50 protein-coding genes, 1 other RNA gene and 1 pseudogene (2 of these 52 cut by a window edge) are annotated in these 57,671 nt (G+C 64.0%); 39 read left to right on the top strand and 13 right to left on the bottom strand.

The features are described from left to right. A protein-coding gene (locus QM996_RS10760; RefSeq protein WP_500267466.1) for a BtaA family protein crosses the window boundary here: on the bottom strand, positions 1-221 show its 5' portion. It extends 1,030 nt beyond the left edge of the window; only the first 221 of its 1,251 coding nucleotides appear in the window; it begins with the start codon at positions 219-221; its stop codon lies off the left edge, out of view. 175 nt (positions 222-396) lie between these two features. Here QM996_RS10760 and QM996_RS10755 point away from each other — a divergent pair, with 175 nt between their 5' ends. Further along, the gene (locus QM996_RS10755) at positions 397-1,947 is read left to right on the top strand and encodes a putative bifunctional diguanylate cyclase/phosphodiesterase (RefSeq protein ID WP_500267465.1); all 1,551 of its coding nucleotides are present in this window, start codon (positions 397-399) and stop codon (positions 1,945-1,947) included. 256 nt (positions 1,948-2,203) lie between these two features. Continuing rightward, a complete protein-coding gene (locus tag QM996_RS10750; RefSeq protein ID WP_500267464.1) occupies positions 2,204-3,559 on the top strand; it encodes a serine hydrolase domain-containing protein in 1,356 nt (451 codons plus the stop codon). Between the two features lie 43 nt (positions 3,560-3,602). Here QM996_RS10750 and QM996_RS10745 read toward each other — a convergent pair whose 3' ends face one another. From QM996_RS10745 to QM996_RS10735, 3 genes and pseudogenes are all read right to left on the bottom strand, one after another. Further along, the gene (locus tag QM996_RS10745) at positions 3,603-4,652 is read right to left on the bottom strand and encodes a transglycosylase SLT domain-containing protein (RefSeq protein ID WP_500267463.1); all 1,050 of its coding nucleotides are present in this window, start codon (positions 4,650-4,652) and stop codon (positions 3,603-3,605) included. Between the two features lie 117 nt (positions 4,653-4,769). Beyond that, a pseudogene (locus QM996_RS10740) lies at positions 4,770-5,508 on the bottom strand (LysE family translocator). A 135-nt stretch (positions 5,509-5,643) separates the two neighbouring features. Next, complete coding sequence (locus QM996_RS10735) at positions 5,644-6,858, bottom strand: pyrophosphate--fructose-6-phosphate 1-phosphotransferase (protein WP_500267462.1); 1,215 nt, start codon at positions 6,856-6,858, stop codon at positions 5,644-5,646. Positions 6,859-7,287: 429 nt separating this feature from the next. Between QM996_RS10735 and QM996_RS10730 the strand changes: the two genes are divergently transcribed. The 17 genes from QM996_RS10730 (at position 7,288) to murB (ending at position 26,013) form a co-directional block, all read left to right on the top strand. Further along, positions 7,288-7,995 (top strand): TerB family tellurite resistance protein, encoded by a 708-nt coding sequence (locus QM996_RS10730; protein ID WP_429806570.1) that lies wholly within the window; start codon positions 7,288-7,290, stop codon positions 7,993-7,995. Beyond that, positions 7,992-8,756, top strand: a complete 765-nt coding sequence (locus QM996_RS10725; RefSeq protein ID WP_500267461.1) for an N-acetylmuramoyl-L-alanine amidase — start codon at positions 7,992-7,994, stop codon at positions 8,754-8,756. Before QM996_RS10730 ends, QM996_RS10725 begins: the two co-directional genes overlap by 4 nt. 224 nt (positions 8,757-8,980) lie before the next feature. Continuing rightward, a complete protein-coding gene (locus QM996_RS10720) occupies positions 8,981-9,508 on the top strand; it encodes a lytic transglycosylase domain-containing protein (protein ID WP_500267460.1) in 528 nt (175 codons plus the stop codon). Between the two features lie 192 nt (positions 9,509-9,700). Continuing rightward, positions 9,701-10,891: an NAD(P)/FAD-dependent oxidoreductase gene (locus QM996_RS10715; protein WP_500267459.1), complete on the top strand. Its 1,191-nt coding sequence runs from the start codon at positions 9,701-9,703 to the stop codon at positions 10,889-10,891. A 106-nt stretch (positions 10,892-10,997) separates the two neighbouring features. Next, positions 10,998-11,398: RNase P RNA component class A (rnpB, locus tag QM996_RS10710), an RNA gene on the top strand. A gap of 521 nt (positions 11,399-11,919) precedes the next feature. Next, positions 11,920-12,360, top strand: coding sequence for a division/cell wall cluster transcriptional repressor MraZ (gene mraZ / locus QM996_RS10705; RefSeq protein ID WP_500267458.1), 441 nt, complete (start codon positions 11,920-11,922; stop codon positions 12,358-12,360). Positions 12,361-12,374: 14 nt separating this feature from the next. Then, positions 12,375-13,400 carry a 16S rRNA (cytosine(1402)-N(4))-methyltransferase gene (rsmH, locus tag QM996_RS10700; RefSeq protein WP_500267457.1) on the top strand — a complete coding sequence of 342 codons (1,026 nt, stop codon included), beginning with the start codon at positions 12,375-12,377 and terminating at the stop codon, positions 13,398-13,400. Positions 13,401-13,406: 6 nt separating this feature from the next. Next, positions 13,407-13,793 carry a cell division protein FtsL gene (gene ftsL / locus QM996_RS10695; RefSeq protein WP_173517200.1) on the top strand — a complete coding sequence of 129 codons (387 nt, stop codon included), beginning with the start codon at positions 13,407-13,409 and terminating at the stop codon, positions 13,791-13,793. Next, positions 13,793-15,541 (top strand): peptidoglycan D,D-transpeptidase FtsI family protein, encoded by a 1,749-nt coding sequence (locus QM996_RS10690; RefSeq protein ID WP_500267456.1) that lies wholly within the window; start codon positions 13,793-13,795, stop codon positions 15,539-15,541. The genes ftsL and QM996_RS10690 overlap by 1 nt, the downstream gene beginning before the upstream one ends. Before the next feature lie 66 nt (positions 15,542-15,607). Beyond that, positions 15,608-17,071, top strand: coding sequence for a UDP-N-acetylmuramoyl-L-alanyl-D-glutamate--2,6-diaminopimelate ligase (locus QM996_RS10685; protein WP_500267455.1), 1,464 nt, complete (start codon positions 15,608-15,610; stop codon positions 17,069-17,071). 1 nt (position 17,072) lies between these two features. Then, positions 17,073-18,512: a UDP-N-acetylmuramoyl-tripeptide--D-alanyl-D-alanine ligase gene (locus tag QM996_RS10680; RefSeq protein ID WP_500267454.1), complete on the top strand. Its 1,440-nt coding sequence runs from the start codon at positions 17,073-17,075 to the stop codon at positions 18,510-18,512. A 232-nt stretch (positions 18,513-18,744) separates the two neighbouring features. Beyond that, on the top strand, positions 18,745-19,845 hold the full coding sequence (gene mraY, locus QM996_RS10675; RefSeq protein ID WP_173517196.1) for a phospho-N-acetylmuramoyl-pentapeptide-transferase: 1,101 nt from the start codon (positions 18,745-18,747) through the stop codon (positions 19,843-19,845). 7 nt (positions 19,846-19,852) lie between these two features. Then, the gene (murD, locus tag QM996_RS10670; protein ID WP_500267453.1) at positions 19,853-21,244 is read left to right on the top strand and encodes a Mur ligase family protein; all 1,392 of its coding nucleotides are present in this window, start codon (positions 19,853-19,855) and stop codon (positions 21,242-21,244) included. Positions 21,245-21,347: 103 nt separating this feature from the next. Next, positions 21,348-22,502 carry a putative lipid II flippase FtsW gene (ftsW, locus tag QM996_RS10665; RefSeq protein WP_247958386.1) on the top strand — a complete coding sequence of 385 codons (1,155 nt, stop codon included), beginning with the start codon at positions 21,348-21,350 and terminating at the stop codon, positions 22,500-22,502. A 3-nt stretch (positions 22,503-22,505) separates the two neighbouring features. Next, the gene (gene murG, locus QM996_RS10660) at positions 22,506-23,630 is read left to right on the top strand and encodes a UDP-N-acetylglucosamine--N-acetylmuramyl-(pentapeptide) pyrophosphoryl-undecaprenol N-acetylglucosamine transferase (RefSeq protein ID WP_500267452.1); all 1,125 of its coding nucleotides are present in this window, start codon (positions 22,506-22,508) and stop codon (positions 23,628-23,630) included. Then, positions 23,627-25,036 carry a UDP-N-acetylmuramate--L-alanine ligase gene (gene murC, locus QM996_RS10655; RefSeq protein WP_500267451.1) on the top strand — a complete coding sequence of 470 codons (1,410 nt, stop codon included), beginning with the start codon at positions 23,627-23,629 and terminating at the stop codon, positions 25,034-25,036. Before murG ends, murC begins: the two co-directional genes overlap by 4 nt. A gap of 2 nt (positions 25,037-25,038) precedes the next feature. After that, a complete protein-coding gene (gene murB, locus QM996_RS10650) occupies positions 25,039-26,013 on the top strand; it encodes a UDP-N-acetylmuramate dehydrogenase (RefSeq protein WP_500267450.1) in 975 nt (324 codons plus the stop codon). 268 nt (positions 26,014-26,281) lie between these two features. Here murB and QM996_RS10645 read toward each other — a convergent pair whose 3' ends face one another. Further along, positions 26,282-27,592, bottom strand: coding sequence for an MFS transporter (locus tag QM996_RS10645; protein WP_500267449.1), 1,311 nt, complete (start codon positions 27,590-27,592; stop codon positions 26,282-26,284). A 368-nt stretch (positions 27,593-27,960) separates the two neighbouring features. Between QM996_RS10645 and aqpZ the strand changes: the two genes are divergently transcribed. The 10 genes from aqpZ (at position 27,961) to QM996_RS10595 (ending at position 40,788) form a co-directional block, all read left to right on the top strand. Continuing rightward, on the top strand, positions 27,961-28,647 hold the full coding sequence (aqpZ, locus tag QM996_RS10640) for an aquaporin Z (RefSeq protein WP_500267448.1): 687 nt from the start codon (positions 27,961-27,963) through the stop codon (positions 28,645-28,647). Between the two features lie 308 nt (positions 28,648-28,955). Beyond that, on the top strand, positions 28,956-29,882 hold the full coding sequence (locus tag QM996_RS10635) for a D-alanine--D-alanine ligase (RefSeq protein ID WP_500267447.1): 927 nt from the start codon (positions 28,956-28,958) through the stop codon (positions 29,880-29,882). Continuing rightward, entirely contained in the window at positions 29,870-30,820 is a 951-nt protein-coding gene (gene ftsQ, locus QM996_RS10630; protein ID WP_500267446.1) for a cell division protein FtsQ/DivIB, read from the top strand. The genes QM996_RS10635 and ftsQ overlap by 13 nt, the downstream gene beginning before the upstream one ends. Continuing rightward, the gene (gene ftsA, locus QM996_RS10625) at positions 30,817-32,148 is read left to right on the top strand and encodes a cell division protein FtsA (protein ID WP_429806605.1); all 1,332 of its coding nucleotides are present in this window, start codon (positions 30,817-30,819) and stop codon (positions 32,146-32,148) included. Before ftsQ ends, ftsA begins: the two co-directional genes overlap by 4 nt. 106 nt (positions 32,149-32,254) lie before the next feature. Then, a complete protein-coding gene (gene ftsZ / locus QM996_RS10620; RefSeq protein ID WP_500267445.1) occupies positions 32,255-34,039 on the top strand; it encodes a cell division protein FtsZ in 1,785 nt (594 codons plus the stop codon). Between the two features lie 334 nt (positions 34,040-34,373). Then, complete coding sequence (gene lpxC, locus QM996_RS10615) at positions 34,374-35,327, top strand: UDP-3-O-acyl-N-acetylglucosamine deacetylase (protein ID WP_500267444.1); 954 nt, start codon at positions 34,374-34,376, stop codon at positions 35,325-35,327. A 173-nt stretch (positions 35,328-35,500) separates the two neighbouring features. Further along, positions 35,501-36,367 (top strand): outer membrane protein assembly factor BamD, encoded by an 867-nt coding sequence (locus tag QM996_RS10610; RefSeq protein WP_500267443.1) that lies wholly within the window; start codon positions 35,501-35,503, stop codon positions 36,365-36,367. A 37-nt stretch (positions 36,368-36,404) separates the two neighbouring features. Then, a complete protein-coding gene (recN, locus tag QM996_RS10605; protein ID WP_500267442.1) occupies positions 36,405-38,078 on the top strand; it encodes a DNA repair protein RecN in 1,674 nt (557 codons plus the stop codon). A gap of 164 nt (positions 38,079-38,242) precedes the next feature. Next, on the top strand, positions 38,243-40,396 hold the full coding sequence (ligA, locus tag QM996_RS10600) for an NAD-dependent DNA ligase LigA (protein WP_500267441.1): 2,154 nt from the start codon (positions 38,243-38,245) through the stop codon (positions 40,394-40,396). A gap of 86 nt (positions 40,397-40,482) precedes the next feature. After that, the gene (locus tag QM996_RS10595; RefSeq protein WP_500267440.1) at positions 40,483-40,788 is read left to right on the top strand and encodes a hypothetical protein; all 306 of its coding nucleotides are present in this window, start codon (positions 40,483-40,485) and stop codon (positions 40,786-40,788) included. A gap of 118 nt (positions 40,789-40,906) precedes the next feature. Here the strand turns inward: QM996_RS10595 and QM996_RS10590 are convergent, their stop codons facing one another. Beyond that, complete coding sequence (locus tag QM996_RS10590) at positions 40,907-41,314, bottom strand: VOC family protein (RefSeq protein ID WP_500267439.1); 408 nt, start codon at positions 41,312-41,314, stop codon at positions 40,907-40,909. A gap of 225 nt (positions 41,315-41,539) precedes the next feature. Continuing rightward, the gene (locus tag QM996_RS10585; RefSeq protein ID WP_500267438.1) at positions 41,540-42,469 is read right to left on the bottom strand and encodes a LysR family transcriptional regulator; all 930 of its coding nucleotides are present in this window, start codon (positions 42,467-42,469) and stop codon (positions 41,540-41,542) included. Between the two features lie 109 nt (positions 42,470-42,578). On the opposite strand from QM996_RS10585, the gene QM996_RS10580 reads away from it, so the two are divergent. From QM996_RS10580 to QM996_RS10550, 7 genes are all read left to right on the top strand, one after another. Beyond that, the gene (locus QM996_RS10580) at positions 42,579-43,328 is read left to right on the top strand and encodes a 3-oxoacyl-ACP reductase family protein (protein ID WP_500267437.1); all 750 of its coding nucleotides are present in this window, start codon (positions 42,579-42,581) and stop codon (positions 43,326-43,328) included. A 123-nt stretch (positions 43,329-43,451) separates the two neighbouring features. Continuing rightward, positions 43,452-44,051 carry an NADPH-dependent F420 reductase gene (locus QM996_RS10575; RefSeq protein WP_500267436.1) on the top strand — a complete coding sequence of 200 codons (600 nt, stop codon included), beginning with the start codon at positions 43,452-43,454 and terminating at the stop codon, positions 44,049-44,051. Between the two features lie 317 nt (positions 44,052-44,368). Next, positions 44,369-45,244 carry a 4-phosphopantoate--beta-alanine ligase gene (gene panC / locus QM996_RS10570; RefSeq protein WP_500267435.1) on the top strand — a complete coding sequence of 292 codons (876 nt, stop codon included), beginning with the start codon at positions 44,369-44,371 and terminating at the stop codon, positions 45,242-45,244. Between the two features lies 1 nt (position 45,245). After that, on the top strand, positions 45,246-46,067 hold the full coding sequence (gene panB / locus QM996_RS10565; protein WP_500267434.1) for a 3-methyl-2-oxobutanoate hydroxymethyltransferase: 822 nt from the start codon (positions 45,246-45,248) through the stop codon (positions 46,065-46,067). A gap of 213 nt (positions 46,068-46,280) precedes the next feature. Next, complete coding sequence (locus QM996_RS10560) at positions 46,281-46,997, top strand: AzlC family ABC transporter permease (RefSeq protein ID WP_500267433.1); 717 nt, start codon at positions 46,281-46,283, stop codon at positions 46,995-46,997. A 2-nt stretch (positions 46,998-46,999) separates the two neighbouring features. Beyond that, on the top strand, positions 47,000-47,314 hold the full coding sequence (locus tag QM996_RS10555) for an AzlD family protein (RefSeq protein WP_500267432.1): 315 nt from the start codon (positions 47,000-47,002) through the stop codon (positions 47,312-47,314). 182 nt (positions 47,315-47,496) lie between these two features. Next, a complete protein-coding gene (locus QM996_RS10550; RefSeq protein WP_173517171.1) occupies positions 47,497-47,736 on the top strand; it encodes a PA2433 domain-containing protein in 240 nt (79 codons plus the stop codon). Between the two features lie 242 nt (positions 47,737-47,978). Here the strand turns inward: QM996_RS10550 and QM996_RS10545 are convergent, their stop codons facing one another. The 4 genes from QM996_RS10545 to QM996_RS10530 form a co-directional block, all read right to left on the bottom strand. Beyond that, positions 47,979-49,814, bottom strand: coding sequence for an aminopeptidase P family protein (locus QM996_RS10545; RefSeq protein ID WP_500267431.1), 1,836 nt, complete (start codon positions 49,812-49,814; stop codon positions 47,979-47,981). 922 nt (positions 49,815-50,736) lie between these two features. After that, positions 50,737-51,612 carry a 50S ribosomal protein L11 methyltransferase gene (locus QM996_RS10540; protein WP_500267430.1) on the bottom strand — a complete coding sequence of 292 codons (876 nt, stop codon included), beginning with the start codon at positions 51,610-51,612 and terminating at the stop codon, positions 50,737-50,739. 171 nt (positions 51,613-51,783) lie between these two features. Further along, on the bottom strand, positions 51,784-52,383 hold the full coding sequence (locus tag QM996_RS10535) for an SCO family protein (RefSeq protein WP_500267429.1): 600 nt from the start codon (positions 52,381-52,383) through the stop codon (positions 51,784-51,786). A gap of 346 nt (positions 52,384-52,729) precedes the next feature. Then, a complete protein-coding gene (locus QM996_RS10530; RefSeq protein ID WP_500267428.1) occupies positions 52,730-52,888 on the bottom strand; it encodes a hypothetical protein in 159 nt (52 codons plus the stop codon). Positions 52,889-53,248: 360 nt separating this feature from the next. Here QM996_RS10530 and QM996_RS10525 point away from each other — a divergent pair, with 360 nt between their 5' ends. The 3 genes from QM996_RS10525 to QM996_RS10515 all read left to right on the top strand — a co-directional run bounded on the left by QM996_RS10525 (position 53,249) and on the right by QM996_RS10515 (position 56,363). After that, entirely contained in the window at positions 53,249-55,345 is a 2,097-nt protein-coding gene (locus QM996_RS10525; RefSeq protein ID WP_500267427.1) for a methyl-accepting chemotaxis protein, read from the top strand. 2 nt (positions 55,346-55,347) lie between these two features. Further along, positions 55,348-55,812 (top strand): chemotaxis protein CheW, encoded by a 465-nt coding sequence (locus QM996_RS10520; RefSeq protein ID WP_113540693.1) that lies wholly within the window; start codon positions 55,348-55,350, stop codon positions 55,810-55,812. A gap of 251 nt (positions 55,813-56,063) precedes the next feature. Continuing rightward, complete coding sequence (locus tag QM996_RS10515) at positions 56,064-56,363, top strand: hypothetical protein (protein ID WP_500267426.1); 300 nt, start codon at positions 56,064-56,066, stop codon at positions 56,361-56,363. A gap of 188 nt (positions 56,364-56,551) precedes the next feature. On the opposite strand, the gene QM996_RS10510 is transcribed toward QM996_RS10515, so the two are convergent. Together QM996_RS10510 and QM996_RS10505 are read right to left on the bottom strand one after the other, a co-directional pair. Then, positions 56,552-57,049, bottom strand: coding sequence for a CreA family protein (locus QM996_RS10510; protein WP_500267425.1), 498 nt, complete (start codon positions 57,047-57,049; stop codon positions 56,552-56,554). Positions 57,050-57,216: 167 nt separating this feature from the next. Beyond that, positions 57,217-57,671: the 3' end of a GGDEF domain-containing protein gene (locus QM996_RS10505; protein WP_500267424.1), read on the bottom strand. 790 nt of this gene lie beyond the right edge of the window; only the last 455 of its 1,245 coding nucleotides appear in the window; the start codon falls outside the window, past its right edge; its stop codon occupies positions 57,217-57,219.

Here is a 57,671-nt window from a genome sequence, read left to right as displayed (position 1 = left end):
CCGGAGCCGATGGTGACGACCCGATGCTCCGGGCTAAGCTGCATCGCCTCCATGTCGACGATCGGATCCTCCCAGATCTGCGGGTAGACGAGCCCCGAGAAGAGCAGGCCGAAGAGACGTTCGGAGAGGCCGGCGAGGGAGAGGGTCTTGTGCTGGAGCAGCGCGTTTTTCAGCTTCGGATTTTTTCTGCCAAAGCCAACATCGGGGGCTAGTTCGGTCATCTCTGCCGGTCATCCAGTTGAAACTTAGCCGCTTCTAAAGTGACTCCGCTACACTTTGATGACGGGGTTTCCACAGCCCCGGAAGGCCCTTAAACGGCCGTCATACAATTTTTCACCCATAAGAAATCATTAAACCCTAGCGTGCTAGGCACCGCCTATATTCGGGGGCGTCGACATGATGTTAAGAACGTTTCTGCCGAAGCCCGAGCAGCGATTTGCGGCTGCCGGCACGGCATTGGGGGCTCTGGTTTCTGCGGCGTGGCTGGCGACGGAAACCGTGCTTGCAAGACAATCGCATTGGGATGTTCCCGCAATGCTGGCGGCTGGCGCCATGCCGTTCCTCCTCGGTGGATCCTTCTATCGCTGGCGCTACCTGCGGCGGCTCGAACGCGAGCTGCAGGCGGTGCGCCGCGCCGAGCGGCGCTTGCGCCACGAAGTCCACCGCGACAAGCTCACCGGGCTTGCAAACCGCGCGGCTCTGGAAGCGGACATTCGCCAGGCGCTTTCAGTGCAAGGAGCCGCATTCGAGTGCACTGCGCTGCTCCTTCTCGATCTCGACCGGTTCAAGGCGATCAACGATACGATGGGCCACGATGCCGGCGACCGGCTGCTGGCGCTCTTTGGCGCTCGCATGAGGCGCGCCTTCTCCGGAGAGGCGAGCCTCTACCGGCTGGGGGGAGACGAGTTCGTGCTCGCAGCCGCCGGCGCGTCATCGCAGGCTGATGCGGAAATACTCGCAATGCGGGTAAAGGCGCTGTTCGAAGCGCCGTTCGATCTTGGCGATGCACGGGTCGCTTCCGGCTGCAGCATCGGCATCGCCTTCATCGAGCGAAGCGATACGGCGACGGGCGACGTGCTGAAGCGCGCGGACCTGGCGCTCTACGAGGCGAAGGCGGTGAGCGGCAACAGCCACGCCTTCCATTCGGAGACGCTGACCCGCGCCGCCAGGCAGCGGGCGGAGGCCGAGCGTGACGTCGCACGCGGGCTCGCGGCCGACGAATTCTTCCTCGAATTCCTGCCGACCGCCGGGACGGCCAGCGGAGCCATCCGTGGCTTCGAGGCGCTGCTGCGCTGGCGGCATCCGCTACGCGGCGTTCTTGGTGCGGAAGATTTCATAGAGCCGTCCGAGAAGAGCACGAGCACGCTCTTGCTTGGCTATTGGACACTTCGGGCGGCCTGCATGCAGGCTGCCCGCTGGGCTTCGCCGACGGGGCTGACCGTCGCCCCCTTTGCTCCGCAACTCAAGGATCGCGACTTTGTCGCGCAGGTCGCGCAATGCCTCGCCGAAGCGAGCTTGCCGCCAGGACGCCTGACGATCGAGATCGCCGGGGACTTTTCGACCGAGGATCTTGCCCTGATCTCCGGGAACCTCCAGGCGGTGCGGGCGCTTGGCGTGCGGATTGCGCTTGGCGGCGGCGCCGGCTCATCCTTGCCCTTGAACCTGATTGCCGAACTGCAGCCCGATCAGGTGACCATCGATCTTACCGCCATCCGGGCCACCCACGGCAGCGAGCGCAGCGTCGCGCTGCTTGCCTGCCTCATCAAGACCGGGCAGGTGCTGCGCCTGCCGATCGCCGTGCGCGGCATCGAAAAGGAAAGCGAGATGGACTGCGCGCGGGCCAGCGGCGCCGTGGAAGTCCGCGGTCCGTGGATATCGCCGGCGCTGACGGACGTGGCGGCCTTGCTCGAGACAGGCGAAGCGGCGGATTTGCGACGCTCGGCCTAGCGCGCCGTGTGTCGGATAGCGCACAAGGGCTCCAGGCTGCTGCGGGCCTGCGCTGCCACGGTTCCCATTCCCCATATTGGAAACCTGCAATTTCCGGGCTTTTCCCGGCGGCGAAATGCTGGTTCTCTCTCTGCAACTCGACAGCGCGCTTGCGCCCAATCGGACACGAGGGCGGCTGTGGCACCTTGAAATGCTGCGGGGATCTGTCCTTGGCCGGCATGGCTGCAAGGAAACGTGAGACAGCCGGAGGGAGCGCATGGGACGCATATTGAGGAGATCAGGTGCCGCGTTGGTGTTGGGCATCGTCGCCATCGGCGGCTGGCTTGCGATCGCGCCGCCGGAACTTCTCAAGGTCGGCGATGGCTATGCGGCGAAGATCGTCTGCTCCAATGTCTTCATCGCAAAACGGGACGCCCAGTTGGTGCTGGCCGATGACGTCCAGGCGCCGGGGCACTCCCTGCTGAAGCTGGTGAAGGTTGCCGTCGATCCCGAGAAGCAGATGGTGACCGCGCAGATCCTCGGCTTTGCTGCCGCAGGATACGCCGCCTACAGGCCGGGCGCAGGTTGCGCAAGCCTGCCGGACGGCGACGGCACGCGCTTGCCGCCGATCAAGACGGCTGCGGCCGTGGTGGACGCACCCGCCTCCGAAACACCCTGGCCGGAAGGCGAAGGGGCCGCGATCGATCCCGCCTTGCAGAAGCTTGTCGAGGATACCGATCTCGCCGGTCCGGGCGTGCGGGCGATCGCCGTCATCCGCGATGGTCGTCTGGTCGCCGAGACCTATGGCCAGGGCTTCGACCGTTCGACGCCCTTGCTCGGCTGGTCGATGACGAAATCGGTCACTGCGACGCTGATCGGCCTGCGTGTGGCCGAAGGCCAGATGGAGATGGCGCGCGCGGGGCTCCTGCCGGAATGGGCGAGCGACGAGCGGGCCAGCATCACGCTTGCCGACCTGATGGGCATGCAGAGCGGTCTCGAATTCAATGAGAACTATGGCGACGTCACCGACGTCACGCGCATGCTCTATCTTGAAAAGGATATGGCGGGCTACGCGGCCGCAAAGCCGCTGACATCCGATCCGGGAGAGAAGTTCAGCTATTCCAGCGGCACGAGCACGCTGCTGTCGCGCATCTGGATGCGAAGCTTCGACGATCCGGCGGCAGCACTCGCCTTTCCGCATGATGCGCTGTTCGCGCCTTTGGGCATGAACAGCGCCGTGCTCGAAACCGATGCCAGCGGCACCTTCGTCGGCTCGTCCTACATGTATGCGACCGCGCAGGATTGGGCGCGTTTCGCGCAGTTCCTCTTGCAGGATGGCGTCTGGAAGGGGAGGGCGATGCTGCCGAAGGACTACGTCGCCTTCATGCGTAGGCCGACCAAGGCTTCGGAGGGCAAGTACGGCCAGGGGCAGGTGTGGCTGGAGGAAAACGGAGTGCGCGCCGGCTCGGGCCGCTTCCCGGCGGATGCTTTCTGGATGCTCGGCCATGACGGCCAGGTGATCATGCTGGTGCCTTCGCTGAAGCTCGCGGTGGTCCGGCTGGGGCTCACGCCCTCGCGCCTCGGCTACGACGTGCAGAAGCTCAACGCCAAAATAATAGAGGCGCTCGATTGAGCGCCTCGCAAAATCACCTGAGCTTGGCTCAAGCGGCCTTGGCTCACTTCATGCCGAGTTCTTCGAGAAGGCCCTTGCGCTTGGCGTGGTAGTAGTAGCCGCTGGCATAGAGCTTGACCGCGCTGTCGTGCTGGTTGTCGGCCACCATCCAGGCGCCGTGCAGATACTTCGTCGCGTATTTGAGGTTGGTTTCGGCGTCGAACAGGCCCTCCGCCGGACCGTCATAGCCGAGGCCCTTGGCGGTGTTGTAGCGGATCTGCATCAGGCCGTAATTGCCGTTGCTGTAGGCGCGCGGATTGTAGTTGCTCTCGCGCTTGACGACACGGTGAACCAGCTCGACCGGAATGCCGTTCAGATCGGCATAATACTTGATCAGCTTGTCGAGGTCGGGACGCGAGCTCGTCGGCGCCTTGCTGAGCTTCATCGAATCCGGAATGACGCTGGCGACGGCTGCGACAGTCGAACCGATGACGCCGGTCTTCGGGCGCTCCGTCGGCACGATCATGCGGTTGGCGACCAGCGTTTCGAGGCCGACGGGCTCGCCGGTGTCGAAGTCCGATTCCATCGCGGCGGCAACCGCAAGCGTCGAAACCGGAAGATCCTGGACGCGGCCGGTCTTGGTCGCAACTTCTGCAGAGGCCGGTGCCGGCACCTGCGCGGCATTGGCGGAAACCTGGGTAACGGCCGCGGCTGCCGTTTCTGCATTGGCGACGGCAGGCGTCGTCGGGGCGACCATGGCAAGCGCCATGGTGCTGCCCGGCTTGGAGGCGGGAACCGCAACCATCGCCGGGGCGGCTTCGGCGCCTTGTGCCAGGTCAGCCGCGACCGGGTAGGTGACCGCGATGCCCGATGCCTGGACGGCCGTCTGTGCCGTCAGGGCGGCGCTCGTCGCGGTGGCCACACCGTCAGGCGTGGGCAGCGCGTAGGCTGTCATTTCCGTGCCGGGTTTTGCGAGTGGGGTGACCGTCTGTACGGCCGTCAGTTCTTCGAGCGACGTGTGCTCTACCGTCGAGCATCCCGAGACGATGGTCGCCGACAGGATAGCTGCCACGCCAAACGTCTGTTTGGAAAGGGAAATACGGTACTTCGCCATTCTGTCACTTTCGTGCTTCTGGGCCCCGTCGCCCCCTGCAAATCAGCGGTTGCCAGCCGCCAAGAGTGAATCTCCATTAACCTATGAGGCTGGCGGCGGCAAGCGCAGGCGACAATTTCACGCCGAGGCGCGCTTCATCGTCGCCGTCAGAAGCCCCGCGCCGATCAGCATGGAGCCGCCGGCGCGGTTGACGATCCGGCGGATTTTCGGCCTGGAAATCGTGCTGCGCGCGGCGGTCGCAAGGGCTGCATAAAGGCTGGCATTGAGGATCGCGAGCGTCAGGAAGGTGAGTTCAAAAATCGCCATCTGAGTGAAGAGCGGCTGCGTCAGATCGAGGAACTGCGGGAGGAAGGCGACGAAGAAGACGATGCTCTTCGGGTTGAGCGCGGTCACCGCATAGGCATGAACGAAGATGCGCAGCGGCTGCTCGGTGGCGGTGGTATCGAGGTCGGAATCACTGCCGGCTGCGACCGGAGCACGCCAGAGCTTGATGCCGAGCCAGATGAGATAGGCGGCGCCCACCCATTTCAGCACGGTGAAGATCGCGGCAGAGGTCGCAAGCAGCGCGCCTACAGCGCCGCGCGTCTTATTGGACGCGCAAAGGTCGCTGTAGCACTTTGAAGGGCTGCATGTTTTTGTCCGTAAATCGGAGACGATTTAAGGAAACATGCAGTAGGCCGAGCATGGAGGCGGTCATCGCGGTGAAATCACCGAGGGCCACACCGGCGACAGTGGCGCCGGCTGTCTTGCGGCCATGGCCGAGCGCATAGGAAATGACGAGAAGAATGGTGGGGCCGGGGATGGCGAGCAGCACGGCAGAGGCTGCGGCAAAGGCAAACCAATGTTCAAAGGACATGAAAAAGGGCTCCGCGTTTAAGGTGGCTTTCGGTAATTGGTTTGCCGAGCCAGCCATCGAAACGCAGAGCCGTCAATCTCGAAATCAGCTGCTTTCGGCGCGCCGCAACAGGCGACACACCGAAGCCTACGACCGTCAGTTCTGCGCCTGCCACTTCTGGCCGATGACGTCCATGACGTCACCGAACCACTTCACCGAGGTGTCGAAGTGCTTGCCGCCCTTGATGCGCGGGAACTCGATCGTGCGCAGCTTGCCGCCCTGGTCCTCGTCATGGCCGGTGACGCCCGAGACCTTGTTGAGCGCGCTTTCGACGGCGAGATCGACCATGCTCTGGATCAGGCGCAGGTCGTCGCCGTTGGCCGGTGCGGAGCGGGCGTAGTAGCCGGACTTCTGCACCATCGAGCGCTCGGCGCCGAGCAAGGCGGCGAACTGCTTGGAGAACCAGTTGCCGACATTGATCGTGTCGATCTTCACGTGGCCGAAGGCATCGCGCTTGATCGTTTCGCCGGCCGCTTCCCGTTCGGCGACGATCGCATCGAGGCAGGCGCCTTCACTGACGAACAGCGTGACGAAGCCGGTGCGGTCCATGACCTTGCGCAGGCGATCGGCTTCGGCCTGCAGATCGAACTTCATCTCCGGCAGATAAAGGCCGTCGATGTTCTTCATCTGGCGGTTCATCATGAAGCCGTCGACGAACTCCTTGTCGTCGACCGTCTGGATATAGGAGCGGGCGGTGGCCGCCGTCAGCCAGCCGCAATGGCGGCCCATGACCTCGTGCACGACCAGGGTGCGCGGCGCGGCGCTCTGCTCATTGCTCACATTGTCGAAGAAGCGGGCGCCGTATTCGGCCGCCGTCCAGGCGCCGAGCGTCTGGCGGATCGGCACGACGTCGTTGTCGACGGTCTTCGGCAGACCGACCACGGTCAGGTTGTAGCCGTTGGCGCCGAGATAGGCGGCGAGGTCGGCTGCCGTCGTGTTGGTGTCGTCGCCACCGATCGTGTGCAGGATCGAGATGCCGTCATTGGCAAGCCGCTCGGCGGCGATGCGCAGCGGATTCTCGCCATCCTTGACGAGGCCGCGCTTGACGCAATCGGCCGCGTTGGTGAGCTTGACGCGGCTGTTGCCGATCGGCGAGCCGCCATGGCGATGCAGGATGTGCGCCTTCTCGCGCATGTCGCGCGTGATCTCGATGCGGTCGGCCAAGAGCAGGCCCTGGTAGCCGGAGCGATAGGCGACCAGCTCATATTCGGGCGCGACGTCCGTGTAGCGCTCGATCAGACCCCCAACGGCGGATGACAGGCAGGGCGCGAGCCCGCCGGCCGTCAGCATTGCGACTTTTTTCTTGGCCATGTTTCCTCCTCGGGATTTTGGCATGCGATGGGTGGGGCCTCCATAACGCAAATCAGATGGAAATTAAATGACGGGCCTGTGGATGTTGTGTCGAGGCGCTGCCGCCAGGAGCCGCTGAAGGCTGCAATGGCGGCGCAGGGCAGATCAGCGCGGATTGTCGCAGGCCGCGGTCCGGGCGGTTCTGCACTGAGGCGGTCGCGAACGCTGCAGTTGCTGATTTTCAGGGCGGCGGTGACATCTCCTTTTTATTGAAAGCTGTTCCCGCGGTAACAGCTTTCTGTCGGCTGGCTGTCGCAAGTTCCATCCGATGGATTGACAATAGTGAGGGGCCATCACAAATTCGTCATCCTCGTGGTTCGGGCCGCGCACCGCTTGCAATTTGCCACCACAGCGGTCCATGCTATGGGGTGGAGAGACAGGGAACCTTGCATGTCATTCTGGGACAGCCTCCTCAAGATCGTTACTGCCACCGGCAATGCGCTTGCCGGCGTGGTCGAGGCCGTGCGTACCCTGTTCGAGGGCGATCCGGAAACACGGCGCAAGGTGGCCTTCTCCGTCGCCATGATCGCGCTTTCGGCCAAGATGGCCAAGGCCGACGGCATCGTGACCGAGGCCGAGGTCGCCGCCTTCCGCGACATTTTCCAGTTTCCGCCGGATCAGGCGCAGAACGTCGCCCGTCTCTATAATCTGGCGCGCCAGGACGTCGCCGGTTACGAGGCCTATGCCGAGAAGATGGCGTCGCTGTGTTCGTCCTGCGAAAAGAACTGCCCGATCCTCGAGGATATCGTCGACGGCCTCTTCCATATCGCCAAGTCTGACGGGGCGGTGCACGAGCGCGAGCTCGCCTTCCTGATGCGCGTGGCCGATATCTTCGGCATGGACGAGGCACATTTCGCGCGGATCATGGCCCGTCACGTGCACGGCGACGGCCGTGACCCCTATCAGGTGCTCGGCGTTTCGCGTAAGGATGATTTCGCCGATATCCGCAAGCGCTACCGGGTGCTCGTTTCCGAAAACCACCCGGACATGCTGGTGGCTCGCGGCGTACCGCAAGAATTCCACGCGATCGCCAATGATCGCATGGCGGCGCTGAACGCCGCCTATGAGGCGATCGAGAAAGAACGCCGAGCCGCATGACCTCGAAATACTGCGATTATCCGGGTGCACGCTTCATGCCGTCGCCCAATTTCGGCGACCGCGTCGGCCAGCGCGCCCCGGATATGATCGTTCTGCATTATACCGGCATGCCGACGGGTGCCTCTGCGCTCGAATGGCTCTGCCGCGAGGAGAGCCAGGTCTCCAGCCACTATTTCGTCCACGAGGATGGCCGCGTCGATCAGCTCGTGCCGGAGGCACGCCGTGCCTGGCATGCCGGCAAGAGCTATTGGAAGGGCGAGACCGACATCAACTCCTGCTCGATCGGAATCGAGATCGCCAACCCTGGTCACCCGGGTGGGTTGCCGGACTTTCCGGAAAAGCAGATCGCGGCGGTTGTGGAATTGTGTCGCGACTGTGGCCAACGCTGGTCGATCGCGCCGGAAAGAGTGCTCGCGCACAGCGATATCGCCCCCATTCGCAAGGTCGATCCGGGAGAAAAATTTCCGTGGCACATTCTTCATCGCGAGGGGGTTGGCCACTGGGTGGAACCGGCCCCGATCGGCGGCGGGCGGTTTTTTCAGCGCGGCGACCGCGGCCAGCCGGTGGAGGCCATCCAGTCGATGCTGTCGCTCTATGGCTATGGCGTTGATGTGACTGGCGAATTCTGTGAGAAGACCGAAGGCGCCGTCGCTGCTTTCCAGCGGCACTTCCGACAACAAGGGGTCGACGGCATCGCCGACATCTCAACCCTCGATACGCTGCACCGCCTGCTCTCCGGACTGCCGCAATTCACCGCCTGACGCGGAAGATTTTTTCGTCGTGACGGCGCTTCTGCAGAAATTCGTGGCATGAATTTTTAGCTTTGCCACATGTTTACCATGATGCGGCATTCATTTCCCGCTCCATTGGAACTGCAGGAGCATCAGGGCGCAACGCTCACTTCCTGTGAATGAAACGATCGGGAAGTGAGGCTCGAAGCGGGGTGCGCTTCGGTCCATTCCCCAGACCGGAGAATTCAAACTACATGAGAATCTCGTCTGTTGCTGCGGTGGCGGCATGCTTTGGCATGTTCTTCGCCGGGATGGGTACGTCGTATGCGGGGAATGTCGACAAGGCCATCAAGACCTCATCCATCCAGTCCGTCACCCGGACCACAGGCTATCCCAAGCCGGATCTCGTCCAGAGCGCTGAGTATACGGGTCTGATCAAAACCTACGCCAAGCAGTACGGCGTTCCGATCGACCTGGCGCATGCGATCGTCAAGGTCGAAAGCAACTTCAATCCCAAGGCGCGCGGCAGCGCCGGCGAAATCGGCCTGATGCAGATCAAGCCCGCCACCGCCCGCATGATGGGCTATTCCGGTTCCTCCAAGGGCCTCTACGATCCGGAAACCAACATCAAGTTCGGCATGAAGTATCTTGCCGTGGCGCATGAACTGTCCGGTGGCACCACCTGCGGCACGGTTCTCAAGTACAATGCCGGCCACGGTGCCAAGCGCATGAACCCGGTTTCCAAGCGCTACTGCGGCAGGGTCCAGGACATCATCGACTGATCGATCGCATGACCGGCGCAGCGAGCCTCGCTGCACGGCCAAAGAGCTTCATCCGCCAGCCGCGCCCGGTGATGGCGGATGCTCCAGCCGGACAGGTATCGCGTTCCGGCGCACACGGAATTCCCTACAGCCATCGTGCCATATCGGCGCCGGCGTGCTATCTCCCCTTGAGAAAAAGGGACGAGGAGCGGCATGTCGGAAAGCTTTGATTTCATTGTCGTCGGCAAGGGTATGATGGGGGCTGCGGCCGCTCGCCACCTGGCGCTTTCGGAGGCCAGGGTCGCGCTGATCGGTCCGGACGAGCCGGCGGACTGGGCCAACCACGCCGGCGTCTTTTCCAGCCACTACGACAATGCCCGCATCACCCGCACGATCGACCACGATCCGGTCTGGGCGCGGCTCGCCAGGCGCTCGATCGAGCGCTACGGCGAAATCGAATGCGAAAGCGGCATCGCCTTCTACCACGAAGTCGGCTGCCTGATCGCCGGGCCGGCACCCGGATCCTCCTACGACTATATCGAAGAGGTCGAGAAGGCGCGCGATGCGCTCGGCGTCGAGGCGCCGCTCTACGATGACGACAAGCTGTCGCAGCGCTTTCCCTGGTTCCGTTTTCCGCCAGGCACCGCCGGCGTCCACGAGAGGCGGGGGGCGGGTTACATCAACCCGCGGGCGTTGGTCGCGGCACAGACGGTATGCGCCGAGAAGGCGGGTGCCCGGATCGTGCGCAGCGAGGTTGCGGCCGTGGCGGAGGAACGCGACCGCGTGGTCGTTACGATGGTCGACGGAAAGCGTTTTGCGGCGGGCCGGGTGATCGTTGCCGCCGGCGGGTTCTCGATTTCGGCAGCGCTCCTGCCGCGGCCGATCGATCTCACCGTCAAGGCAAGAACCGTGTTCTTTGCCGAGGTGGCAAACGGCGATCTCTCCGGTTTCGAGGGCATGCCGTCGCTGATTGGCGCAGCGCCCGAACAGGAGAGAAGCTACTATCTGCTGCCGCCGGTCGGCTATGCGGACGGCAAGCACTACATCAAGATCGGCGGCGATCCGACCGACCGGATCCTCGACGGCGAAGCGGAGGTGCGGCAATGGTTCCGCGGGCAGGGCAGTGCGGCAGCGGCAGAGCACTTGCGCGCACTGCTGGCCGAGGTGACGCCGGGCTTCCGGCCGGTTTCCACCCATTTTTTGCCCTGCGTCACCTCGTTTACCCGGCACGGGTTGCCGTATATCGGCTTTGCCGAGGGGAGCCGCATCGCCGTTGTCACTGGCGGCAACGGCCAAGCGGCGAAGAGCTCCGACGAGATCGGCCGGCTCGGCGCAGCTCTCGTGCTCAACGGCCGGATCGACGAGGCCGAATACGACGCGGATTTCTCCGTCGCGTTTCGCTAGGTCAGGACGTCGTCCATTCCGGTTGACCCGACCTGCCCTGTTGGCTGCCGAAAAAACCTGCCGTTTTTTCTGGCGCCGGGCGGAGGCTTGCGTTAAGGAGCGCGTGCCAGTTGGCCGGGCAGCCGCTCTCCGCAAGTGCCGAAAGGCCGCGGGGGGAGGAAAGTCCGGGCTCCACGGAAGCACGGTGCCGGATAACGTCCGGCGAGGGTGACCTCAGGGAAAGTGCCACAGAAAGCAAACCGCTCCGCTTGGCGGAGTAAGGGTGAAAGGGTGGGGTAAGAGCCCACCGCGGACATGGCGACATGGACGGCACGGTAAACCCCACCGGGAGCAAGACCGAATAGGGATGACGCGGGCGCGCAAGCGCTCAGCCTGTTTCCGGGCCAGTCATCCGGGTGGGTTGCAAGAGGCTGCGTGCAAGCGCAGTCCCAGATGAATGGCTGCCACGTTCCGTTGCCTTCGGGTGGCGGGGCCATACAGAACCCGGCTTACAGGCCAACTGGCGATTTCTCTTTTTTATGATGCAGGCGCTCTGATCAGCGCTCGCAAATCGGGTTAGACACGCTTCATTTTTCGCGCCGGCGATGCCGTCGATGCGCGCGGATTTTCCTTGCCGTTGCGCTTTCCCGTTTTGCCATAGCGCCCGAACACTCTGCGCGAGCCACATTGCTGCACTCTTTCTCACATTCTGATTTTTCAACGATTTGAAGCCGTTCGACCGTCGCATTCCCGGACGGTGGGGGTCTCTTCGTAACCCTTCGTTAAACTTAACAACCTATCAATATTTGATCAGCTCGGCGGCTGTTTACGAACCCATTCCCATTGACGCCCATATGGTCCCATGATATCCCATAATGGCACTGCGCAGGGGCTGCTTCGCGGCTCAACATCGCAAGATTCCAGTGCCTTCCGGCTTCGGAGGGTGGGCGGACATTCCAGTGTCCGGCGGGGGTCACTTGCATGTGCGGTGACGTGTTCGCGCGGGTCGATGATTGTGGCCCGTCAGTCTTGGGCGGCCGTTTCGCGTTATGAACCGCTTCTTGTCACATGCTGCCAATCGGATCGATGCGAAGGGGCGGGTCTCCGTTCCCTCGGCGTTTCGTTCCGTGCTGTCGGATGGGGGCGTCCGGGAGTTATACTGTTTTCAGGATTTCGTCTTTCCGGCGATCAGCGTCGGTGGGCCGGAGCTCCTGGATCGGTTCGAGAAGCAGATGGCGGCCGAGGATCCATTTTCCCCGGAGGCCAACGAGATGTCGCTGCTCGTTCATGGCGGAGGCGTCTTCGTGAAGCTCGATCCGGAAGGCCGGTTGATGGTGACGGATTTCATCCGCGACTTCACCGGAATCTCGACCGACGTGATGTTCGTCGGGCGGGGCGATTATTTTCAGCTCTGGGAGCCGCAGGCCTTCATGAAGGCGCAGGCGGCGGCCCGGGAAGGGCGCAAGTCACGGGGGTTGCGTCCAGACTAGAATGGAGAGGCGGAATGGTGACGGAACAAGGCGGAGGTATTCCTGAAGCCGAAGGCGGACCGGTTCGTCACATTCCCGTCCTCTTGCCGGAAGTTCTCGTGGCGCTCGAGCCTGCACCCGGCAAAGTCATCCTCGACGGCACCTTCGGCGCCGGCGGCTACAGCTCCGCAATCCTGAAGGCCGGTGCCGACGTCATCGCGCTCGACCGCGACCCGACGGCGATTGCTGCCGGTGAGAAGCAGGTCGCCGAGTGGGGCGGTCGGCTGAAGCTCATTCATGCGCAGTTCTCTGATCTTGCAGCGCATGCGCCGCCTGATGGGCTCGACGGCGTCGTGCTCGATATCGGCGTGTCCTCCATGCAGATCGACGAGGCCGAGCGCGGTTTCTCCTTCCAGAAGAAGGGGCCGCTCGACATGCGCATGTCGGCTTCCGGCGTTTCGGCGGCCGATGTCGTCAACCGCGCCAAGGTCTCCGACCTCATCCGCATCTTCGGCTTTCTCGGCGAAGAGAAGCAGGCGGGCCGCATTGCCCGCGCGATCGAGAAGCGCCGGGCCGAGCAGCCCTTCGAGACGACCCGCGATCTTGCCGGCCTGATCGAAGTGGTGACGCCGCGCAAGGCGAAAGACAAGATCCATCCGGCCACCCGCGTCTTCCAGGCGCTGCGCATCTTCGTCAACGACGAACTCGGCGAGCTGGCCCAGGCGCTGTTCGCCGCCGAAAAGGTCTTGAAGCCGGGCGGCCGCCTTGTCGTCGTGACCTTCCATTCGCTCGAAGACCGCATCGTCAAGGCTTTCTTCCAGGATCGTTCCGGCAAGGCCGGCGGCTCGCGCCACCTGCCCATGGTTTCCGCGCGCGCCGCAACCTTCACGCCAGTTGGCAAGCCTATGGTGGCGGCCAGCGAGGAAGAAGCGTCCCTCAATCCGCGCGCCCGCTCCGCAAAGCTGCGCGCCGGGATCCGCACGCAAGCCGCGTCGCCGGGAAACGATCTATCCATTTTCAATCTGCCGGAACTGGCGAGCCTTGCAAGGTTGGGGGGCTGACAAGACATGCTTCGAACGCTCGATATCGTTCTGATCGTCGTCATGACGGCCGCCGCGACGGTGACCTATACGATCAAGCACCGCGCCGAAAACAAGCTCGAGGAAGTCCGCAAGCTCGACGTGGCGATCAAGCTCGAGGAAGACACGATCGACCTGCTTCGTGCCGACTGGGCGCTCTTGACGCAGCCGAACCGGCTGGAGCGTCTCGTCGGCGCTTTCGGTGCCGACCTGCAGCTTGCGCCGACGCCTTCGACGCAGCTCGCCCAGCCGCAGGAACTGCCGATGCTGAAGGCGGATCTGCCGGTGCCTGAAGACGAAAAGGCTGCGAAGGACGGCGTCGCGGCCATCATCAACAAGACGGATAACATGGCAACTGGCTCGGTGGCGCGCTGATGTCGTTTCTCTCCCGCATCATGGTATTGAAGAGCAAGGCGCACTTCTCGGCAGGCGGCAACAACCGACCCGCGGAAAGCGGCCTCAACGTCACCTTCCAGGGGACGCGCAAGAAGACCACAAACCAGGCGAAGAACCGCGTCGCCATCGTGATCGCGAGCTTCGGCATCGTCTATGCGGTCATCGGTGGTCGCCTCGTGCAATACGGCATGGCAGCGCCTGAAACGGTGTCGAGCATCGGCCGTGCCGACAACCTGATGGCCTCGCGCCCCGACATTCTCGACCGCAACGGCGAGATCCTCGCAACCGACATCCGCACCGTTTCGCTCTATGCCGAGCCGCACAAGATCGTCGATGCCGACGAGGCGGTGGAGCGGCTGGCGACGGTATTGCCGGACATCAATACCCGCGAGATCTACAACAAGCTGAAGTCGAAATCGCGCTTCCAGTGGCTGCGCCGCCAGCTCACGCCGAAGCAGCAGAGCGACATTCTGGCGCTCGGCATTCCCGGCGTCGGCTTCCGTCCGGAAAAGCGCCGCTTCTATCCCGGCGGCCACACCGCCGCGCATATTCTCGGCCACGTCAACATCGACAACCGCGGCGTTGCCGGCATGGAACGCTATATCGACAGCCAGGGTCTCGCCGATCTCGCCGCGATCGGCATGACCAGCGACGCCAAGCTCGAGCCGGTGAAGCTCTCGATCGACGTGCGCGTGCAGAACATCGTGCGCGACGTCATCGACGCCGGCATGAAGAACTTTCAAGCGCTGGCCGCCGGCGCCGTCGTGCTCGACGTGCACACCGGCGAAGTGCTGGCCATGGCCTCCGTCCCCGACTACGACCCGAACAAGCCGGCCGAGGGCGCGGAAGAGGGCTGGATGAACCGCATGTCGAACGGCACGTTCGAAATGGGCTCCACCTTCAAGACCTTCACCATCGCCATGGGCCTCGATTCCGGCAAGGTGACGCTGAACGACAGCTTTGACGCTTCCGCACCGATCCGCATCGGCGGCTTCACCATCAAGGATTTCCACGGCAAGCGCCGCGTGCTGACCGTTCCGGAAATCTTCCAGTATTCGTCGAACATCGGCACCGCGAAGATCGCCGATCTTGTCGGCATCCCCGGCCACAAGGAATTCCTGACGCGTCTCGGCCTGCTTTCCAAGCTGCCGACCGAACTGCCGGAAGTGAAGGCCCCGAGCCAGCCGCGCGAATGGAAGAAGATCAACTCGGTCACCATCTCCTTCGGCCACGGCGTCTCGACGACGCCGCTGCAGACGGCGGTTGCGGGTGCTGCGCTCGTCAACGGCGGCAAGCTGATCGAGCCGACCTTCCTGCCGCGCACCGAGGAGCAGGCCAACGCAGTCGCCACGCCGGTGGTGAAGAAGAGCACCAGCGACGACATGCGCTTCCTCTTGCGCTGGAACGGCATTGCCGGCTCGGGCAAGCGCGCGCTGGTGCCGGGCTTCAACGTCGGCGGCAAGACCGGCACGGCCGACAAGGTGGTCAATGGCCGCTACGCCAGCGACCAGAACTTCAACGCCTTCCTCGCGGCCTTCCCGATCGACAATCCGAAATACATCGTGCTCACCTTCATCGACGCGCCGAAGACCGGCGAGGGTGGCGGGCGCACGGCGGGCTCGAACGCTGCTCCCATGGTTCGTGACATCATCAGCCGCTCCGCGCCGCTGCTCGGTGTCGAACCAAAGTTTGGAGAAGACGGTTCTGCCTTGCTTGTGTCTTATTAGACATGAAATGAGAAAGCGGACGATTCGCGATTCTTGCGGATCGAAATCGATGCGAGACGTGCGTTCATGAAGATCAAAGAGCTGGCGGGATCGAACTTCCCGGAACTTTCGGCGCAATTGAGCGGCGCTGCCGCCGAAATCGACGTTGTCGGACTGACGGCCGATAGTCGGCAGGTTCAGCCAGGGGATCTCTTCGTCGCGGTTGCCGGCAGCAAGGCCAATGGCAACACCTATATCGCCGACGCGCTGAAGCGCGGCGCGGTCGCCGTCGTCACGGAAGCGGGCTCGGACGTGGATGCCTCGTCGGTGCCAGTGCTGAAGCTCTCGGAGCCCCGCGCTTTCCTGGCGCGTGCCGCCGCCGCCTTCTATGACCGGCAGCCGGAAACCATGGTCGCGGTCACCGGCACCGCCGGCAAGACCTCGGTCGCCTCCTTCACCCGCCAGATCTGGGCGCATTCCGGGTACGCTGCCGCGATGATCGGCACGACAGGTGTCGTCGCTCCTGGCCGCAACGATTACGGCTCGCTGACGACGCCCGATCCGGTGTCGCTGCACAAGCTGCTTGCCGAATTGGCCGATGCCGGCGTTACCCATGCGGCGATGGAAGCCTCCAGCCACGGCCTCGACCAGAACCGTCTCGACGGCGTGCGCCTTTCAGCCGCCGCCTTCACCAATCTCGGCCGCGACCACATGGACTACCATCCGACGGTCGAGCATTACATGGACTCCAAGATGCGGCTGTTCAATGCGCTCTTGCCGAAGGGCGCGCCGGCGGTGATCTTTGCCGACGACCAATGGTCGGACCAGGCGATCGCCGCTGCCCGCAAGGCAAAGCTCGACGTGCGCACCGTCGGCCGCAAGGGCGACTTCATCTCGCTGAAGCGGGTCGAGCATTTCCGCCACAAGCAATCGGCCGAAGTGCATGTCGGCGACGACATCTTCGAAATCCACATTCCGCTCGCCGGCGATTTCCAGGTGGCGAATGCGCTGGTCGCGGCAGGTCTCGCCATGTCGACCGGCATCGGTGCCAAGGCCGCCTTCTCGGCGCTCGAGAAGCTGCAAGGCGCCTCCGGCCGCCTCGAGCTGGTCGGCCAGACCAAGGACGGCGCGCTTGCCTATGTCGACTATGCCCACAAGCCGGATGCGCTGGAAAACGTGCTGGCCTCGGTGCGTCCGTTCACGACCGGCCGCGTCGTCGTCGTCTTCGGCTGCGGCGGTGACCGTGACAAGGGCAAACGCCCGATCATGGGCGAGATTGCCACGCGGCTTGCCGATGTGACGATCGTGACCGACGACAATCCGCGCTCGGAAATCCCCGAAGTGATCCGCGCCGAAATCATGGTCGCGGCCAAGGGCGCAATCGAGATCGGCGACCGCGCCCAGGCGATCCGCACGGCGGTCGGCATGCTGAAGACCGGCGACACGCTGATCGTTGCCGGCAAGGGACACGAGGAGGGCCAGACGATCGGCTCGGTGACGCTGCCCTTCTCGGATCATGCGGAGGTCCGCAAGGCATTGGGAGGCTTGTGATTTGAACTGGCTCTGGACAAGCAGCGATCTCCTGGCCGCGATGAACGGCCGGCCGGTTGGCAACCTGCCCGAGGGCATCTCGGGGATTTCGATCGACAGCCGTTCGATCGGCAAGGGCGAAGCCTTCTTCGCGATCAAGGGCGACCGGGTCGACGGCCACGACTATGCCGGCATCGCGCTTGCAAATGGCGCGGCGGTGCTCGTCGTCAGCGAAGGCAAGCTACCGGCGCTCGGACGATTGAATGCACCGATGATCGTCGTCGACGACGTGCTCGAAGCGATGATCCGGCTCGGCTGTGCGGCGCGTGACCGCAGCGCCGCCAAGATCATCGCCGTCACCGGTTCGGTCGGCAAGACCACGACCAAGGAGATGTTGCGCCATGTGCTTAAGCCGCAGGGCCGCGTGCATGCTTCGGTCGCCTCGTTCAACAATCACTGGGGCGTGCCGTTGACGCTGGCGCGCATGCCCGAGGCAACCGATTTCGGCATCTTCGAAATCGGCATGAACCATCCGGGCGAGATCCGGCCGCTGACCGCCATGGTGCGGCCGCATGTGGCCATGGTGACGAGCATCGCCGCCGCCCATCTCGGCAACTTCGAGAGCCTCGACCAGATCGCCGAGGCCAAGGCCGAGATCTTCGAGGGCGTCGTCAATGGCGGCCACGCGCTGATCATTCATGACAGCCCGCAGTACAAGCTTCTGGAAAACGCGGCGGCCGCGGCCGGCGTCAGCCATATCCATTCCTTCGGCGCCAATCCGAAGGCTGAATTCCGCCTGGTCGAGTTCAGCGGCGGTCCGGAAGGCTCCATTCTCTGGGCGGGCATCGGCGGTCGCACGCTTGAGGTCGCGATCGGTGCGCCCGGCCGTCACATTGCCGAAAACGCGGTGGCTGTTCTGGCGGCGGTGAAGCTTGCCGGCGCCGATCTCGACTATGCGGCTTCGGCGCTTGCGACCATGCAGGCCGAAACGGGCAGGGGCCGGCGCCATACGCTTGCGATCGGGACCGGCACGCTGAAGCTGATCGACGAGAGCTACAATGCCAATCCGAGCTCGATGCGGGCGGCGATTGCGCTTCTGCGCGACAGCGAACCGCCGGCCGGCGGCCGCCGCGTCGCCGTGCTCGGCGACATGCTGGAGATGGGCGAACACGCCGCCGACGTGCATGCGGCACTCGCCCGGCCGCTCGTCGAGGCCGGGATCACCGACGTCTGGCTCGCCGGGCCTTTGATGGCGCATCTGCGTGATGCCCTGCCGCCGGAGGTCTCCGTGATCTACCGCGAGAGCGTCGAGGACCTGAAGTCCTATGCGCTGGCCGCGGTCGCGCCTGGCGACGTCGTCATGGTCAAGTCGTCGAAGGGGACCGGTTGCGCCAAGATCGTGCAGGCCCTGACCGAAGCCTATCCGGCGGCGCAAGCCGAAGTATCCGGGGCCGAGGGATAGCCGGCGCAAAACAGCGCCGGCGACGCCGCCCGGGCGCGTCCTGACGCTTTCGCATGCCGCTGCATAATTCGTTAAATCGGAATCGATTTAAGGGCAAAATTATGCAGCGGACCAAAATGTTGCAGCGACTTTTGCACGTCTCGTTAGACGCGCGGCGCTCTGATGCGTATCGTTTTTCAGATGATTCTGTTGGACGACGTGTATTACTAAAACCTTTGGGGAAAGGTCCCTTATGCTCATATGGCTCGTGGAACTGGCGGACCACTTTCAGTTTTTCAATCTCTTTCGCTACATCACCTTCCGCACCGGTGCGGCGCTCTTCACCTCGGCCATGATCGTCTTCCTGTTCGGCCCGGCTATGATCGCCTCACTGCGCATCCGCCAGGGCAAGGGCCAGCCGATCCGCGCCGACGGGCCGCAGACGCATTTCAAGAAGGCCGGTACGCCGACGATGGGCGGCCTGATGATCCTCGCCGGCATCGTCGTCTCGTCGCTGCTTTGGGCCGATCTTTCGAGCGTCTATGTGGTCTCGACCCTGCTCGTCACCCTCGGCTTCGGTGCCATCGGCTTCTATGACGACTACCTCAAGGTCACCAAGCAATCGGAGAAGGGCTTTTCCGGCAAGGCGCGCCTCGGCATCGAATTCGTGATCGCGGCGATCGCCGTGTTCTTCATGATGCAGGCCTCGCTTTCGAGCGGCGCGGCCGGTTCCACCTTCGGCTCCTCGGTCACGTTCCCCTTCTTCAAGGACCTCATTCTCAATCTCGGCTATTTCTTCGTGCTGTTCGGCGGCTTCGTCATCGTCGGCGCCGGCAATGCCGTGAACCTAACCGACGGTCTCGACGGCCTTGCGATCGTGCCGGTCATGATCGCGGCGGCCGCCTTCGGCCTGATCTCCTATCTCGCCGGTAACGCCGTCTTCGCCAACTACCTGCAGATCCATTTCGTGCCCGGCACCGGCGAGCTTGCGGTGATCCTCGGCGCCGTCATCGGCGCCGGTCTCGGCTTCCTCTGGTTCAACGCGCCGCCGGCGGCAATCTTCATGGGCGACACCGGGTCGCTCGCGCTTGGCGGCCTGATCGGCACCGTCGCCGTCGCCGTCAAGCACGAGATCGTCATGGTCATCATCGGCGGCCTCTTCGTCATGGAGACACTGTCGGTCATCATCCAGGTGTTCTGGTTCAAGCGCACCGGCCGCCGCGTCTTCCTGATGGCGCCGATCCACCACCACTTCGAAAAGAAGGGCTGGACCGAAAGCCAGGTCGTGATCCGCTTCTGGATCATCGCCGTCATCCTGGCGATGATCGGCCTCTCCACCCTCAAGCTGCGGTGAGTGGACGATGATCCCGGTCACCACATTTAGGGGTAGGAAGGTCGCTCTCTTCGGTCTCGGCGGTTCGGGGCTTGCGACGGCCGAGGCGCTGGTCGCCGGTGGCGCCGAGGTCACCGCCTGGGACGACAATCCGGATACCGTCGCGAAGGCTGCGGCCGCCGGCGTGCCCACGGCGGACCTGCGCACGGTCGAGTGGGCCGCCTTTGCTGCCTTCGTACTTTCGCCCGGCGTGCCGCTCACCCATCCGAAGCCGCACTGGACGGTCGATCTTGCCCATGCAGCCGGTGTCGAGATCATCGGCGACGTGGAGCTCTTCGTGCGCGAGCGCCGGGCGCACTCGCCCGATTGCCCCTTCATCGCCATTACTGGCACCAACGGCAAATCGACGACGACGGCGCTGATCGCCCACATCCTCAAAGAAAGCGGCCGCGACACCCAGCTTGGCGGCAATATCGGCACGGCGGTGCTGACCCTTGAGTCCCCGAAAGCCGGCCGCTTCTATGTGGTCGAGTGCTCGTCCTACCAAATCGACCTGGCGCCGACGCTGAACCCGACCGCCGGCATTCTCCTCAACCTCACGCCTGATCATCTCGATCGCCACGGCACGATGCAGCATTACGCCGACATCAAGGAACGGCTGGTCGCCGGCAGCGGCACGGCCATCGTCGGCGTCGACGACAGCTTCTCGGCGCTGATTGCCGATCGCGTCGAACGCGCCGGCACGAAGACGGTGCGAATCTCGCGCCGTCATGTGCTCGCCAATGGTCTCTATGCCGAAGGCTCGCGCATCATGAGAGCCGAAGGCGGCACGTCGAGCCTGTTCGTCGATCTCGATGGCATCCAGACGCTGCGCGGTGGCCACAATGCCCAGAACGCGGCGGCGGCCATTGCCGCCTGCCTTGCGGTCGGCGTCAGCGAAGCGGAGATCCGCGCCGGGCTCAAGAGCTTCCCGGGCCTCAAGCACCGCATGCAGCCGGTTGGCCGCAAGGGCACGGTCGTCTTCGTCAACGACAGCAAGGCGACCAATGCGGACGCGGCGGCACCGGCGCTTTCGAGCTACGAGCGGATCTACTGGATCGCCGGCGGCCTGCCGAAAGAGGGAGGCATCACGACGCTTGCGCCCTTCTTCCCGAAGATCGTCAAGGCCTACCTGATCGGCGAGGCGGCGCCCGCCTTTGCGGCGACGCTCGGCGAGGCCGTGCCCTACGAGATTTCGGGCACGCTTGAGCAGGCGGTAGCGCATGCGGCGGCCGAGGCCGGCAGGGACGAAGCCGGCCCTTCGGCGGTGATGTTATCCCCGGCTTGCGCAAGCTTCGACCAGTATAAGAACTTCGAGGTACGCGGCGATGCCTTCGTCGGCCATGTGCGCGCGATCGAAGGCGTGACGATGCTGATCTGACGCTGCCCGGTCCAGCGCGCCGACCGGCGCGCGGGCCAAGCGGGCGTGATGCCGAGGTTTCGGACGTGGGGCGCGATGGGCGCCGGAGAAGGGGACTGACAAGATGGTAAGCCGAGCCGAACGTGGCCCCGTGGCCGACTGGTTCTGGACAATCGACAGGTTCTTTCTGGCGACCTTCATCCTGTTGATGGGCGTCGGCTTCATGCTGTCCTTCGCCGCAAGCCCCGCGGTCGCCGAGCGTATCGGCCTCGACAGCTTCCACTTCGTCAAGCGCCATGCGCTCTTCCTGCTACCTTCTCTGGTGGTGATGGTCGGCATCTCCTTCCTCTCGCCGCGCCAGGTCAGGCGCGCGGCGATCCTGCTTCTCGGCGGCTCGCTGGCGATGATGGTGCTGGTGCTCTTCATCGGCGAAGAGGTGAAGGGTTCGATGCGCTGGCTTTCGATCGCCGGCATTTCGATCCAGCCGTCGGAATTCATGAAGCCGGCTTTCGTCGTCGTCTGTGCCTGGCTCTTTTCCGAGCACGCGCGCCAGCCGGAAATCCCGGGCAATCTCTTTGCCATCCTGCTCTTCGGCATCGTCGCAGCGCTTCTCGTCGCCCAGCCCGACCTTGGCCAGACGATCCTGACGACCGCGGTTTGGGGCGGCATGTTCTTCATGGCCGGCATGCCCTGGCTCTGGATCATCCTGCTTGGCAGCGCGGCGGTCGGCGGCTTCTTCGTCGCCTATACGATGCTGCCGCACGTGGCGGCCCGTATCGACAAGTTCCTGACGGGCGAGGGCGATACCTTCCAGATGGACACGGCGCGCGAGGCGATCATCCGCGGCGACTGGTTCGGGCGCGGCCCGGGCGAGGGCATCGTCAAGCGCATCATCCCGGACAGCCACACCGACTTCGTCTTCTCCGTTGCGGCCGAGGAATTCGGCATCGTTTTCTGCATGGTCATCGTGCTGATCTTCGCCTTCCTGGTGATGCGCGGCCTCAACCATGCCTTCCGCGAACGCAACGACTTCAACCGGTTCGCCGTCGCCGGCCTGGTTCTCCAGATCGGCATCCAGTCGATGATCAACATTGGCGTGAACCTCGAACTGCTTCCGGCCAAGGGCATGACCCTGCCGCTGATCTCCTATGGTGGCTCGTCCATGGTGGCGATCTGCGTCACCGCCGGCTTCATCCTGGCGCTAACGCGTCACCGTCCGGAGAAGCGCGCCGTGGAGCGCAGCCTGTTTCGGTCCGGCATTGGCGTGCCGGCGGAGTAAAACATGACTAAAGGCATCATCCTGCTTGCCGCCGGCGGTACCGGCGGCCATCTCTTTCCGGCGGAGGCGCTGGCCCACGAACTGAAAGCCAAGGGCTATTCGGTGCATCTCGTCACCGACAGCCGCGCCGAACGCTATGCCGGCAAGTTCCCGGCCGACGAAGTGCATGTCGTGCCCTCGGCGACGATCGGCTCGAAAAACCCGATCAGCGTGGCGAAGTCGCTGTGGACGCTTTGGACCGGCATGCGCGCTGCGCGCAAGCTGATTGCGCGGCTGAAGCCGAAGGCCGTCGTCGGCTTCGGCGGTTATCCCACAGTGCCGCCGCTTCTTGCTGCCACCGGCATGGGCGTGCCGTCGCTGATCCATGAGCAGAATGCGGTCATGGGCCGCGCCAACAAGGCGCTGGCCTCACGCGTCAAGGCGATCGCCGGCGGTTTCCTGCCGGAGGGTACGGGCACCTTTGCCGCCAAGACCGTGACGACGGGCAATCCGGTGCGGCCGGCGGTGCTTGCCGCTGCCAATACGCCCTATGCCGCGGCGGGCGGCGATGTGCCGTTCCACCTCGTCGTCTTCGGCGGCAGCCAGGGTGCGCAATATTTCTCGAAGGCGATCCCGCAGGCGATCTGCCGGCTCGACGATGTCGTTCGTCAGCGGTTCAAGGTGACGCAGCAGGCGCGGCCGGAAGACAAGGACGGCGTGATCGCGACCTATGAGCAGCTTGGTGTACCGGCCGAGGTCTCGCCCTTCTTCACCGACATGGCCGAGCGCATCGCCGGCGCGCAGCTCGTCATCTGCCGCTCCGGCGCCTCGACCGTTTCGGAACTTTCGGTCATCGGCCGTCCGGCGATCCTGGTGCCCTATCCCTATGCGCTCGATCACGACCAGGCGGCCAATGCCGCGGCACTCGCCGCCAAGGGCGGCGCACGGGTGATCGCCCAGTCCGAACTCACGGCAGATCGTCTCGCCGGCATCCTCAAGGATGCGGTCGACAATCCACAATCGCTCGCGCAGATGGCAGCAAACGCCCGGGAAACCGGCAAGCCGGACGCAGCGAGCTTGCTTGCATCCCTCGTAGAGGCTATTGCCAGCGGTTTGACAGTCGAGAAATTCAGGGAAACACGCTCATGAAAATGCCGAAAACCATCGGGCTGGTCCATTTCATCGGTATCGGCGGCATCGGCATGAGCGGTATTGCCGAGGTGCTGCACAATCTCGGCCATCGCGTCCAGGGCTCCGACCAGGCCGATAGCGCCAATGTGCAGCGGCTGCGCGCCAAGGGCATCGAGGTCTTCGTCGGCCACAAGGCCGAGAACATCGGCGATGCCGAGGTGATCGTCGTCTCGACCGCGATCAAGAAGAACAATCCGGAGCTGATTGCCGCGCGGGAAAAATTCCTGCCCGTGGTGCGCCGTGCCGAGATGCTCGCCGAACTGATGCGCTTCCGCAACGCGATCGCGATCGGCGGCACGCATGGCAAGACGACGACGACCTCCATGGTCGCGGCGCTGCTCGAGGCCGGCGGGCTCGATCCGACCGTCATCAACGGCGGCATCATCAACGCCTATGGCACCAATGCCCGCATGGGCGAGGGCGAGTGGATGGTGGTCGAGGCCGACGAATCCGATGGCACCTTCCTGAAGCTGCCGGCCGATGTGGCCATCGTCACCAATATCGACCCCGAACATCTCGACCACTACGGCAATTTCGACGCGGTGCGCGCAGCCTTCCGCCAATTCGTCGAGAACGTGCCCTTCTATGGTTTCGGTGTGCTCTGCCTGGATCATCCGGAAGTGCAGACCATGGTCGGCAGGATCGAGGACCGCAAGGTCGTCACCTATGGCGAGAACCCGCAGGCCGACGTGCGCTTCCACAATATCCGCATGGACAACGGCACCTCCATCTTCGACATCGAGATCCGCCGCCGCCGCACCGGCCAGGTGATCACCATGAAGGACCTGCGCCTGCCAATGCCCGGCCGCCACAACGTCTCGAATGCGACTGCGGCCATCGCTGTTGCCCAGCGCCTCGGCATCAGCCCGGAAGCGATCGCCAAGGGCCTTGCCTCCTTTAGCGGCGTCAAGCGCCGCTTCACCTTTACCGGCGAGTCGAACGGTGTACGCGTCTATGACGACTACGGCCACCATCCGGTCGAGATCAAGGCGGTGCTGAAGGCGGCGCGCGAGGCCTGCCAGGGCAGAATCATCGCCGTCCACCAGCCGCATCGCTACAGCCGCCTTTCGAGCCTGCTCGAAGATTTCTCCGCCTGCTTCAACGATGCGGACACGGTCCTGATCGCGCCGGTCTATGCGGCCGGCGAGGATCCGATCCCTGGCGCCACCTCCGAGGAACTGGTGGATCGCATCAAGGCCGGCGGCCATCGTGACGCCCGTTACGTCTCCGGTCCGGAAGCAATTGCGCCGGTTGTCAGCAAGATTGCACAGGCCGGCGATTTTGTGGTTCTCTTGGGGGCTGGCAGCATCACCTACTGGGCCGCTGCGCTGCCTAAGGAACTCGCGGATATTTCAGGAATTTGAGCATGAAACAGGTCAACGGTCAGAAACTACTGGATGCGCTCGGAAGCGGTGTCAGCGCCGTTCGCGGCCGCATTACGCCCGATGCGCCGATGGATCGCGTCACCTGGTTCCGCGCCGGCGGTCTTGCCGAGCTGATGTTCCAGCCGCACGACACGGATGATCTCGTCACCTTCCTGAAGCTCGTTCCGGAAGACGTGCCGGTCATGGTTGTCGGCGTCGGCTCGAACCTGCTCGTGCGCGACGGCGGCATTCCCGGCGTCGTCATCCGCCTCTCGGCCAAGGGCTTCGGCGATTTGGAACTCGTCGGCGAAAACCGCATCAAGGCCGGCGCCATCTGCCCGGACAAGAACATTGCGGCCATGGCGCTCGATCATGGCATCGGCGGCTTCTATTTCTTCTACGGCATCCCCGGTTCGCTCGGCGGTGCGCTGCGCATGAACGCCGGCGCCAACGGCTCGGAAACGCGCGAGCGCGTCGTCGAGGTCCATGCGGTCGACCGCCGGGGCAACCAGCATGTGCTGTCGAATGCCGACATGGGCTACGCCTACCGCCACTCGTCGGCGGCGAAGGATCTGATCTTCACCCATGCGATCTTCGAGGGCTACGCCGAAGACAAGAACAAAATTCGTACCGACATGGACGCGGTGCGCCAGCACCGCGAGACGGTGCAGCCGATCCGCGAGAAGACCGGCGGCTCGACCTTCAAGAACCCGGAGGGGCATTCGGCCTGGAAGCTGATCGACGAGGCGGGCTGCCGCGGTTTGATGATCGGCAGCGCGCAGATGTCGCCGCTGCACTGCAATTTCATGATCAACACCGGACAGGCGACCGGCTACGAGCTCGAATACCTTGGAGAAACGGTGCGCCAGCGCGTGCTGGAACATTCCGGCGTGCGGCTCGAATGGGAAATCAAGCGCGTCGGCAATTTCATGCCGGGCTACGAGATCAAGGAATTCCTCGGCCGCGGCATCGCCTGAGGCTGGGTTGCGCAACGTGATTGGGAAGGGCCGTGGCGGAGACGCTGCGGCCCTTTCGCTTTGCTTGGCGAGAACCAGAGGGTCCCACACCCTCCGTCATCCTCGGGCTTGGTCAAGCCCGAGGATGACGGGAGGAGAGGGCGTTGGCCGCGCTCAAGTCGGAATGTAGGGGGCCTTGAGCCGTGTCGTAAAATGCAAAGAGCCGCAGCGTTGCCGCCGCGGCCCTTCCTGTTTGTGGCAGCCCGCGCCTGCGCGGGTCGAGCCGATATCAGGCCGAGACCTCGTCTTCCGTCGACAGCACCAGGCACAGCAGCGTGATGGCGGCTGCGGCCAGCAGGTAGTAGCCGACATAGTCGAGGCTGTAGTTGGTGGCGAGCCAAGTGGCGATGTAGGGCGCCAGCGACGCGCCGAAGATGCCGGCGAGGTTGAAGGTCATCGAGGCGCCGGTGTAGCGCACCGAGGTCGGGAAGGGGGCGGCAAGCGCTGCGCCGATCGGGCCATAGGTGAGGCCCATGAGGCCGAGGCCGATGATCGAGAACAGGAAGGCGCCGCCGAGACCGCCAGCGAGCAGCGGGGCCATGAAGATGCCGAAGACGCCGATGCCTGTCGTGGTGAGGATCAGCACCAGGCGGCGGCCGAAGCGGTCCGAGAGGATGCCGGCCACCGGGATCATCAGGCCGAAGAAGACGACGCCGGTCATCTGCACGACCAGGAACTGCTCACGCGAGTAACCGAGCTTTGCCGTGCCCCAGGAGAGCGAGAAGACGGTCATCAGGTAGAACAGCACGAAAGTCGCGAGCGCCACGAAGGTGCCGAGCACCAGGCTGCGCTTGTGGGAGCGGAAGATCTCGGCGATCGGCACCTGCACGCGCTCTTGGCTGTCGACCGCCTTCTGGAACTCCGGCGTTTCGGTGATCTTCAGGCGGACATAGAGGCCGACGGCGACCAGCAGGATGCTGGCGATGAAGGGCACGCGCCAGCCCCAGGCGAGAAAAGCTTCGTCGTTCATCACTTCGCCGAGGACCAGGAAGGTGCCGGCCGAGAGGATGAAGCCGATCGGCGCGCCGAGCTGCGGGAACATGGCGTACCAACTGCGCTTGCCCTCGGGCGCGTTTTCGGTGGCGAGCAGCACGGCGCCGCCCCATTCGCCGCCGAGGCCGAGGCCCTGGCCGAAGCGGCACAGTGCCAGGAGCAGCGGCGCGGCGACGCCAATCGACGCATAGGTCGGCAGCAGACCGATGACGACGGTGGAGATGCCCATGGTCATCAGCGCGGCGACCAGGGTCGCCTTGCGGCCGACCTTGTCGCCGAAATGGCCGAAGACCACGGCGCCGAAGGGGCGGGCGAAGAACGCGATCGAGAAGGTCGCGAAGGATTGCAGCATAGCCGAGGTCGGGTCGGCGCCCGGGAAGAAAAGGTGCGGGAAAACGAGCACCGCGGCTGTGGCGTAAACGTAGAAGTCGAAGAATTCGATGGTCGTGCCGACGAGACTTGCGAACAGCACCCGGGCAGGGGAGTTCACTGCCGCGTGCTTCGACGCATTGCCCTTCGGCGACAGGATGGTTGTCGCGTCTGTCATTATCATAGTTCCTGATATGGATGTGGTGCCGTCCTAGGAGGCGGACTGCACTTCATAGTCTGCAGCGGTCTTTGCGCGTCTGGTCAGCCGCGCGGCGCCGCAGGCCTCTTAACGCAAGTTTTGGCATGGCGAAACCCTGATATCGTAAGAAATGCGAACGATATTGGCGTCGTGCGCAGTATTATTCCGCCAGCGCATGGCTCATCGGAGAAGCGCCTGGGCCTGCCTCTTCTTTAGGCGCGGTGGCTTGTGAGCCTCGCCTATTGCGGGTGCGTACGCCTTAGGACAACCGTGCTTGACCAGAATCAATTTGTGGCAAACTCTCGGCAGCCGAAGCGATCGGCTTCGTTTTCTTCAGGAGCGAATGCATGTTCAAAAGGCTTTCTGCGGAGTTTCTCGGTACATTCTGGCTCGTTTTCGGCGGTTGCGGCAGCGCGGTGCTTGCGGCGGCCTTTCCTGAGGTCGGTATCGGCTTGCTTGGCGTTTCCTTTGCCTTTGGTCTCACCGTGCTCACCATGGCCTATGCGGTCGGAGGCATCTCCGGCGGACATTTCAATCCGGCCGTCTCGGTGGGATTGATGGTTGCCGGCAAGTTTCCGGCGCACAAGCTCGTCGGCTACATCATCTCGCAGGTGCTGGGCGCGATTGCTGCCGCGGCCGTGCTCTATCTGATCGCCAGCGGCAAGGCCGGTTTCCAGCTCGGCGGCTTCGCCGCCAATGGCTATGGTGACCATTCGCCGGGCGGTTATTCCATGACCGCCGCGCTCGTCGCCGAGGTGATGCTGACCTTCTTCTTCCTGTTCATCATTCTGGGCGCCACCCACGGCCGGGTGCCGGCCGGTTTCGCGCCGATCGCCATCGGCCTGGCGCTGACCCTCATTCACCTGGTCTCGATCCCGGTCACGAACACCTCCGTCAATCCGGCCCGCTCGACGGGGCAGGCGCTCTTCGTCGGCGATTGGGCGCTGACGCAGCTCTGGCTTTTCTGGGTGGCGCCGATCGTCGGTGCGGCAATCGCCGGCATCGTCTGGAAGATCGTCGGCGACGACGACTAAGCCCCCATCGCATCGCCAGAATGGAGCCCGCCGCCTCGTTTGCGGCGGGTTTTTCATTTTTTTCGCTTGTTCTGCATTTGATTCAGGATCGCTCCGCAACCCCTTGATCTCCCGCTAAAATGCCTTGTCGTATACGCGCTTGTGCACGCGATGCGCGTTTCATTTCCCGACTAAGGTTAACGAAAGTAAACGGTTCGTTAACCATAATGACGCTCTAGTGACCCCAATGGCACCGGTGACTCGCGAGAGCCGGAATCAGCCAGGCGCAAGGAAACCTTGCGATAGTGGCGTATTGTCTGGGGGTTTGAATGAGCGGCAAGCATGTGGCTGTCCTGATGGGCGGATTTTCTTCGGAGCGACCGGTCAGCCTGTCGTCCGGGACTGCCTGCGCGGATGCCCTCGAGGCCGCCGGCTACCGCGTCACCCGAATCGATGTCGATCGCAACGTTGCCGAAGTGCTGGCGGCGCTTCGCCCGGACGTCGCCTTCAATGCTCTTCACGGCCCGTTCGGCGAGGACGGCACGATCCAGGGCATCCTCGAATATCTGGAAATTCCCTACACCCATTCCGGCGTGCTGGCTTCGGCGCTCGCCATGGACAAGGCTCAGGCGAAGCATGTTGCCGCGGCCGCCGGCATTCCGGTGGCGGAGGCGCAGGTGATGGATCGCCACGCTTTCGGTCCGAAGCACCCGATGAAGCCGCCCTATGTCGTCAAGCCGGTCCGCGAGGGCTCGAGCTTCGGCGTCGTCATCGTCAAGGAAGATCAGTCCCATCCGCCGCAGGTGGTGACCTCGAGCGAATGGCGCTACGGCGACCGAATCATGGTCGAGCGCTATGTCGCCGGTCGCGAACTGACCTGCGGCGTCATGGGCGATCGGGCGCTCGGCGTCACCGAGATCATCCCGCAGGGCCATGCCTTCTACGATTACGACTCCAAGTACGTAAAAGGCGGTTCTCGCCACGTCATTCCGGCACAGATTTCACCAAATATTTACCAAAAAATACAAACACTCGCTCTGAAGGCGCATCAGGCAATCGGTTGCCGCGGCGTCAGCCGATCCGACTTTCGTTTCGATGACAGTTCCTCCGGTGAGGGCGAGCTGATCTGGCTGGAAATCAACACCCAGCCCGGCATGACGCCAACCTCCCTGGTGCCCGAGATGGCCGCGCATGCCGGCTATAGCTTCGGTGAGTTTTTGAGTTGGATGGTGGAGGAAGCGTCGTGTTTGCGTTGAGGGGCAGAAGGGGCAGGAGGGTTCGTCACCTCGATGGCGCTGCAGCCGTCGACGTGGACGGCGGCCGCGTGTTGCCGCGCCCGCTCCGCCGTGTCGTGCGTTTCCTCGTCAGCCTCGGAACCGGCCGCATTCGCTTCCCCGCGCATACGGGCACGACGTCCGCGCTCGCGTTTTTTGCCGCGACCGGTTTCTACGGCATGTCGCTTGGCGGTCACACGCAGAATTTCGCCCAGGCCTCGACCACGGCTGCGGGCTTCGCCATCGAAGATGTCAAGGTTTCCGGCAACGAGCAGACCTCGGAGATCGACATCCTCCAGCAGCTCGGCCTCGATGGCACGACGTCGCTCGTGGCGCTCGACATTGCCGAGGCGCGCAGGCTGATCGCCGAGTTGCCCTGGGTGCAGGGTGTCACCGTCCGCAAGGTCTATCCGGGCACGATCGAGGTCAGCCTCACCGAGCGCAAAGCCTTCGGCATCTGGCAGCACGGCTCCGATCTTTCGCTGATCGAAAGAAGCGGCAGCGTGATCGCGCCCTTGCGTGACAACAAGTTCGCGGCCTTGCCGCTGTTTGTCGGCCGCGATGCCGAAACGGCAGCTGCCGATTTCTACGACGAGTTTTCCCGCTGGCCGGAGATCCGCTCGCGGGTGAGGGCCTTCGTCCGCGTCGCCGGTCGCCGCTGGGACCTGCGCCTCGACAACGGCATCATCGTCAAGTTGCCGGAGCACGACGTCGCCCAGGCGATGCAGGTGCTCTCCGACATGGAAAGCCAGCACCAGCTCCTCGAGCGCGACATCGCTGCCGTGGATCTGAGGCTTGAGGATCGAACCACAGTTCAGTTGACGCCGGATGCAGTCGCCCGGCGCGAAGTTGCCTTGAAGGCGAGGGACAAAATGCTGAAGGCGCAGGAGACCGAGAAGAAGAAAGAGGGCCGCATATGAGTCTGTTCGGTTCCTCCAGCTTTGGCCTGCCGCGCCTGAAGCCGCTTTCTTCGAAGCGGTCTCATGTCGTCTCGGTGCTGGATATCGGTTCGACCAAGGTGGTCTGCATGATCGGCCGGCTGACGCCGCGCGCCGAGAGCCAGATCCTCCCGAACCGCACCCACAACGTCGAAATCATCGGCATCGGCCATCAGAAGTCGCGGGGCGTCAAGAACGGCGTCGTCGCCGATCTCGATGCGGTCGAAAGCGTCGTTCGGCTGGCGGTGGATGCCGCCGAGCGTATGGCCGGCCTTACCATCGACAGCCTGATCGTCAACGTTTCGGCCGGCCGGCTGCAGAGCGACGTCTACACCGCGACGATCGATCTCGGCGGCCAGGAAGTCGACGCCAACGACTTGCGCAAGGTTCTGTCGGCCGCCGGCCAGCAGTCGCTGCGCTCCGACCGCGCCATCCTGCACTCGCTGCCGACGGGCTTCTCGCTCGATGGCGAGCGCGGCATCCGTGATCCGCTCGCCATGTTCGGCGACGTTCTCGGCGTCGACATGCATGTGCTGACGGCCGAGCGGGCGGCGCTGAAGAACCTGGAACTCTGCGTCAACCGTGCGCACCTCTCGGTCGAGGGCATGGTGGCGACCCCCTATGCCAGCGGCCTTGCCGCGCTCGTCGACGACGAGGTCGAACTCGGCTGCGCCGCGATCGACATGGGCGGCGGCACGACGACGATCTCGGTCTTCGCCGAAGGCAAGCTCGTTCATGCGGACGCCGTCAGCCTCGGCGGCCACCATGTCACGACGGATCTGGCGCGGGGTCTTTCGACCCGCATCGAGGACGCCGAGCGGCTGAAGGTCGTGCATGGCTCGGCGCTGCCGAACAGCGCCGACGAGCGCGACATCGTCTCGGTTCCGCCGATCGGCGAGGACGACCGCGACCAGCCGACGCACGTGCCGCGCGCGCTCGTCTCACGCATCGTGCGCGCCCGCATCGAGGAGACGCTGGAACTCATCCGCGATCGCATCCAGCGCTCGGGCTTCAGCCCGATCGTCGGCAAGCGCATCGTTCTGACGGGCGGCGCAAGCCAGCTCACGGGCCTGCCCGAAGCGGCGCGCCGCATCCTCGCCCGCAATGTTCGCATCGGCCGTCCGCTCGGGGTTTCCGGGCTGCCGGCGGCCGCCAAGGGCCCGGCCTTTTCCACGGCGGTCGGCCTGATGATCTATCCGCAGGTCGCTGACCTCGAGACCCATGCCTCCCACGGCGGCATGTTCTCGGCGCTCGGCGCCGGCAACGGCCGCATCGCCCGCATGGGCCAATGGCTGAAGGAAAGCTTTTGAGTGAAGACCGGCACCGACAGGGACGGCGTCGGATGAAGACAAACTAAGACTTTGAAAGATTTGGCCGGCTCGGCAAGGCGGCCAGAAAACAGAAGGAACGGGTACAATGACTATCAACTTGCAGAAGCCGGATATCACGGAGCTGAAGCCGCGCATCACCGTCTTTGGTGTAGGTGGCGGCGGCGGCAACGCCGTCAACAACATGATCACCGCAGGCCTCCAGGGCGTCGATTTCGTCGTCGCCAACACCGATGCCCAGGCGCTGACCATGACCAAGGCCGAGCGCATCATCCAGATGGGCGTCGCCGTCACCGAAGGTCTCGGCGCCGGTTCGCAGCCGGAAGTCGGCCGCGCGGCCGCCGAAGAGTGCATCGATGAAATCATCGACCACCTGAACGGCACCCATATGTGCTTCGTCACCGCCGGCATGGGCGGCGGCACCGGCACGGGTGCAGCCCCGATCGTCGCCCAGGCCGCCCGCAACAAGGGCATCCTGACGGTCGGCGTCGTCACCAAGCCGTTCCATTTCGAAGGCGCGCGCCGCATGCGGCTTGCCGACCAGGGCATTGCCGAACTGCAGAAGTCGGTCGACACCCTGATCGTCATCCCGAACCAGAACCTCTTCCGCATTGCCAACGACCGCACGACCTTTGCGGATGCCTTCGCGATGGCCGACCAGGTTCTCTATTCGGGCGTTGCCTGCATCACCGACCTCATGGTCAAGGAAGGCCTCATCAACCTCGACTTCGCCGACGTTCGCTCGGTGATGCGTGAAATGGGCCGCGCGATGATGGGTACCGGCGAAGCTTCGGGCGAAGGCCGCGCACTGGCCGCTGCCGAAGCCGCGATCGCCAACCCGCTGCTCGACGAAACCTCGATGAAGGGCGCCCAGGGCCTCTTGATCTCGATCACCGGCGGCCGCGACCTGACGCTGTTCGAACTCGACGAAGCTGCAACCCGTATTCGCGAAGAAGTCGACCCGGATGCCAACATCATTCTCGGCGCGACTTTCGACGAAGAACTCGAAGGCCTGATCCGCGTCTCGGTCGTCGCCACCGGCATCGACCGCACGGCCGCGGAGGTGGCGGGCCGTTCCGCCGACTTTCGTCCGGTAGCAGCCAAGCCGGCCGTTCGTCCGTCCGCCGCCATTCCTGCCCAGCAGCCGCAGCCGGTTGCCCAGCACCAGCCGGCCCCGGTTCATCAGCCGGTCATGCAGCAGCCCGTCGCCCAGCCGGTGCAGCAGCCGGTCCAGCAGCAGCCGTCCGTCGACCAGATCGCGGCTGCCATCCGCGAAGCCGAAATGGAGCGGGAACTGGACATCGCGACCCGCGCCGCACAGGCTCCGGCTCCGGTTCAGCCGGCGCATGAGGAAAACTTCCGTCCCCAGAGCAAGCTTTTCGCCGGTGCAGCACCGGTAGAGGCCGCTCCGGTTATGCGCCAGCCGCAGCCGCAGATGCAGCCGGTTCAGCCCCAGCCGCAGCCGCAGCCGGTGATGCGCCAGGAGCCGGTGGCTCCGGTCATGCGCCAGCAGCCGGAACAGGTTCGCATGCCGAAGGTCGAAGACTTTCCGCCGGTCGTGAAGGCCGAGATGGACCGCCGCGCCCAGCCGGCAGCCCCGATCGCGGAAGAGCGTGGCCCGATGGGTCTCCTCAACCGCATCACCAGCTCGCTCGGCCTGCGTGAACGCGAGCAGACCCCCGCGGCAGCCGACATGACGGCTTCCGCACCGACCGCTGCTTCCCAGCAGCGCCGACCGCTCTCGCCGGAAGCGAGCCTCTATGCGCCGCGTCGCGGCCAGCTTGACGATCACGGTCGCGTTTCGCAGCAGGCGCGCCCGCACGAAGATGATCAGCTCGAAATCCCGGCGTTCCTGCGCCGTCAGTCGAACTGATTGGAAGGCCCGTACCTTCACCTTGCCGAATGCCCGGGCAACTGCCCGGGCATTTTTGCATTTTCTTCATCATTTCAGATGTTTGAATCAATGTTACGGACCGTCGCAAATGCGTAACAAAGCGAAACGAACAGTGATTTGGAATGGTGCCCCCAAACTCTTATTTTCACACTTGGAATTGGGGACGCATGCGATTCGATCAAGCGCTGTCTGTTCGGAACGCAGAGGATCGGACTTTGTGCCGAGACTCTCGGGTGCCTTGTTTGTGCCCTGAAGTTTGCTGCGTCCGCCAGCGGGTTTTGGCCATCGGCCACAGGTATTGAAAGTGACGAGAATGGGAATCGAATTGCTCGGGTTTCAGACGACGATTGCAAGCCCGGTAACGCTCAAGGGGATTGGCGTTCACTCCGGTGCGGAAGTGTCGATCACCTTCCATCCGGCGGAAGCCGATGCGGGCATCGTTTTCCAGCGCGTTCTGGCCAATGGCCGGGTCAGCGAATACAAGGCGGTTTCCTCGCAGGTCGGCAACACCGATCTCTGCACCGTTCTCGGCATGTCGCCGACAGCGTCGATCGCCACGATCGAACATGTGATGGCCGCGATCTACGCGCTCGGCCTCGACAACCTGACGATCGATGTGCACGGCGCCGAAATGCCGATCATGGACGGCAGCTCCGAACCCTTCATCGACGCGATCGAGCAGGTGGGCGTTCGCGCCCTTGCGGTCAAGCGTCGCTACATCCGCATCATCAAGCCAGTGCGCATCGAATCGGGCGCCTCCTGGTCGGAGTTCACGCCCTATGACGGCATGCGCTTCGAGGTCGAAATCGACTTCGATTCCCCGCTGATCGGCCGCCAGTCCTGGAAGGGCGACATGACGCCGTCGGTCTTCAAGCGCGAACTGTCGCGCGCCCGCACCTTCGGCTTCATGCGTGACGTCGAGCGGCTCTGGGCTGCCGGTTTTGCGCTCGGCTCCTCGCTCGAAAACTCGGTCGTCATTTCCGACGACAACACGGTGATCAACGTCGAGGGCCTGCGTTACACGGACGAGTTCGTTCGTCACAAGACGCTCGACGCCGTCGGCGATCTCTCGCTCGCCGGTGCACCGTTCATCGGCTGCTACCGCTCCTACCGCGGCGGCCACAAGATGAACGCCAACGCCCTGAAGGCGCTCCTCAGCGACCCGACGGCCTATGAAGTCGTCGAGACCGCGACCCCGCGCCAGCGCACCCGCGCGCGCGATATGGTTGCAGTTGCAGTTCCGGGCTTCGCGCCCTGGTCCGCATAACAAAAAAAGTCATCATCTCCTCCAGTCGCCGGCCGAAAGGCCGGCATTTTCATGATAGGGCCGCCACAAATTTGCATGAATCACCGATCATGACGTTGCGGTCTCAAGGTAACTTGCTCTAAAAGCGCATGTCTGGCGGGGTCCATGCCCGCAGAGTGGAACGGGAATATCCGATGGTTCTTGCAGTTTCTGTTGATCTGAGAAAATCAGCGCGCGTCGCCGCCGTGATCGTCGCGGCCATTGCCGGCAGCGCCCTGATTACCGCCTGCCAGAACGATCCGGATATCGACATCACCAAGCTGACCGCGGAGACGGATCCGCCGGAAGTGCTCTACAACCAGGGCCTTGCCAACCTCAATGCGGGCAAGACGACGGAAGCGTCGCGCAAGTTCGAAGCACTCGACCGCCAGCATCCGTTCTCGGAATATGCCCGCAAGGCGCTGGTCATGAACGCCTTCGTTTCCTATCGAAACGGCCAATACCAGGAGGCGATCAACGCCACCGGTCGTTACCTCAATCTTTATCCGCAGTCGGAAGACGCGGCCTATGCGCAGTACATTCAGGGGCTCGCCTATACCAAGCAGATCCCCGCCGTGACGCAGGACCAGAAGCCGGCGATGAAGGCGATCGAGGCCATGCAGGCCGTCGTCGACCGCTACCCGGACTCCGAATATGTCGACGACGCCAAGTCGAAGATCCGCTTTGCCCGCGACCAGCTCGCCGGCAAGGAGATGCAGGTCGGCCGCTACTATCTCGAGCGCAAGGAATATCTCGCGGCGGTATCGCGCTTCCGCGTCGTCATCGAGCAGTACCCGAACACCAATCAGGTGGAAGAGGCGCTGGCGCGTCTGACCGAAGCCTATTACGCGATGGGCGTGACCACGGAGGCGCAGACCGCTGCCGCCGTTCTCGGCCACAACTATCCGGACAGCCAGTGGTACGCCGATTCCTACAAGCTGCTGCAGTCTGGCGGTTTGGAGCCGCGTGAAAGCGGCAACTCCTGGATTTCGCGCGCGGCCAAGAACCTCATCGGCGCCTGATCCTTATCGGCGCCCGTCAAGGAAGATACGAACCCGGATGCTCGCCCAGCTTTCGATCCGCGATATCGTCCTGATTGAACGGCTTGATCTGGCTTTCGACGCCGGGCTCTCGGTGCTGACCGGTGAAACCGGCGCCGGCAAATCCATCCTGCTCGACAGCCTGTCGCTGGCCCTTGGCGGCCGCGGCGATGGTTCGCTGGTGCGCCACGGCTCGGACAAGGGCCAGGTGACGGCGGTCTTCGACGTGCCCGCCGGCCATTCGGCGCGGCTGATGCTCAACGAGAACGGCATCGACGACGATGGCGACCTGATCTTCCGCCGCGTCCAATCGGCGGACGGCCGCACCAAGGCCTATGTCAACGACCAGCCGATCAGCGTCCAGCTCATGCGCCAGCTCGGGCAGACGCTCGTCGAAATCCACGGGCAGCACGACGATCGCGCGCTTGTCGACATCGACGCGCACCGCACGTTGCTTGACGCCTTCGGCGGCACCTCCGACGAGGCGCAACATGTCGGCAATCTCTTCCGGGCCTGGAAGGACGCCGAGCGCGGCTTGAAGAAGCATCGCGAACGCGTCGAGGCTGCCGCGCGCGAGGCGGATTTCCTGCGTTCCTCGGTCGAGGAACTGGAAAAGCTTAATCCCCGCGACGGCGAAGAGGACGAACTTGCCGAGAAGCGGGCGCGGATGATGAAGTCCGAGCGCATCGTCGGCGACATCAGCGAGGCCTCGGAGTTCCTGAACGGCAATGCGTCTCCGGTTCCGTTGATCGCGTCGCTGGTGCGCCGCCTGGAGCGCAAGAGCCACGAGGCGCCGGGCCTGCTCGAAGAGACGGTAGAACTCCTCGACGGCGCGCTGAACCAGCTCTCCGATGCGCAGATGGCGGTCGAGCGTGCGCTTCGCAATACCGAATTCGACCCGAAGGAGCTGGAGCGCGTGGAGGAGCGGCTGTTCGCGCTGCGTGCCGCCAGCCGCAAATACTCCGTTCCGGTGACCGAGCTGCCGGCGCTCGCCGTGCGCATGATCTCCGATCTTGCCGATCTCGATGCCGGCGAGGAAAGACTGAAACAGCTCGAAGGCCAGGTCGGCGTCGCCAAGGCAGCCTTCGACGCGTCGGCGCGCTCGCTCTCGGAAAAGCGGCACCGCACGGCATCGGCGCTTTCCGCCGCCGTCATGGCCGAACTGCCGGCGCTCAAGCTCGAGCGCGCACGCTTCATGGTGGAAGTCGCAAGCGATCCGGCGCAGGCGACGGCCGAAGGCATCGACCTCGTCGAGTTCCACGTGCAAACCAATCCGGGCACGCGGCCGGGGCCGATCATGAAGGTCGCCTCGGGCGGCGAGCTCTCGCGCTTCCTGCTGGCGCTGAAGGTGGCGCTTGCCGATCGCGGCTCGGCGCCGACGCTTGTCTTCGACGAAATCGACACCGGTGTCGGCGGTGCGGTGGCCGATGCCATCGGCCAGCGGCTGAAGCGGCTTTCGGCGACCGTGCAGGTGCTTTCCGTTACCCACGCGCCGCAGGTGGCCGCGCGCGCCGCGACGCATCTCCTGATCTCCAAGGGTCCCTCGGCCGAGAAGGCCGAGACGATCTCCACCCGCGTCGCCCGCATGGACGACAAGGCGCGCACCGAGGAAATCGCCCGCATGCTCGCCGGCGCCTCGATCACCGAAGAGGCGAGGGCGGCGGCGGCGCGCCTGCTCTCGGGGAACGGTTAGCTCTCTCTTTTCTTTCGCGGTGGTTGCTCTACAGGGCCGCGCGTCCAACGGGACGCGCAAAGGTCGCTGTAGCACCTTGAATTGCTGCATGATTTTGTCCTTAAATCGATTCCGATTTAAGGAATCATGCAGTAAAAACGACTCCGAATCCGGAGTCGTCGCGCATGTCCAAAGAATTGAAACCCGTCGAGAACCTCAACGAAACGGAAGCGGCCGAAGAGCTCGCCTTTCTCGCCGCCGAGCTTGCCCGTCACGATGCGCTCTATCACGGTGAGGACGCGCCGCAGATTTCGGATGCGGACTATGATGCGCTGAAGCGGCGCAACGATGCGATCGAGGCGCGTTTTCCGGCGCTCGTCCGAGAGGACAGCCCGTCGAAGAAGGTGGGGGCCGCACCGTCCGTTACCTTCCAGCCGGTCGTGCACGCCCGGCCGATGCTGTCGCTTGACAACACCTTTTCGGATGAGGATGCGCGCGATTTCGTGGCGTCGGTCTATCGCTTCCTCGGGCAGCTTCCGGACCATTCGATCGCGTTTACGGCTGAGCCGAAGATCGACGGCCTCTCCATGTCGCTGCGCTACGAGAACCGCCGGCTGGTGACGGCCGCGACCCGCGGCGACGGCACCACGGGCGAAAACGTCACGGCCAATATCCGCACCATCGGCATGATCCCGCAGACGCTGCCGGCGGGCGCGCCTGATATCGTCGAGGTGCGCGGCGAGGTCTACATGGCGAAATCGGACTTTGCCGCGCTCAACGCCGAGATGGCGGCGCTCGGCAAGCCGCTCTACGTCAACCCGCGCAACACCGCCTCCGGGTCGCTCCGCCAGCTTGACGCCAAGGTGACGGCCAGCCGCAAGCTGCGTTTCTTCGCCTATGCCTGGGGCGAGATGTCGGCGATGCCGGCCGATACGCAAATGGGCATGGTCGAGGTGTTCAAGGCCTGGGGCTTCCCGGTCAACCCGCTGATGCAGCGGCTCTCCTCGGCCGATGCGCTGCTTGAACACTATCACCACATCGAGCGCGAACGGCCGGATCTCGACTACGATATCGACGGCGTCGTCTACAAGGTCGACCGGCTCGACCTGCAGGCGCGCCTCGGCTTCCGCTCGCGCTCGCCGCGCTGGGCGACGGCGCACAAGTTCCCGGCCGAGCAGGCCTTCACCCGGCTGACGGCGATCGACATCCAGGTGGGCCGCACCGGCGCACTGACGCCGGTCGCTCGTCTGGAGCCGATCACCGTCGGCGGCGTCGTCGTCACCAATGCGACGCTGCACAACGAGGATTACATCAAGGGCCTCGGCAATAGCGGCGAACCGATCCGCGAGGGCAGGGACATCCGCATCGGCGATATGGTGATCGTGCAGCGCGCCGGCGACGTCATCCCGCAGATCGTCGATGTCGTCCTTGACGAGCGCAAGGAAGGGGCCGAGCCCTATCGCTTCCCGACCACATGCCCGGTCTGCGGCAGCCACGCGGTGCGCGATATCAACGAAAAGACCGGCAAGATCGATGCCGTGCGCCGCTGCACCGGCGGTTTCGTTTGCCGCGCGCAAGCGGTCGAGCACCTGAAGCATTTCGTCTCACGCAATGCCTACGACATCGAAGGCCTCGGCTCGAAGCAGATCGAATTCTTCTTCGAAAGCGAGGATCCGACGCTGTCGATCCGAACCGCGCCCGACATCTTCACGCTGGAAAAGCGCCAGGCGGATTCGCTCACCAAGCTCGAAAACATCGAGGGTTTCGGCAAGGTCAGCGTCCGCAAGCTCTACGAGGCGATCAATACGCGCCGCTCGATCGCGCTTCACCGCTTCATCTACGCGCTCGGCATCCGCCATGTGGGCGAGACGACGGCGAAGCTTTTGGCGCGCTCCTATGGCAGCTACGAGCACTTTGGTGCGGCGATGAGCGAAGCGGCGAACTTCTCGGGCGACGCCTGGAACGAGCTCAACAGTATCGACGGCATTGGTGAGGTCGTCGCCCGCGCGATCGTCGAGTTCTACAAGGAGCCGCGCAACCTCGAAGTGGTGACCCGTCTGCTATCGGAAGTGACGCCGGAGGCGGCGGAAGCGCCGGTTGCATCCGATAGCCCGGTCGCCGGCAAGACCGTCGTCTTCACCGGTTCGCTCGAAAAGATGACGCGCGACGAGGCCAAGGCCAAGGCCGAGAGCCTCGGCGCCAAGGTCGCCGGTTCCGTCTCGAAGAAGACCGACATCGTCGTTGCCGGCCCCGGCGCCGGCTCCAAGCTCGACAAGGCCCGCGAGCTCGGCATCCAGACGATGGACGAGGACGAATGGCTGGCGCTGATCGGCGGGTGAGGACCTCCGCTCAACGCTGAAAGGCAGAGCAATGTCTGACTTCCTAGAGTTCGTTCTGGCCAAGGGGCCAGAAGGTCGCGTTACCCATGATGACGTGGTTGGGGGCTTTGGATAACTGGGCGTTCTACAACGCCGCAGCGGTCGAAATCGCACGGAAGTACCATCACGGAGAGCTGACCTACGGCTTCTGCGACGGGGTAATGAACGATCTCTGGAGTGCTGTCCAAGCGGGGTTCCATACCGGCCACAACACCGTTCCCGAGCCCTTTTACGAAGTTTATGAAGCGTTCGATGCCGGAGAATACCACCGAGCAAAATACGGCGGCGATGACCCGATTGCCAACTTTACCGATCCGTCGATAGCGGAACTGGTGGCCCGTCTCGGGCTCTGAACGCGGACACGCGACCTTCGACGCGGCGGCTGGATTCTGCGACGGCGGAGAGGAACATTTCGGCCCGGGGTTTGAGGAGCCCCCGGGCCATTGTCTTGCCGTTCCGCCAGCTTGGCCATCAGCCCTGCGCTTGAGCCGTTTCCTGGTCCATCCACATGAACTCCCAGACGTGGCCGTCGAGGTCCTGGAAGGAGATGCCGTACATGAAGCCGTAGTCGATCGCCGGCTTCCAGGGCTTGGCGCCGGCGGCGAGTGCCTTGGCGAGCATGTCGTCGACTTCGGCGCGGCTCCCGGCCGAAAGGGCGGTGATGACCTCCGTACCCTTCCTCGCGTCGCTGATCTCGCCGGTGATGAAGTCGCGGAACTTCGGCTCGGTCAGGAGCATGACGAAGATGTTGTCCGAGATCACCGTGCAGGCGGCGGTGTCGTCGGAGAACTGCTCGTTGAAGGTGAAGCCCAGCGCGGCGAAGAAGGCGCGCGACGCCTTCAGATCCTTGACCGGCAGGTTTACGAAAATCATGCGCATGAAATGCTCCTTGGGAATGGATTTGTGTTTGACCGATTAGATCACTTCATTGTTGCCAGAACCATGACCTAACACTTTGAAATTACGCAATTCCGAACGAAAACCGGTTCACGCTTTTCCTGGAACTGGTCTAAGGACGAATGCCGGTCGACGATCCCGACATCGGCTCGAAACTTTTTTCGGGGCTGCCGGATGTCGGGTGCAGCCCTTGGCTTTCAAGCGCCCTCAGCCGAGGCTGCCGGCGAAGCGCTCCGCCAGTTTATGGCGGCGGAAATGCTCGGCGACGAAGTCCACGAAGACGCGCGTCTTGGCCGGAAGCAGTGTGCGGCTCGAATAGTAGATCGAGATCGGCCCTGCATCGGCGTACCATTTCGGCGCCAGGCGGAGGAGGGTGCCGGAGGCAAGATGCGGCAGCGCATCGGGCACGGTTATCAGCGTCACGCCAAGACCGAGGATTGCGGCCTCGCGCATGGCGGCGGGGTCATTGACGACGATCGTCTCCTTCGGGGCCGCGGCCATCTCCTCGCCGGCGGCGTTGCGCATCGTCCAGTAGCGGATGCGCCCGGTGCGGCTCGACCGCATGACGATGCCGTCGAGTGCGGCAAGGCCAGCGGGTTCGAAGGGCATTGTCCGGCTTGCCATATACGTGGGGGAGGCGACGGCGATGATATGCGCCGGCGCGAGCACGCGCGAGACGATGCCGGGCGAAAGCTCGAAGCCGCCGCCGATCGCCGCGTCGAAGCCTTCGGCGACGAGGTCCACCTGGCGATTATCAAATTGCCAGTCGATGCGGATCGCCGGATATTTTTCGAGAAAGGCCGGCAGCAGCGGCAGGATATGGGCGGCGCCGAAGGTCGGGCTGAGACTGACCTTGAGTATGCCGGCCGGCTCGCCTTTCTCGCCGGATATGCCGGCAATGGCGCTTTGCAGACCGTCGAGATTGTCGCGGATCGACGCGAGGAAACGTTCGCCTTCCTCCGTCAGCGTCAGCTTGCGGGTCGAGCGGTGAAACAGCCTGACGCCGAGATTGCGCTCGAGCATCGCGACATTGCGGCTGACGGCCGCCGGTGTGAGGCCGAGCCGCCGCGCCGCCCCGGAAAAGCCGCCATGCTCGGCGCTGCGGGCGAAGGACTCGAGATTGGCGAGGGTTTCCATTTTTGATATTCAAGTAATCGTTGAAGATTATGAAAGCGATTGCGGACTTATGTTAGCGGAATGAAATGGCAATATCTACTCCATCGAAACCTCGAATGGAGTGAACGTCATGTCAGAGAACAAATCCCTCACAGGCAAAATCGCCCTCGTCACCGGCGGCTCGCGCTCGATCGGCGCTGCGGTTGCGAAGCGCCTCGCAAGTGACGGTGCCGCCGTCGTCATCACCTATCACGGCTCGCCCGAGAAGGCGGCCGCGGTCGTCGCCGAGATCGAGGACAAAGGCGGCCGGGCCTTGGCGATCAAGGCAGATGCCGGTGATGCCGCCGCCGTGCGTGCCGCCGTCGGCGATACAGTGAAGGCGTTTGGCGGTATCGACATCCTCGTCAACAATGCCGGCATCGCGCTCGGCGGCCCGATCGAGGAAATTACCGAGGCCGACTACAACAGGATGATCGCCGTCAACGTCACCGGCGTCTTCGTCGCGACACAAGAAGCGGTGCGCAACATGAAGGCAGGCGGCCGCGTCATTCATATCGGCTCGTCGATGGTGCGCTATGCTGCGTTCCCAACCGCATCGCTCTACACGCTGACCAAGGGAGCGGTCGCCGGTTTCAACCGCAGCCTGGTGCGAGACCTTGGCCCGCGCGGCATCACCGTCAATACGGTTCATCCCGGCCCGACCGATACCGACATGAACCCGGATGGCGGGCCGGTCTCGAAGATCGTCGGTCCCGGCATGGCGATCGGCCGTTATGGCAAGCCGGAGGAGATCGCAAGCGTCGTCTCCTACCTCGCAAGCCCGGAAGCCGCCTTCGTTACCGGCGCCGACATTGTCGCCGACGGTGGCTTCACCGCCTGATCGAGCACGACCGATGGGCGTCGTGATCCGGCCACCGGCGGCTCGCGACGCCCCAAACCTCAATTGACGCTAGAGCCATCGCCAAAAGAACGCGGGGCTGACGTGACGACGAAGGAGATCATCATGTCCATCGGTATCATCGGTTCCGGCAATATCGGAGCAGCCTTCGCCCGGGCGCTCGCCAGGGCATCGATTCCCGCCACCATCGCCAACAGCCGCGGACCGGAAAGCCTGCAGGCGCTCACCGACGAGCTCGCTCCCTTCATCACCGCCGGCACGCGCGAAGAGGCGGCGAGCTCCGACATCGTGCTCGTCGCCGTCAACTGGTCGAAGCTGCCGCAGGCGCTGGCGGGCTTGCCCGCATGGAACGGCCGGATCGTGATCGACGCCAACAACCCGATCGAGGCGCCACTCTTCAAGCCGGCGGACCTCAACGGCCGGCTGTCGAGCGAGATCTTCGCCGATCTCGTGCCGGGCGCCCGTGTCGTCAAGGCGTTCAACCACCTGCAGCCACACCTCGTCTCCGGCGACCCGAAGGCGGAGGGCGGCCGCCGCGTGCTGTTCTTCTCCGGTGACGACGCCGCGGCGAAAGGCGAGGTGGCACGACTGATCGACCGCCTCGGATTCTTCGGCATCGACCTCGGTCCGCTCTCTGTTGGCGGCCGTCTGGTACAATTCCCCGGCGGCCCGCTGCCGGCACTGAACCTCGTCAAGTTCGGGTGAGGACGGCGCGGATGCGCTTCCCCCCGACGCGGCGGCACGACCGTCTATTTCGAGCGCGACGATCTCGACCAAGCCGTCAGCCGGCTGATCGAGGCCGGCGTTCTCTTTGCCAGCGACAGTCCGTCGATGGGCGTCAAACACGGCCGGGCGTCATCTAGCTGTCATCAAATCCGATTGTTTTTTTGCGCTGCACAAGATAGAGGTTTGCAGCCGAATTTTGTGCAAATGCCCCTTGGCGAAGCAGGTCGTCATATCCCAAGGGGCAGGGAGCCACCGTCCTTGGAGGGGTGGCCTGCCGTGGATTGGAGGGTCCGGAGATGAAGACTTTCACCACCATCGCCGAACTGCGTTCAGCGCTCGCCGAAGAACGGCGGGTGGGCAAGACGGTCGGCTTCGCGCCGACCATGGGCTACCTGCATGTCGGCCATATGGAGCTGATGCGGCGCGCGCGGGAAGAAAACGACGTCGTCGTCGCCAGCATCTTCGTCAATCCGCTGCAGTTCGGCGCGAACGAGGATCTTTCCAAATATCCGCGCGATCTCGCCCGCGACCAGGCGATGCTGGAGGAGGGGCGCGTCGACTATCTCTTCGCCCCCGGTGTCGCCGACATGTATCCGCGGCCGATGGAAACGGTGGTCGACGTGCCGACGCTTGGCAGCGAGCTCGAAGGATCGGTCCGCCCCGGCCACTTCGCCGGTGTCGCCACCGTAGTCACCAAGCTCTTCAACATCGTCCAGCCGGACCGCGCCTATTTCGGCGAGAAGGATTTCCAGCAGTTGCAGATCATCCGCCGCATGGTCGAAGACCTGGCGCAACCGGTCACCATCATCGGCGTGCCGACGGTGCGCGAGGCCGATGGGCTCGCCTGCTCGTCGCGCAATGTCTATCTGACGGCCGAGGAGCGCCGGGCCGCGGCAATCGTGCCGAAGGCGTTGCAAGAGGCAGAGCGACTGGTCGCATCCGGGGTCAGTGATGTGGCCCAACTCGAAAAGGCGGTGACCGAATTTCTCGCGAGCGAGCCGCTGGCGAGGCCCGAGGTCGTCGCCGTGCGCGATCCCGAGACGCTCGAAACCATCGAAACGATCGGCGACCGGCCGGTGTTGTTGCTGCTCTTCGTTCGCTTCGGCACGACGAAGCTGCTCGACAACCGCGTGATCGCCCCGAAATCCGCGTTATTTGCAAAGGTTGCCTGACATGAGCGTCCAGACCGCCAAGCGCCGGCTCAGCCCCGCCAATATCGAAGCGCTGAAGGGCGAACGGCCGATCGTCAGCCTCACGGCCTATACGACGCCGATCGCCAGGCTGCTCGATCCGCACGTGGATTTCCTGCTCGTCGGCGATTCCGTCGGCATGGTGCTTTACGGTCTCGATACGACCGTCGGCGTGACGCTCGAGATGATGATCGCCCATGGCCAGGCGGTCATGCGCGGCGCGGAGCGCGCCTGCGTCGTCATCGACATGCCCTTCGGCTCCTATCAGGAATCGAAGGAGCAGGCGTTCCGCAGCGCCGCGCGCATCCTCAAGGAAACCGGCTGCAGCGCCGTGAAGCTCGAAGGCGGCGCGGAGATGGCGGAGACGGTCGAATTCCTCGTCAGCCGCGGCATTCCGGTGCTCGGCCATGTCGGGCTGATGCCGCAGCTCGTCAACACGACGGGCGGCTATCGCTCGGTCGGGCGCAACGACAAGGAAGTGGCAAAGATCCGCCGCGACGCCAAGGCGATCGACGATGCCGGCGCCTTTGCCATCGTCATCGAGGGCACGGTCGAGCCGGTCGCTCGCGACATCACCGCCGAACTGCGCTCGCCGACCATCGGCATCGGTGCGTCGCCCGCCTGTGACGGCCAGATCCTCGTCTCCGACGACATGCTCGGCCTCTTCAACGATTTCAAGCCGCGCTTCGTCAAGCACTTCGCCGAGCTCGCGCCGGCAATCTCCAAGGCCGCCGAGGACTATGCAAACGAGGTGAAGGCACGCACTTTCCCCGGCATCGAGCATACGTTCCAGGTCAAGAAGTAAGACGCGGCCTGCCTGGCGGGCTGCGGAAACGGGTATCGAATGCGCATCGGTTTCTCGATCGGTGCGCATTTTGTTCAAGCCTTGTTCGGGCAAGGCATCATAAAATTCAATCATTGTATCAGTTGATTTGAATTGTTGCCGGAGGCGCAAGCGCCTATCTGTCCGGCACCGGCCGCACGGCGCACTCGTTCGCCTCGGCCGGCGGAGGTTTCCATGGCAAAAGACGGATTCTGGGAAGGCGTACGCGGCGGCTTTCCCATCATGCTGGCGGCGTCGCCCTTCGGTGCGCTGTTCGGGGCGCTTGCGGTCGACAACGGTTTCACCATTGCCGATGCCGTGTTCATGAGTGCGAGTGTTTATGCCGGCGCCAGCCAGATGGTCGGCATCGAGCTCTTCGGCAATCACGTCCAGCCCTGGCTCGTCGTGCTCTCGGTCTTCGCCGTCAACTTCCGCCACGTGCTCTATTCGGCTTCGATCGCCAAATATGTCCGGCACTTCACCTTCGGGCAGAAGTTCCTGGCCTTCTTCCTGCTGGTCGATCCGCAATATGCCGAGACCGAGAAGCGCGGCGAGCGCGGCCTGCCGATCACCTTCGCCTGGTATCTCGGCTTCGGCCTCGTCATCTACATTCCCTGGATCTTCAACACGCTGGTCGGCGCGATCTTCGGGCAGATGATCGGCGATCCCAAGGCGATCGGCCTCGACATCCTGCTTCCAGTCTATTTCATGGGGCTGGTCATGGGCTTCCGCAAGCGCGACCGGTTCCTGCCGATCGTCACGGTCTCGGCGCTCGCTTCGGTCGCGGGCATGCATTTCGTCGGCTCGCCTTGGCATGTCAGCATTGGAGCGCTCGCCGGTATCGTGCTTGCAGCCTGTCTGCCGCAGAGCGAGCGGACTCCGGCGCCGCGCGCGGTCGAGAAGGAGGCGTGACGATGGATCCGCAACACCTCAACCTCATCTACCTGATCATCGCCGCCGCGGTCGCGACCTTCTTGACGCGCGTCGGCGGCTATATCCTCATCACCCAGATGAAGCAGATCCCGCCGCGGCTGGAGGCGGCGCTGAACGCCGTTCCTGCGGCGGTGCTGACGACGCTGGTGGCGCCGGCCTTCGTCTATGGCGGGATCGATGTGACCGTCGCCATGTTCGTCGCCTTCGCCATTGCCCTCGGGCTGAACCTCTCGACGCTGCGCATGCTCGTCATCGGCTGGGTGGTGGTGATGCTGATCCGGCACGTGGTGATGTAGGTTTTTCGCCTCCGTTCCGGCAGACATCGAAAGCCACACGGGCAGGGCGGTGATCGGCATTGGCGACGCATCTCTCGTGGATTATCATCCCTTGGTTGCCGGAGGTACGGCAGCACCGCAGGTGCTGTCGGACGCGCGACGTCGCTGCAACAATGCAGAGCCCCGGCGGTGGAGGAACAACCATGTTGACCAGGATCTCGATTGCCCTCTTGCTGGCGCTCGCGCCGGCAACGGCCTTTGCCAATCAATGCCCCACCATCATGGCTGCGATCGACGCGGCCATGCCGACTGCGAAACTTTCCGAGGCCGACATGGCCAAGGTCAAGGAACTGCGCGCGAAGGGTGAGGAGCAGCACAAGGCGGGCGATCACGCCGCTTCGGAGGCGACGCTCGGAGAAGCGAAGAAGCTCTTGGGAATCTGAACGGAGAGGCCGGGATTTCCCGGCCTGTTGCCGCCGTGAACCTCGAAGCAAGCAAGCGGCTGCGGCGTGCAACGCCTACCGCCCGACTCGACGGACGTCGGGTCGCTTACATCCCCGCCACAAGGCGGGGATGTGGGAGAAGGGGATTCTCATCCGCCAAACAAGCGCTTCGAGACGTGTCCAGCGTCAAAGGCCGCGCCCTGAGAGCGCGACGTTTTGCATTGTGTCGCTCGACGCCTGACTCAGCGTGCGAGCGCTTCCGTTGCGGCCTTCAGCCAGTCGCGGGTCTCGTCGCTGGCGAGCAGCGGCATCAGCTTCTCACGGGTCTCGGCGTGATAGGCGTTGAGCCAATCCAGCTCTTCGTCCGTCAGGAGCGCGGGCAAGACCAGGCGGCGGTCGATCGGGCAGAAGGTGAGGGTATCGAAGCCGAGCATCGGCAGGTCGCCGCCGTCGACCATCGTTGCCGGCTGCACCACCACGAGGTTTTCGATGCGAATGCCGAAGGCGCCGGGGCGGTAGTAGCCGGGCTCGTTGGAAAGGATCATGCCGGGTAGCAGTTCCTGGGTCGAAAGCCGGGCGATGCGCTGCGGGCCCTCATGCACCGAGAGATAGGAGCCGACGCCGTGGCCGGTGCCGTGGGCGTAGTCGGCGCCGGCCTTCCAGAGCGCGATGCGGGCCAGCGGATCGAGATCGACGCCGCGCGAACCCTTGGGGAAGCGCGCGACGCTGATCGCGATCATGCCCTTCAGCACCAGGGTGAAGAAGCGCTTCTGCTCCTCCGGCACGGCGCCGATCGCGACGGTGCGGGTGATATCTGTGGTGCCGTTGATGTATTGCGCGCCGGAATCGATCAGGAACATGGTGCCGGCTTCGATCGGCCGGTCTGTGGCCGTGGTAACGCGGTAATGCATGATCGCCGCATGCGAACCGGCGCCGGAGATCGTGTCGAAGGAGATGTCCTTCAGCGGGTTCTGCATGCGCTCGCCGACGGTGGCGCGCGCCGCTTCGAGCTGGTTGGTGGCGCCGATCTCGGTGACGGTGCCCGGCTGCTGGTTATCGAGCCAGGCAAGGAACTCGACCATGGCGGCGCCGTCCTGCAGGTGGGCGCGGGTCGAGCCGTCGATTTCGGCCTTGTTTTTCTGGGCGCGCGGCAGGCGGGCGGGATCGACCGCTTCCACCACCTTGCCGCCCTTCGAGCGGATCAGTTCGGAGATGGCGAACGAGGCGAGATCCGGGTCGATCATCACGGCGGCACCGGCAGCGCCGAGCGCCCTCAGGCGATCGTCGAAAGTGGCGGGCGCGACGATCTCGGCGATCTGGGTGAGATAGGCTTCCTGCTCGATGCCGGTCTTGCGCTTGTCGAGGAAAAGCTCGGCGCGGCCGTCGGCGTGGATGATCGCGCGGGCCAGCGGGTGCGGCGTGTGCGGAACGTCGCTGCCGCGGATGTTGAAGGTCCAGGCGACGGAGGAAGGGTCGGTGAGCACCACGGCGCTGGCGCCCGTCTTGTCGAGGTCGGCCGCGATCCTGGCGATCTTGTCCTTGGCGAGTTCGCCGGCGTGCTCGATCGGCTGGATGCTGACCTTGCCGAGCGGGGCCGCGGGGCGGTTGGCCCAAATTCTGTCCAGCGGATTGTGATCGAGGAAGACCAGAGAGCCGCCGAGGGTGGCGAGCGCCTTTTCCAGCCGGCGCACTTCAGCGCCGGTGTGCAGCCAGGGGTCGATGCCGAGCCTGAAGCCCTTGGCCCCATGGTTTTCGAGCCACAGATGCGGCGGCTCGCCGATGAGGTCGCCACCGGTGAACACGCTGCCGTCGACCTGCTCTTTCAACTGCGTGACGTAACGTCCGTCGACGAAAACGACCGCCTCACGCTGGGTGATGAGGGCGACGCCGGCGGAACCGGTGAAGCCCGTCAGCCAGGACAGGCGCTCGGAGGAGGCGGGCACATATTCGCCCTGGAACTCGTCGGCGCGCGGCACGAGAAAGCCGTCGATGCTAAGCGCCGCGAAGGACGCGCGCAGGGCTTCGGTGCGCTCCTTGCCGAATTGCGGCGTGGAGGTGACTTCAAAAGACTGAAACATGGGGATTTCCGGTAGATTGAGCGGTAAACCGCGGGAAAGATGGGGCCATGTTAGCGGAAACGGCCCTTTGGAGGAAAGAGGCGATATCCTGTAAGCGACCGCGACCGACGGTTCTCGCAGACTTCCGGTTGTGCGTGGCTTGGAGAGCAATTGCCCATTCGTCATACATATGCGCTCAGCGCATGGCACCCATGCTAAGAAGTCCCTTTCTCTATCGGAATAATAGTTTATAAGCCGCCTCAACGAACACGGACGAACATCCAGTGGTTCAAAAGACTGCGGTTCCGAGAATAGTTGGTCATTCTGTTCTCCTCCTCCCTCAAGGGTGGCCAGCTTCGGAACGGTAGACGCCCGCTCGAGCGCTCCTCCTCCTCAGGCTCGCGGGCATGGTTGGCCACAAGCCAACCAGCAGGCGATGCCATTGGCATCGCCTTTGTTTCGAAAGGCCGCCCGTCTGATGGACGAGGCGGCCTTTTCGTTTTTCTTGATTTGTTTTGGGCGTTTTTCAGCGTCAGCCGCGCGTCGGCGCACTTTGCGTTTCCGCAGAGCTCTCCCGCAAGCTTTTGCAGGCAAGATTGAAGCCGCCGGATTTCTTCAAAAGATCGCCCCTCACCCTAACCCTCTCCCCGCAGGCGGGGCGAGGGGACGTGCCCGATTGCACCGTTACGAGCTGGGGCCGATCTTTGTGCGTGGTAATGCCGCAAGCCGCTTTACACAATGCACAGCGCGAACGCATCGGCGAGTGGACGTACCCAATGCGAATGTCACGAATGGGAGTTGGATCTGTGGCAAGGCCGTGCCTCGCGTCCCTTCGCCCCGCTTGCGGGGAGAAGGTCCCGGCAGGGGGATGAGGGGCCATCACCTCGACAATGAAGGTGGGCAGTCGTTCTGCCGGACGGTAGCCGCCTTCGGCGTCGGCGCCTCACTTCTCCAGATGAATCGTCACCCAGCCGTTGCGCCAGATGGTACGGACGTGGCGCAGGTGCTGGCCATTGTAATGCGCGAGCACCTTCCAGCGTTGTTCGGCGAGAATGCCCGAGAGAATGACCGAGCCGCCGGGGGCGAGATTGGCGACGAGCTGCGGCGCCATCTTCATCAGCGGGCGGGCGAGGATGTTGGCGATGATGAGATCGAACGGGCCGTTGGCGCTGAAAGCGGTCGAATGAAAACCCGGCGCGGTGGCAAAGGTCATGCCGGTGACGACGCCGTTGACCCGGGCGTTTTCTGCGGCGACACGGGTGGCGATCGGGTCGATGTCGGTGGCGAGCACCGGCACGTGCATGAGTTTCCAGGCGGCGATCGCCAGCACGCCGCTGCCGGTGCCGAGATCGAGCACGTTGCGCACGGTACGCGTACGGGCAACCGAAGCCAGCACTTCGAGGCAGCCGGCGGTGGTGCCGTGATGACCGGTGCCGAAGGCCTGGCCGGCGTCGATCTCGATGGCGATCTCGCCGGTCTTCACCTTGTCGCGGTCGTGCGAGCCGTGCACGACGAAGCGGCCGGCGCGCACCGGCGCCAGGCCCTCGAGCGACTTGGCGATCCAGTCGATATCCGGCAGCACTTCGCGCTCGATCGGAAGATGGGCGAAGTCCTCAGAAAGCGCGTCGGTGAGCCGTTCGTTCACGCTCTCCTCGTCGACGGCCATCATGTAGATCGAGGCTTCCCAGACGTCGCGCTTTTCATCGACCTCCGTCGTGCCGATGGCATAGTCCTCTTCGCCGAAGACCTCGCTCATGCGGTCGAGCACGGCTTCCGCCTGCTTCTCGGTGGTGGTGACGAAAAGTCTGATCTCGCTCAAGGCTCTGTCCTTCGGCTGGAAAATCCGCACGCGCCCCGCATCGAGCCATGCCGTTGGGGCGGCGTGCGGGGCGGTGGCAATCGTGTGCTGTGCGCTATCACGATTGCCCCACAAACGCAAAGCGCCGGGCAGGGCCGGCGCTTGCAACGTCACGTCACGGATCGTAGGGGGTCAGCCCTTGGTGAGGTTTTCCAGCTTCTTGACCGCCGTTTCCGGGTTTTCCTCATAGGCGATCGTGCCGGAGAAATGGCCGTTGGCGTCAAGCAGGAAGACGGATGCCGTGTGGTCCATGGTGTAGTCACCGTCGGGTTTGGCGGCATCGACCGGCACCTTCTTGGCATAGACGCGGAAGCCCTTGACCATCTCCATCACCTTGTCTGGCGGGCCGGAAATGCCGGTGATGCGCTTGGAGACGTTGGAGACATACTGGCCGAGGACCTCCGGCGTGTCGCGCTCAGGATCGACGGTGATGAAATAGGCCTGCAGCTTGTTGCCTTCCGGGTCGACCTTTTCCAGCCAGCCGTTCAGTTCGAACAGCGTCGTCGGGCAGACCTCCGGGCAATGGGTGAAGCCGAAGAAGAGCGCGGTCGGCTTGCCGGTAAAGGCCTTTTCGGTGATCGCCTTGCCATCCTGGGCAGTGAGCGTGAAGGGCACGCCGAAGGGACCGGTGGCGGCCTGTTGCTTCGACTGGGTCATCTCATAGGTCAGCCAGCCGAGGATGCCGGCCATGACGACGACGGCGGCCCAGAGGACGATGCGGATGGTTTTCATGCGTGCTACCGATTTTGTTGGGGCCGAAGACGGCCATGTCCGGTTGATCGGCCCTTGATACCGCCTTCACCGGGACCGCGCAAATGGGACAATTGCCGCAGGTTGTGGTGGCGCGTGCATTGCGGGCTGCCCCTCATCCCGCTGCCGCGACCTTCTCCCCGCAGGCGGGGAGAAGGAGGCTCGTGGTATCCGCTCGCCCACGTCCCCATTTTCAATCGCGGCGCTTGCTGATGGCAGATTCTGATTGGCAACGCCGCCTTCGTCCTCGTCCCCTCGCACCGCCTGCGGGGAGAGGGTTAGTCCTCGGGTTAAACCCGAGGAGAGGGGCAAACGCCCACGATCGCGGCTAAAAGCACCAGGAAAGACCGGACTGGGCGAGCGCCAGGAACATCTCTGCGCCGTTCGCCATCCAGCCGCGGAAGGCGAGCAGGAGCACAAGCGCGATCGCAGCCGCAAGGCTTGCGGCGAGGGGGAGGCGGATCGAGCGCTGGGTCTTCGTGTTCATGGCGTCATCATAGCATCTGGCGCGGCGAGGGGAAGCCGCCGGGAGCGGTTGTGGCGCCTTCCGGTCGGGACCGGAAAACGTGGAAAACCGGCCCGGAGCGCTCCGATGGATTGTGCCCGCAAATGCCGGGAAAACCGAGGCTTGCAGCGCATATGCAAAAACATGCAAATAGCTCATCTCCCTGGGGATCGGCGGCCTGCCTTAGCGAATGTTTAAGGTCTGTTTGCCAGTGTTTTTTCCACGCGGGAGGAGCGTTCGTGCTCCGACATGACATGAGGTCAGCCGGTTTCTCGGCCCCGGTTTTCCGTATCGATCGTAGGAGGATCCGCTTCCACGCGGATCCGTGACCATGGACTCCCTATGACTGCCACATCTCCTTCCCTGAAGCGCAATCTTTCCGTGAGCCAGCGGCTGGCGACGCTTGCCGGCGCCGCCTTTGTCGGCTTTGGCTCCGTGCTCGGGGTCGGCTGGTACCAGGGCAGCCAAGCCAACGACGCCCTGCAGGGCGCGGTCGCGGCACAGAACGGGCTGACGACCGTCGACGAGGTCCGCCTGGCGACGACCAACCTCGTGCTCAACGCGATGGATAGCATCATCGACCGGGAAGAGGGCGCGATCCAGCCGGCGCGCGCCGCCAGCATTGCCGGGATACTGAAGCTGCTCGAAGCGAAATCGGCCGACCTCAAGGCGCTTGCCACGCTGCTCGGACGGAGCGACGCGCTTTCGACCTTCGATGCGGATGTCGCGGAACTGCGCATGGCGATCGGCACCGACCTGAAGGCGCTGATCGAAGGCAAGGCTTCCGCTGACGACTTCGGCAAGATCGACGACGCGATCGATGGCGCCGGCGAACGGGTCGCCACGGCGCTGACGTCGCTCTCCGAAGCGGCAACCGGCCTGGTACAGACGCGCGTTGCCGAGGCGCGTGCCGCGTCCGACCGGGCATTCCAGCTTCAGGTGGCCGCGGGACTGCTCGCTATGGCCACACTGCTTTATCTTCTCTGGTTCCACGGCAGCACGCTGCGCGCCGGCATCCTTGGCCTGCGCAATGCCATGCAGCGGGTGCAGAATGGTGACCTGGCCACCAAGGTCGAGGCGCTCGACCGCGGCGACGAACTCGGCGCCATGGCCCGCTCCGTCGATCTTTTCCGGCTTTCGGCCATCGAGAAGCAGTCGCTGGAGCAGAGTGCCGCACTCAGCCGGCGCGAAATCGAGAAGGAACGCGAGCAGCAGCAGAGCGAGCGCGAGGAGGCGGTGCGTCGCATCCAGACGGCGATCGACAGCCTCGGCCGCGCCTTGACCCAGCTTGCCGACGGCGATCTTGCCGTTGCCATCGACCGGCCGTTCGACGGCAATCTCGACCAGCTTCGCCAGAATTTCAACCAGACGGTCGAGCGGCTGCGCCTGGTGCTTTCGAGCGTCAAGGAGAATGCGCTTTCGATCGAATCGAACGGCCGGCAGATGCGTTCGGCCGCCGACGACCTGGCCCGCCGCACCGAACGGCAGGCCGCTTCGCTGGAGCAGACCTCGGCAGCGCTCGATGAAATCACCGTCACGGTTCGCACCGCAACCCAGCGCGCCGAAGAGGCAAGCCGCATGGTCGGCGAGACGCGCACCAATGCGGAGGAATCCGGCCGCATCGTCGGCGAGGCGATCGCCGCCATGGCGCGCATCGAAAGTGCTTCGAACGAGATCGGCAAGATCATCAACGTCATCGACGAGATCGCCTTCCAGACCAACCTCCTGGCGCTGAATGCCGGCGTCGAGGCGGCGCGTGCCGGTGAAGCCGGCAAGGGCTTTGCGGTCGTGGCGCAGGAAGTGCGCGAACTGGCGCAGCGCGCCGCCGGTGCCGCCAAGGACATCAAGGCGCTGGTCAGCCGCTCCGGCAACGAGGTCGGAAGCGGCGTCAAGCTCGTCCAGGCGACGGGCGAGGCGCTCGGCCGGATCGGCGCCGACGTGGCGCGCATCAACGAACACATGACCTCGATCGTGATGGCCGCGCGCGAACAATCGACCGGTCTCAACGAGATCAGCACCGCCGTCGGCCAGCTCGATCAGATGACGCAGCAGAATGCCGCGATGGTCGAGCAGACCAATGCCTCGAGCCACACATTGGCGCAGGACGCCGAGCGCCTGACCGGCCTCGTCGGCCAGTTCCGCGAGGGCCACACGATGCAGCGCGCCATGCCGACGTCGGCGCCGGTCGCGCCAGCGGCAAGGGCGGCCGTTGCTCCGGTGCAGACGAAGACAGCTTCGGCCCCGACCGCTCAGCGGCCGGCCGTCAAGGGCACCGGCGAGCCGGTGCCACTGCGCAAGATCGGCTCGGCCAAAATGGCCTCGTTTCCAACTCCATCTCCCGCGAAGGCCCTGATGGGCAAGCTGGCGGGCGCTTTCGGCAACAAACCGGGCTCCGTGCCGTCCGTTACGGCCTCCGGTGAAAACTGGGAAGAATTCTGATCATGACCAATGCAATCAAGCAGTCCGGTGCCTATCTCGAGATCGTGTCGTTCCATCTCGGCGACCAGGAATTCTGCATCGACATCATGGCGATCCGCGAAATCCGCGGCTGGGCGCCGGTGACGCCGATGCCGCATACGCCGCCCTACGTGCTCGGCCTCATCAACCTGCGCGGCGCGGTGATCCCGGTCATCGACATGGCTGCCCGCCTCGGCATGAAGATGACCGAGCCGTCGGAGCGCTCGGCGATCATCGTCACCGACATCGCCGGCAAGCTCGTCGGCCTGCTGGTCGAGCAGGTCTCCGACATGATGACGATCAAGAGCGAAGCGCTGCAGCCGGCGCCGGAGATCATTCCGGAAGCGCAGCGCGCCTTCTGCCGCGGCATCGTCGCGCTGGAAAAGACGATGGTCTGCTTCCTCAATCTCGATACGGTCATTGCCGACGAACTGGCCCAGGCCGCCTGAAGTTTCGACCGCTGCCAGAATTGACGAGCACCCCGATGGCATCGCCGCCGGGGTGTTTTGCGTTTCAGCCGTGTTCGGGCAGGTAGTGGAACGCGCAGGTCAAGTTAAACTTCGGCAATGCTCTTCACGCTTGGGCGACTCCATTGTGACAAAACGTCATGTGGCCGGCAGGAATACTTGTACTAATTTACCGGTGTTGCCGGGCGCCCGAACGGAGGCCGGGTGCCCGTCCCGAAACAGGAGTTGAACTCATGACAATCTCTGTAAGGAAACTTGTTGCCGCGCTCTCCGTAACGATGTTGATCGCCGGACCAGCTCTGGCCGACAGCTACTACCAGGGCATCGACGTCAACAATCCTCCCGGAACGCAGAACACGCACAAGGCCATGCCGCTGATGAAGCGGTCCGCCGCACCGGTTGACACGATGTCGACGGGCAGCATCAACAGAACTGCCACACCGGCCCCCGTCTATCGCGATCGTCAGCCTTATGGCGGCTATCAGGGCGGTGACGGCGACTACTATCAGGGCATCGTTCCGCCGTCCTATTGATATGCGGGAAGCGGGATGGGGTGCTCCCAGAGACTTCGCCTCGTTTCGCTCTGACTACAGCGCCGCGCGTCTCATGAGACGCGCAAAGGTCGCTGTAGCGCTTTGATTTGCTGCAGGTCTCCTTAAATCGAGGTCGATTTCAGGAGACCTGCAGTAGGTTTCGGAAGCGCCCGTGAAGCGGTTGGCGTTTACTGCGGCTTTCCGTTCTGCCAGGTCACCGTCTGGCCGTAGAGCGGAATGGTGGTGATCGACATCTTCGCCGAGCCATCGGTCAATTCACGCGAATGCGCGAGATAGATCAGCGTATCGTTCTTGCGATCATAAATCCGTGTGACCAGCAGGTTCTTCCAGACAAGCGACAGCCCGGCGCGAAACACTTCCTCGCCGTCCTTGGAAAGATCGATGTCGCCGATTTCGATCGGGCCGGTCTGGCGGCAGGCGATGGAATTGTTCGACGGGTCCTCGAACCAGTTGCCGTTCTTCAACCGGTCGATGACGCTGCGGTCGAAATAGGTGACGTGGCAGGTGACGCCCTTGATCTCCGGGTCGGTGACGGCATCGATCATGATGTCGTTTCCGAGCCAGTCGACGCCGACCTCGCCGACCGTTTCGGCGCGGGCGGGCAGGGCGGTCGCCGTGAAGGCGGCGAGACCGGCAACGAGAAGGGCGCGAACAGTACGCGACATGGATGTCCTCCTGCAGCGGGGCGCGTCATTGAGACGCGAGGGCCGCCGTAGCGTTATTGACGGGCTGCATGTTCCGTCCATGAACCGGTTGCGATCCATGGAGACATGCACTGGGCCAAGCTCACATAGGTTCGGGAAACGGCTTTACAAGACGATTGTCCTGCCGGTCAGCCGGTATCGCGCAGCAGCCTCGGCTCGAAGCTTCTGCTGTCGGCGGCGCGCAGTTGCGCGGCTGCGGCCGCGAGCGCCCGCGCGCTTGCGTCGGGCTGAAAGCGGCCGGCAATCGTGCAGCGGTCGCGCCCTTCGGCCTTGGCGTCGTAGAGCGCCATGTCGGCGCGGATCATGATGTCGCTGATCGTGTCGCCGGGAACGGCCTCGGCGAGGCCGATGCTCACCGTCAGCCGGATCGGCCGATCGAAGCGGCCGATCGGCGTGTCGCGCACCACGCGGCCGATCTCCTCGGCGAGCCTAAAGGCCGCTTCTTCCGTGTGATTGGGCAGAACGATGCCGAATTCTTCGCCGCCGATGCGCCCGAGCGTGCCGCGGCCGGTGAGACAGGTGGCGACGGTGCCGGCGAAGTGGCCGAGGGCGGCATCGCCGACCGCGTGGCCATAGCGATCGT

Source organism: Sinorhizobium chiapasense (assembly GCF_045277575.1).
GTDB lineage: Bacteria > Pseudomonadota > Alphaproteobacteria > Rhizobiales > Rhizobiaceae > Ensifer > Ensifer chiapasense_A.
The sequence above is the reverse complement of the archived record's forward strand: the minus strand, read 5'-3'. Positions and strand labels throughout refer to the sequence as shown.

Coding starts and splice junctions, on each gene's coding strand:
- QM996_RS10555 (WP_500267432.1), top strand. CDS start 47,000: ATGGATCCGCAACACCTCAACCTCATCTACCTGATCATCGCCGCCGCG.
- murC (WP_500267451.1), top strand. CDS start 23,627: ATGAAAATGCCGAAAACCATCGGGCTGGTCCATTTCATCGGTATCGGC.
- QM996_RS10535 (WP_500267429.1), bottom strand. CDS start 52,383: ATGAAAACCATCCGCATCGTCCTCTGGGCCGCCGTCGTCGTCATGGCC.
- QM996_RS10745 (WP_500267463.1), bottom strand. CDS start 4,652: ATGGCGAAGTACCGTATTTCCCTTTCCAAACAGACGTTTGGCGTGGCA.
- QM996_RS10510 (WP_500267425.1), bottom strand. CDS start 57,049: ATGTCGCGTACTGTTCGCGCCCTTCTCGTTGCCGGTCTCGCCGCCTTC.
- ftsZ (WP_500267445.1), top strand. CDS start 32,255: ATGACTATCAACTTGCAGAAGCCGGATATCACGGAGCTGAAGCCGCGC.
- QM996_RS10515 (WP_500267426.1), top strand. CDS start 56,064: ATGACAATCTCTGTAAGGAAACTTGTTGCCGCGCTCTCCGTAACGATG.
- QM996_RS10645 (WP_500267449.1), bottom strand. CDS start 27,592: ATGACAGACGCGACAACCATCCTGTCGCCGAAGGGCAATGCGTCGAAG.
- ligA (WP_500267441.1), top strand. CDS start 38,243: ATGTCCAAAGAATTGAAACCCGTCGAGAACCTCAACGAAACGGAAGCG.
- QM996_RS10575 (WP_500267436.1), top strand. CDS start 43,452: ATGTCCATCGGTATCATCGGTTCCGGCAATATCGGAGCAGCCTTCGCC.
- QM996_RS10585 (WP_500267438.1), bottom strand. CDS start 42,469: ATGGAAACCCTCGCCAATCTCGAGTCCTTCGCCCGCAGCGCCGAGCAT.
- QM996_RS10720 (WP_500267460.1), top strand. CDS start 8,981: ATGAGAATCTCGTCTGTTGCTGCGGTGGCGGCATGCTTTGGCATGTTC.
- QM996_RS10715 (WP_500267459.1), top strand. CDS start 9,701: ATGTCGGAAAGCTTTGATTTCATTGTCGTCGGCAAGGGTATGATGGGG.
- QM996_RS10755 (WP_500267465.1), top strand. CDS start 397: ATGATGTTAAGAACGTTTCTGCCGAAGCCCGAGCAGCGATTTGCGGCT.
- QM996_RS10545 (WP_500267431.1), bottom strand. CDS start 49,814: ATGTTTCAGTCTTTTGAAGTCACCTCCACGCCGCAATTCGGCAAGGAG.
- panB (WP_500267434.1), top strand. CDS start 45,246: ATGAGCGTCCAGACCGCCAAGCGCCGGCTCAGCCCCGCCAATATCGAA.
- QM996_RS10595 (WP_500267440.1), top strand. CDS start 40,483: ATGATGACGTGGTTGGGGGCTTTGGATAACTGGGCGTTCTACAACGCC.
- QM996_RS10690 (WP_500267456.1), top strand. CDS start 13,793: ATGTCGTTTCTCTCCCGCATCATGGTATTGAAGAGCAAGGCGCACTTC.
- murD (WP_500267453.1), top strand. CDS start 19,853: ATGATCCCGGTCACCACATTTAGGGGTAGGAAGGTCGCTCTCTTCGGT.
- QM996_RS10735 (WP_500267462.1), bottom strand. CDS start 6,858: ATGGCCAAGAAAAAAGTCGCAATGCTGACGGCCGGCGGGCTCGCGCCC.
- mraZ (WP_500267458.1), top strand. CDS start 11,920: ATGAACCGCTTCTTGTCACATGCTGCCAATCGGATCGATGCGAAGGGG.
- QM996_RS10610 (WP_500267443.1), top strand. CDS start 35,501: ATGGTTCTTGCAGTTTCTGTTGATCTGAGAAAATCAGCGCGCGTCGCC.
- murB (WP_500267450.1), top strand. CDS start 25,039: ATGAAACAGGTCAACGGTCAGAAACTACTGGATGCGCTCGGAAGCGGT.
- panC (WP_500267435.1), top strand. CDS start 44,369: ATGAAGACTTTCACCACCATCGCCGAACTGCGTTCAGCGCTCGCCGAA.
- QM996_RS10725 (WP_500267461.1), top strand. CDS start 7,992: ATGACCTCGAAATACTGCGATTATCCGGGTGCACGCTTCATGCCGTCG.
- aqpZ (WP_500267448.1), top strand. CDS start 27,961: ATGTTCAAAAGGCTTTCTGCGGAGTTTCTCGGTACATTCTGGCTCGTT.
- QM996_RS10525 (WP_500267427.1), top strand. CDS start 53,249: ATGACTGCCACATCTCCTTCCCTGAAGCGCAATCTTTCCGTGAGCCAG.
- QM996_RS10560 (WP_500267433.1), top strand. CDS start 46,281: ATGGCAAAAGACGGATTCTGGGAAGGCGTACGCGGCGGCTTTCCCATC.
- ftsW (WP_247958386.1), top strand. CDS start 21,348: ATGGTAAGCCGAGCCGAACGTGGCCCCGTGGCCGACTGGTTCTGGACA.
- QM996_RS10590 (WP_500267439.1), bottom strand. CDS start 41,314: ATGCGCATGATTTTCGTAAACCTGCCGGTCAAGGATCTGAAGGCGTCG.
- QM996_RS10730 (WP_429806570.1), top strand. CDS start 7,288: ATGTCATTCTGGGACAGCCTCCTCAAGATCGTTACTGCCACCGGCAAT.
- QM996_RS10750 (WP_500267464.1), top strand. CDS start 2,204: ATGGGACGCATATTGAGGAGATCAGGTGCCGCGTTGGTGTTGGGCATC.
- ftsL (WP_173517200.1), top strand. CDS start 13,407: ATGCTTCGAACGCTCGATATCGTTCTGATCGTCGTCATGACGGCCGCC.
- rsmH (WP_500267457.1), top strand. CDS start 12,375: ATGGTGACGGAACAAGGCGGAGGTATTCCTGAAGCCGAAGGCGGACCG.
- lpxC (WP_500267444.1), top strand. CDS start 34,374: ATGGGAATCGAATTGCTCGGGTTTCAGACGACGATTGCAAGCCCGGTA.
- QM996_RS10685 (WP_500267455.1), top strand. CDS start 15,608: ATGAAGATCAAAGAGCTGGCGGGATCGAACTTCCCGGAACTTTCGGCG.
- murG (WP_500267452.1), top strand. CDS start 22,506: ATGACTAAAGGCATCATCCTGCTTGCCGCCGGCGGTACCGGCGGCCAT.
- recN (WP_500267442.1), top strand. CDS start 36,405: ATGCTCGCCCAGCTTTCGATCCGCGATATCGTCCTGATTGAACGGCTT.
- ftsA (WP_429806605.1), top strand. CDS start 30,817: ATGAGTCTGTTCGGTTCCTCCAGCTTTGGCCTGCCGCGCCTGAAGCCG.
- QM996_RS10520 (WP_113540693.1), top strand. CDS start 55,348: ATGACCAATGCAATCAAGCAGTCCGGTGCCTATCTCGAGATCGTGTCG.
- mraY (WP_173517196.1), top strand. CDS start 18,745: ATGCTCATATGGCTCGTGGAACTGGCGGACCACTTTCAGTTTTTCAAT.
- QM996_RS10530 (WP_500267428.1), bottom strand. CDS start 52,888: ATGAACACGAAGACCCAGCGCTCGATCCGCCTCCCCCTCGCCGCAAGC.
- QM996_RS10580 (WP_500267437.1), top strand. CDS start 42,579: ATGTCAGAGAACAAATCCCTCACAGGCAAAATCGCCCTCGTCACCGGC.
- QM996_RS10635 (WP_500267447.1), top strand. CDS start 28,956: ATGAGCGGCAAGCATGTGGCTGTCCTGATGGGCGGATTTTCTTCGGAG.
- QM996_RS10550 (WP_173517171.1), top strand. CDS start 47,497: ATGTTGACCAGGATCTCGATTGCCCTCTTGCTGGCGCTCGCGCCGGCA.